Below are 57,671 nucleotides of genomic sequence, written 5' to 3'. Positions count from 1 at the left end.
AGTTCAGCTTGGCCTGTTGCCTGGCTCTGGGGGTACTCAGCGATTACCGCGGCTGGTGGGCGTAAGTACCGCGCTGGATATGATCCTGACCGGCAAGCAACTGCGTGCTCGCCAGGCGCTCAAAGCTGGGCTGGTTGATGAAGTGGTACCACACTCAATTTTGCTGGAGGCGGCCGCCGAATGTGCGCGCAAGCCCCAGCACGAACATCGTCGTTTGCCGATTCGGGAACGCATTCTTGCCGGGCCGCTAGGACGAAATCTACTGTTCAGTATGGCGGGTAAAAAAACGGCGCAGAAAACTCAGGGCAACTACCCGGCAACCGATAAAATTTTGCAGGTGATCGAAACGGGCCTCGCACACGGGGCCTCTAGTGGATACGAGGCGGAAGCGCGTGCCTTCGGTGAACTGGCGATGACGCCACAGTCGCAGGCGCTGCGTAATATTTTCTTTGCTAGCACCGATCTGAAAAAAGATCCCGGTGCCAGCGTTGAGGCCGGCCCGCTGCAATCGGTCGGCGTGCTTGGTGGCGGTTTGATGGGCGGCGGTATTGCCTACGTGACGGCGGTGAAAGGAAAGCTGCCGGTGCGAATTAAAGATATTAACGCGAATGGCATTAACCATGCGCTGAAATACAGCTGGGATCAGCTGGAACAAAAAGTTCGTCGTCGCCATATGAAAGCCGCCGAACGCGACAGCCAGCTGGCCATCATTTCGGGTGGCACTGACTATCGTGGTTTTGCGCATCGTGATGTAGTTATCGAGGCGGTGTTTGAAGATCTGACGCTGAAGCAAAAGATGGTGACGGAAGTTGAGCAGAATTGCGCCTCTCACACCATTTTTGCATCGAACACCTCATCTTTACCGATTGGTGATATTGCGGCGCTTGCCCAGCGGCCTGAGCTGGTTATTGGTCTGCACTTTTTCAGTCCGGTAGAGAAAATGCCGCTGGTGGAAGTGATACCTCATGCGGGCACCTCTGAGCAGACAATTGCGACTACCGTAAAATTGGCGAAAAAACAGGGTAAAACGCCGATTGTGGTTGCCGATAAAGCGGGCTTCTACGTTAACCGCATTCTGGCGCCTTATATTGCCGAAGCCATGCGGATGCTAGTGGAAGGCGAAAGCGTGGAGGATATTGATAATGCGTTGGTTAAATTTGGTTTTCCGGTAGGGCCAATTCAGCTTTTAGATGAAGTGGGAATTGATACCGGCACCAAAATTTTGCCTATCCTTGAAGCCGCTTACGGTGAACGTTTCAGCGCGCCTGCAAGTTTGATTCAGGCAATTTTGAATGACGATCGCAAAGGTAGAAAAAATGGTCGGGGTTTCTATCTTTATGGTGTGAAAGGGCGTAAAAGCAAGAAACAGGTCGACAAGGCGGTCTATTCTCTGGCGGGAATGGCGCCTCGGCATAGCCAATGTTCGGCACAGCAAATCGCTGAACGCTGCGTGATGTTAATGCTCAATGAAGCCGCTCGCTGCGTTGACGAAGGCATTGTTCGTAGTGCGCGTGATGGTGACATTGGCGCGGTATTTGGTATTGGATTCCCACCGTTTCTCGGTGGCCCGCTCCGTTATATGGATACGCTGGGAGCGGGTGAAGTGGTTGCCCGATTGCAACGATTGGCTACCCAGCACGGTTCGCGGTTCTCCCCTTGTGAGGCACTTATCCAGCGGGCAGAGCGTGAGCTAACCTTTTGGCCAGGTCATGAAACAGTTCCGCTGAATTGAGGTCAAAGTAGGAGAACCCCGATTGAATACAAGGTTTCTGGCTATTTTGTAAACAGATGTTGACTATACTTACGGCAGTAAGGTAAAAAGCAACGTTTCATTCAGTGAATGGATAAGGCACAATGCCCGGCTACCGCGTCACCGTTATGGTGACGCTGGTGCTTCTGGTTAACAAAAGCGGTGCAATATGCAAGTTTTTATTATGCGTCACGGCGATGCTGCTCTCGATGCAGCAAGTGATTCGGTTCGTCCTCTCACCGGTTGTGGTTGTGATGAATCTCGTCAGATGGCAACCTGGCTGAAAGGCCAAAAAGTGGACATCGACCGTATTCTGGTCAGTCCATATCTGCGTGCGGAACAGACGCTGGAAGTGGTTGGGGAGTGTATGACCCTGCCAAAAGAGGTCGACGTTCTGCAGGAGTTAACGCCGTGCGGCGATATCGGCCTGGTCAGCGCCTACCTGCAAGCGTTAGCCAATGAAGGAACGTCATCGGTGCTGGTGATTTCTCACTTACCGCTGGTTGGCTACCTGGTCGCGGAACTATGCCCAGGCGAGGTGCCACCGATGTTTACAACTTCTGCCATTGCCAGCGTCACTCTGGACGCGAATGGGCAGGGTACTCTCAACTGGCAAATGAGCCCGTGCAATCTCAGAATGGCGAAAGCCATTTAACGACGGCACCCACAGGCCTCTGGCCACTTCCAGTGGCCACCTTATGATAAGCATGGCGCCATCAGGCAGCCCGGAGCAGATTTACCCGGCCTGCAAACGGTGCTTTAGCGATAACCCGGACGAGGCGTGGATACCAACTCCGGGGATCGTATCAAGGTAATTCCGGCGGCAGCCACTCTTCAACCTCAATTAATACCAGCAGCGCGGCATCACCGCCGTACTCTTTCGACGCCTGATGAAAAGCCATTACGTGCGGGTGTTGTGCCAACCACAGCGGCGTTTGTTGCTTCAGAATATGTTTACCATGACCATGCATCACGCAGGCACAAAAGACATGCTCCCGGCGGCAGGCGGCGATAAGCGCTCCCAGCTCCTGTTTAGCCTGCATCTGCGTTAAGCCGTGTAGGTCGAGGAACAGCTCCGGGGAGTAATCACCGCGGCGCAGTTTTTTAAGCTCAAAATGGCTGACGTCTTCGCGCACGTATTTCACTGGACCGTTGGTATTCAGCAGTGGCTGGAATTCATCGGAGAAAAAGTGGCTGTTGTCCGCCTGCTCCTGCAGCAAGCGCTTGGGCGGGATCTCGCTGATTTTTTTACGTGGCGGACGATGGACAATAGTGTCCTGCTTAATTTTACGCGTCCCGGTCATCAGCTGCTGAAAGAGCGCCTGATCCTCCTCGCTCAGTGAGGGTGTCTTTTTCATTGATTCTTCTCAGTCATTTTTTCCACTAGTTTACCTTTTCACGCCGCTCCCTGCAGCGAAAACGCTTTTTTCCCCGCAGCCTACGCAAGAATGCTGATTTATCGCCGTCTTCATGGCAAACTAGCCGCCGAATTTACCCCGACGCATGCCCTGGAGGACAACGTGGATAAGATATTTGTTGAAGAAGCAGTCAGTGAGCTGCACACCATTCAGGACATGTTACGCTGGGCGGTAAGCCGCTTTAGCGCGGCCAATATCTGGTACGGTCATGGCACCGATAACCCGTGGGACGAAGCCGTACAGCTGGTGCTGCCAACGCTGTATCTGCCGCTGGATATCCCTGAAGATATGCGTATTGCCCGTCTGACAACCAGCGAAAAACAGCTGATTGTTGAGCGCGTGATTCGTCGCGTCAACGAACGTATTCCGGTCGCCTATCTGACCAATAAAGCCTGGTTCTGCGGTCACGAATTCTACGTCGACGATCGCGTTCTGGTGCCTCGTTCACCGATTGGTGAACTGATTAACAACCGTTTTGCTGGCTTAATCAATCATCAGCCTGAGCATATTCTGGATATGTGTACCGGCAGCGGCTGTATCGCCATTGCTTGCGCCTACGCTTTCCCGGAAGCCGAAGTCGACGCGATTGATGTTTCCCCGGATGCGCTGGCAGTCACTGAATACAACATCGAAGAACACGGCATGATCCACAACGTCACGCCGATCCGCTCCGATCTGTTCCGCGATCTGCCAACCCTGCAATACGATCTTATTGTCACCAATCCGCCGTACGTGGATGAAGAAGATATGGACGATCTGCCGTCAGAATATCGCCACGAGCCGGAGCTGGGTCTGGCTTCCGGTAGCGATGGTTTGCACCTGACTCGCCGTATTCTGGGCTGCGCGCCGGATTACCTGACCGATGATGGCGTTCTGATTTGTGAAGTGGGTAACAGCATGGTACATCTGATGGATCAATATCCGGATGTGCCGTTCACCTGGCTTGAGTTTGATAACGGCGGTGACGGTGTCTTTATGCTGACTAAAGCGCAGCTGGTAGCGGCGCAGAACCACTTCGGCCAGTACAAAGACTGATTATTCCAGCACACAACAACAGAACAACGATAACGGAGTCGTGATGGCAGGAAACACTATTGGACAACTCTTTCGCGTAACCACCTTCGGTGAATCACATGGCCTGGCGCTGGGCTGCATCGTTGACGGCGTGCCTCCGGGCATCCCGCTAACCGAAGCTGACCTTCAGCACGACCTTGATCGTCGTCGCCCGGGCACTTCGCGCTATACCACCCAACGTCGCGAACCGGATCAGGTGAAAATCCTCTCCGGCGTCTTTGACGGCGTCACCACCGGCACCAGTATTGGTCTGCTGATTGAAAACACCGATCAGCGCTCGCAGGATTACGGTGCGATTAAAGATGTCTTCCGTCCGGGACACGCAGATTATACCTACGAGCAGAAATACGGCCTGCGCGACTATCGCGGCGGCGGTCGTTCATCCGCGCGTGAAACGGCGATGCGCGTGGCGGCAGGAGCGATTGCGAAGAAATTCCTCGCGGCGAAATTTGGCATCGTTATCCGCGGCTGCCTGACCCAGATGGGCGATATTCCGCTGGAGATCAAAGATTGGGATCAGGTTGAACAAAACCCGTTCTTCTGCCCTGATCCGGACAAAATTGACGCGTTGGATGAGTTGATGCGTGGCCTTAAAAAAGAGGGCGACTCCATCGGCGCGAAAGTCACGGTCGTGGCGGACGGCGTACCGGCGGGCCTTGGCGAACCGGTCTTTGACCGTCTGGATGCCGACATCGCCCATGCGCTGATGAGCATCAACGCCGTTAAGGGCGTTGAAATTGGCGATGGCTTTGAGGTGGTGAAATTGCGCGGTAGTCAAAACCGTGATGAAATCACCAAGGAAGGCTTCCAGAGCAACCACGCCGGCGGCATTTTGGGCGGGATTAGCAGCGGTCAGCAGATCGTCGCTAATATGGCGCTGAAACCTACTTCGAGCATCACCGTCCCGGGGCGTACGATCGACCGCTTTGGTGAAGAGGTTGAGATGATCACCAAAGGTCGTCACGATCCTTGCGTCGGTATTCGTGCGGTGCCCATTGCGGAAGCGATGATGGCAATCGTTCTGATGGATCACTTTATGCGTCAACGCGCGCAAAACGCCGATGTGACGACGTCAATTCCACGCTGGTAATCATGAAAAAAACCGTTATTGCACTGCTGGCTCTGGTGGCCAGCAGTACGGCGCTGGCGGCAACGCCCTGGCGAAAAATCACCCAGCCGATTAACGGCAGCGCCCAGTCTATCGGGGCGTTTGCTAACGGCTGTATCGTGGGCGCGCAGCCGCTGCCGCTACAGGCCGATACCTATCAGGTGATGCGTACCGATCAGCGCCGCTACTTTGGTCACCCGGAACTGGTGCAGTTTATCCAGCGTCTGGGTAGCCAGGTGCAGCAGCACGGTATGGGTACCATGTTGATTGGTGATATGGGCATGCCTGCCGGCGGACGCTTTAACGGCGGACACGCCAGCCATCAAAGCGGGCTGGACGTTGATATTTTCCTGCAATTACCGAAAGCACGCTGGAGCTCCGCGCAGTTGCTTAAACCCCAGGCGCTGGATTTAGTGGCTGCCGATGGCAAACGCGTGGTGCCGGCGCTGTGGAAGCCGGAAATCGGTCAACTGATTAAACTGGCGGCTGAAGACAAGGAAGTGACGCGCATTTTCGTCAATCCGGCGATTAAACAACAGCTGTGCCTGGAAGCAGGGAATGACCGCGACTGGCTGCATAAAGTGCGCCCGTGGTTCCAGCACCGTGCGCATATGCACGTGCGGCTGAAGTGCCCGGCAAACAGCCTTGAGTGTGAAGAGCAGGCCGCTCCGCCTGCCGGAGACGGCTGCGGCGCTGAGCTGCAAAGCTGGTTCGAACCGCCAAAACCTGGCACCACCAAACCTGTGAAGAAGACGCCTCCTCCGTTGCCGCCTTCCTGCCAGGCGCTACTGGATGAGCACGTACTCTGATGGACAGTTTCTCCACGATATTTATGGTCGAGCCGCTCATGCTGGTGGCGCTCTTCTTTATCGCCATTCTGGCGGGATTTATCGACTCACTGGCCGGTGGCGGTGGTTTACTTACCGTTCCAGCATTGATGGCGGCCGGTATGCCGCCCGCACAGGCGCTGGCAACCAATAAGCTGCAGGCCTGCGGCGGTTCGCTTTCCGCTTCGCTCTATTTTATTCGCCGCAAGGTGGTGAACCTGGCGGATCAGAAACTGAATATTCTGATGACCTTTATCGGTTCGATGAGCGGCGCGCTGCTGGTGCAGTACGTGAAGTCGGATATTCTGCGCCAAATCCTGCCCATCCTGGTTATCGGTATCGGCCTCTATTTTCTCCTGATGCCAAAACTCGGTGAATCCGATCGCCAACAGCGCCTGTATGGCCTGCCGTTTGCGCTGGTGGCCGGCGGCTGCGTGGGTTTCTACGACGGCTTTTTTGGCCCCGGTGCGGGTTCGTTTTATGCGCTGGCGTTTGTCACCCTGATGGGCTTTAACCTCGCGAAATCGACCGCGCATGCCAAAGTGCTAAACGCTACCTCTAACGTCGGTGGCCTGCTGCTGTTTATCATTGGCGGTAAAGTTATCTGGGCGACCGGTTTTGTGATGATGGTGGGGCAGTTTTTCGGCGCGCGTATGGGGTCACGCTTAGTGTTAAGCAAAGGGCAGGCGTTGATTCGCCCGATGATTGTGGTGGTCTCCGCCGTCATGAGTGCCAAACTGCTGTATGACAGCCATGGACAGGAAATACTTCACTGGTTAGGGATGAACTGATGACAACGACCCATGATTATCAGCAGCTGATTTCGATTTTCGACGGCTGCTTTGCCGAAGAGTTTAATACTCGTCTGATTAAAGGCGATGACGAACCGATTTATCTTCCGGCTGATGCCGACGTGCCATACAACCGCATCGTCTTCGCCCATGGCTTTTACGCCAGCGGGCTGCATGAAATTTCCCACTGGTGCATTGCCGGGAAAGCGCGCCGTGAGCAGGTTGATTTTGGCTACTGGTATTGCCCGGATGGACGCGATGCCAAAACCCAGGGGCAGTTTGAAGATGTGGAAGTGAAGCCACAGGCTTTTGACTGGTTGTTCTGCGTGGCGGCGGGTTTCCCGTTTAACGTCAGCTGTGACAACCTGGAAGGTGATTTTGAGCCGGACCGTATCGTATTCCAGCGACGCGTCCATGCGCAGGTGATGACCTATCTGAAAGAAGGTATTCCGCCGCGCCCGGCCAAACTTATCAAAGCATTACAGGATTATTACCATACGCCGGCCCTAACGGCGGAACAATTCCCATGGCCGGAAGATCTCTAAGGCCGTGTTACCCAAAGAGGAAAGAAGATGATCGCGGAGTTTGAAGAGCGCATTCTGGCGTTAATTGACGATATGGTGGAACACGCCAGTGATGATGAGCTGTTTGCCAGCGGTTATCTGCGCGGTCACCTGACGTTAGCCGTTGCCGATCTGGAAGAGGGCGAAGCCCATAGCGCCGAAGCGCTGTACCGTAACGTGACCCGCAGTCTGGAAACGGCAATCAGTGCAGGTGAACTGTCGCCGCGTGACCAGGCGCTGGTCAAAGATATGTGGGATAACCTGTATCAGCAGGCCTCCCGCTAAGTTTGCCGATTGCCCGGAATCGCTGCCGGGCAATCCACTCTCTTATTTCACCGCTTTTCCCTTCAGCAGTTTTCTTACCCACAGCCGATTTGGATTGAGACCCGCCAGCGTCACCGCATCCAGCGGTAGTGGCTCCTGACTCATTTGTGCTGCCAGCACTTCTGCCGCCAGTGGTGCGGAGCAAAGCCCGCGTGAACCAAGCGCACCCAGCACAAAAAGGTTCGGGTAAACCGGCGCAGGTTCGGCTTCCTGCGCATTTTCGTGAAGCGATACATAATGTGCGAGCGTCTGCTCGTAATCCGGCACGTTGCCGACCATAGGCAGATGATCGCGGGTCGCGCAGCGCACGCCGCAGCGCGCTTCATTGGCGCTCACGTCCACTTCCTGCGTCCACGCTTCATTCGGGAAGCAATCAATTAAGCGTTGACGGTTGTTGTGCTGGTCTTCTTCATTGAAGGCCATTTCACGTTCACCGCGATGGTAGCTGGCACCAATACAGTGCTGCTGGTTACGCGGGTTTTGCGGGGTGAGATAGCCGTCGTAGCAAAGCACCTGGCCAAGCTTTGCCAGATTTTCTGAGGTAGGAATATGGCTGACCTGACCACCCACCGCGTACACCGGCAGGTGCTCGGTCTGCGTGAACTGGTTAAGGTTATGACCGTTCGCCAGCACGACGCTCGGGGCGATAGCCGTTTCACCGTCGGCAAATTGCAGCTGCCAACCATCTTCGGAAGACTCAAGTGCCGTCAGCGTTTTTTGCCAGTGCACCTGTAGCCCTTGCTGGCGCGCCAGCGCAAACACGCCAGCGGTTAGCTCGGCCGGGCACAGCCAGCCGCCGAGCGGATACTGAATGCCACCGCAGCCGGTTTCAAGGCCAATGGTCGCAGCGACTTCAGCCTCAGAAGCGGCATGCGCAACCTCCCCAGGAAGATTCAACGACAGCATCTGGACAATTTTTTGCGCGCTTTTTTCATCCCAACCCAGTTGGGTGACGCCACACCATTGATGATCAAACTCAATAGGCAAAGCGTCATACAGACGGCGGGCAAAGAGAAACGCGGCCGGGAAGAACTGGGCCAGTGCAGGATCGTGTGCCGTCAGCAGCGGATAGAGCGCGCCCTGGCGATTGCCGGATGCGCCTTGTGCCGGCGCGTCGTCGGCGCAGTACAGCGTGACCGCCCAGCCGCGGCGCAGCAGGGCCAATGAGAGCAGGGCGCTGGCGATACCGCCGCCGATGATAGTCGTTTCTCGTGCAGCACTACCGGTACGGGCAAACCACGGCGTTCGGGTGGCATCGGGCTGAGGCTGCGTCATTTCACCGATCAGCATCTCGCGTTTACGCCCAAAACCCTTGTGTTTGTGCATGGTGAAGCCGGCTTCCTGCAGGCCACGACGGACAAAACCCGCCGAGGTGAAAGTTGCCAGGGTACCGCCCGGTCTGGCGGTGCGGGCCATGGCGGAAAACAGTGCAGGGGTCCACATATCCGGGTTTTTCGCCGGTGCGAAACCGTCGAGGAACCACGCATCAACCTGTTGGTTAAACGAGTCGTCGAGTTTATAGGTCAATTCATTGATATCGCCAAACCACAAATCCAGCGTCACCCGCCCATCATCTAACAACAGGCGATGGCACCCGGCTACCGGCAGCGGCCACTGGGCCTGCAACTGCTCGGCCCATTCGGCCAGTTCAGGCCAATGCTGGTGTGCCAGACGCAGATCGTCAGCTTTCAGCGGAAATTTTTCAAAACTGACGAAATGTAATCTTTGTAGCGTAGCGTCAGGATGCTGGCGGCGAAAAGCATCAAAAGCCTGCCACAGCGTCAGGAAGTTGAGGCCGGTACCAAAGCCACTTTCCGCTACCACAAATAGCGGATGCGGATGGTGGGGGAAGCGTACCTCTAACTGATTACCGCCAAGGAAAACGTAACGCGTTTCCTCCAGTCCGTTATCATTAGAGAAGTAGACGTCGTCGAAATCTCGGGAAACAGGTGTACCCTCACTGTTGAATTCGAGGTTGGCGGATTGTATGGCGTTTTGTTTCACGTAAGTTACTCGCGCGGCAAGGAGTCAGCCGATCTTAACGATGCGTGCCCGCAGGTGCAAATTTCTGCATAAAATTGCTGATCGGACTTGTTCGGCGTACAAGTGTACGCTATCTTGCCACTCGAAACTTAAAATAGTGATGACTTACAGAGGTATTGAATGAAACGTGCAGTGATTACTGGCCTGGGTATCGTTTCCAGCATCGGTAGCAACCAGCAGGAAGTCCTGGCATCCCTGCGTGAAGGACGCTCGGGGATCACTTTCTCTCAAGAATTCAAAGATTCTGGTATGCGTAGCCACGTATGGGGTAACGTCAAACTGGACACCACCGGTCTTATCGACCGCAAAGTGGTCCGTTTCATGAACGATGCCTCTATCTACGCTTACCTTTCTATGCAGCAGGCTGTTGCAGATGCTGGCTTGAAGGAAGAAGAATATCAGAACAACCCGCGCGTCGGCCTGATTGCCGGTTCCGGTGGTTCTTCAAAAGCACAGGTATTTGGTGCAGATGCAATGCGCAGCCCGCGCGGCCTGAAAGCAGTGGGTCCTTATGTCGTGACCAAAGCGATGGGCTCAGCGGTTTCCGCCTGCCTCGCCACGCCGTTCAAAATCCACGGTGTTAACTACTCCATCAGCTCCGCTTGTGCCACTTCCGCGCACTGTATCGGTAACGCGGTAGAGCAGATCCAACTGGGCAAACAGGACATCGTATTTGCCGGCGGCGGCGAAGAGCTGGGCTGGGAAATGGCCTGTGAATTCGACGCGATGGGCGCTCTGTCCACCAAGTACAACGAAACTCCAGATAAAGCCTCCCGTACCTATGATGCTCACCGCGATGGCTTCGTTATCGCTGGCGGCGGCGGTATGGTTGTGGTTGAAGAACTGGAGCACGCTCTGGCTCGCGGCGCGCATATTTATGCAGAAATAGTTGGCTACGGCGCAACGTCCGATGGTGCCGATATGGTTGCTCCATCCGGTGAAGGCGCAGTACGCTGCATGCAGATGGCGATGCATGGCGTCGATACCCCAATCGACTACCTGAACTCCCACGGTACTTCTACTCCGGTAGGCGACGTGAAAGAGCTGGGTGCGATTCAGGAAGTATTCGGCGACAACAGCCCGGCTATCTCCGCAACCAAAGCAATGACCGGCCACTCTCTGGGTGCCGCTGGCGTTCAGGAAGCTATCTACTCTCTGCTGATGCTGGAACATGGTTTTGTGGCTCCAAGCATCAACATCGACGAGATGGACGAAAAAGCGGCTGGCCTGAACATCGTGACTGAAGCGACCGATCGTGAGTTGACCACCGTGATGTCCAACAGCTTCGGCTTCGGTGGCACCAACGCCACGCTGGTGATGCGTAAGCTGAAAGCCTAAGTCTGACAAGATAATGTGAAAAAGGAGCCTGATGGCTCCTTTTTTTATGCGTTGACAATGACCTGAAATAACAGGCAAACTTCCGCCTCAACGTTATCATTCTGATAATGCGTAAGCGTTTAACGTCAACCAACGCACCTTAATCCTGATAATCGGGTAGAGGGGGCGTGGCTACAGATCCTCGCCTTACTCAGCATTCTGGAGTAAAGCATGACCGCAGTAACTCAAACTAAACGTTCAGCTTCATCAAACGTTTCACTGTTTCGCATCGCTTTCGCGGTGTTTCTGACCTATTTAACCGTCGGTATTCCGCTGCCGGTAATCCCGCTATTTGTGCACCAGGAGCTGGGCTACGGTAACACCATGGTAGGCATCGCCGTGGGCGTGCAGTTTTTTGCGACCGTTCTGACGCGCGGCTATGCCGGGCGGCTGGCCGATCAGTACGGCGGTAAACGTTCTGCCCTGCAAGGTATGTTCGCCTGCGCCTTTGCTGGTGCCGCCTGGCTTGGCGCCGCGCTGTTGCCGGTCGATACGATGGTCAAATTCGGGCTATTAATCGTTGGGCGTCTGATCCTTGGTTTTGGCGAAAGCCAGCTGCTGACAGGTACGCTGACCTGGGGAATGGGGCTAGTGGGCCCGAAACAATCCGGCAAGGTGATGTCGTGGAACGGCATGGCGATTTTTGGCGCGCTGGCCGTCGGGGCACCGCTGGGGCTGTTTATCAACGCTCGCTATGGTTTTGCCGTGCTGGCTGGGGTAACCATGATGCTGCCGCTGCTGGCCTGGGCTTTTAACGGCTCGGTGCGCAAGGTCGCGGCGGTAGCCGGTGAGCGCCCATCGCTGTTTAGCGTGATTGGCCTTATCTGGAAACCCGGAATGGGGCTGGCGCTGCAGGGCGTGGGCTTTGCCGTGATTGGTACCTTTGTCTCGCTGTACTTTGTCAGTAAAGGCTGGTCGATGGCGGGCTTCACGCTGACAGCGTTCGGCGGCACTTTCGTGCTGGTGCGTATTTTGTTTGGCTGGATGCCGGACCGTTTCGGCGGCGTCAAAGTGGCGGTTGTCTCGCTGCTGATTGAAACCAGCGGGCTGCTTTTACTGTGGCAGGCACCTGACGCATGGGTTGCTTTGTCAGGGGCGGCGCTGACCGGGGCCGGTTGTTCGCTTATCTTCCCTGCATTGGGCGTTGAAGTCGTCAAGCGCGTGCCGCAGCAGGTACGTGGTACGGCGCTGGGTGGCTACGCCGCGTTCCAGGATATCGCGCTTGGCGTCTCCGGCCCGCTGGCGGGAATGCTCGCCACCTCGTTTGGCTACCCATCGGTATTCCTCGGTGGGGCGATTTCCGCCGTACTGGGCATTATGCTGACGCTGTGGGCGTTTCGTAAGTAGCGTTTAGGTTCCGGCTCTGCGCACGGTAGGGCCGGCCGCCGCTTTTCGTGGTAAGAAATACTTCACCTGAAATTCGTACATGTTGGTGTAGAGAATAGAGTAATCAATAGGCGTCGATTGCTCATCCACGGCCTGCGTTTGCATGCGAATTATCGGGTCTAACGCGCTGATATGCAGCAGCTTTGCCACTTCTGGCGAGGGCAGTATAGGCTGAATAGATTCGTAGCAGCCCATGATTTTCACGCCGCATTCGTTTTCGATGTAGGAAAACTTCGACTTCTTCATGTGCGCAATCGTCAGATCGGGGAAGCGGCTGGCGGAAAGCCAGGTTTCTTCAACCTGCATGGCGATATTATCGATAAGACGCAGTCGTTTTGCGTAGTACACCGGCTCGCCAAGCGTGACCTGCAAGTTATTGGCAATTTCATCTGATGCCGTCTGTAGCTCAAATTTGAGGATCTGACTGGTGGGCGTTTTACCTTCGTTTTTCGCTATTTCAGTAAAACTATCGAGGTGGGTGACAGAGGCCTGAAAATGCTTGTTTCGCAGATAGGTTCCGGAGCCATGCCGCCTTTCAATCATCCCTTCCTCTTCCAGCGTTTTTAACGCTTTGCGTAAGGTATTACGCGAAACATCATAAAGCTCTGCCAATTCTTTTTCTGACGGTAGAAGATCGCCAATATTGTAGATCGCACTGTTTAATCTGTTTTTCAGCAGATTGATGATGTTCTGATAAACCACTTTTGAACCTCCTTAAATCCTTTTAAAACAATGTGTTGAAAATGCATTCACACAATTTATGGCTGATACGTTCAGCTTTTAGTCCATTTTTGAACAACTTGGCCGCCGTTAACTGTGATCGGAAGACGAGTTACGAAAATTAACAATTATTAAAGTGTACGTCAATTTATGACATATTTTATGAGAAAGGATACAGGGTATGGAAAATATATTGTTGGTGTGCGCTGCAGGGATGTCGACGAGTATGTTGGTAAAACGGATGCGAGAACATGCTGAGTCGGTTAATAATCCAGCGAATATTAATGCATTGGCTATTTCTGAAGCTAAAGAGAAAATAAAGAAAAACGAAGTCAGCGTGGTGCTATTAGGGCCACAGGTTCGTTTTCAAAAGAGCGAAATAGAAGCCATTTCCCAGGGGAAAATTCCGGTTGCCGTAATTGACATGAAAAGTTACGGACAGATGGATGGTAAAGCGGTATTTGAGCAAGCTTATCAGTTACTCAATAAATAATTCTAAAATTAAGGGTTAGCTATGGGATTAATGAATTCTTTTGAACGAGGGATGGAAAAAATCCTCGTTCCTGTTGCTATTAAATTGAACTCTCAGATACACGTTTCGGCAATCCGTGATGCGTTTATTTTGTCATTCCCGATTGTCATGGCCAGTTCACTGATCATTCTTATCAACTTCGCTATTTTATCGCCGGATGGTTTCATTGCCAGCATTCTGCATTTGGGGACGTTGTTCCCGAATCTTGCCGATGCCCAGCAAATCTTCACTCCGGTGATGAATGGCTCGGTCAATATTATGGCGGTGCTGATAACCTTCCTTGTGGCGCGTAATATGGCGATTAGCTACCAGCAAGATGACCTGCTGTGTGGGCTCACCGCAATTGGCGCCTTCTTTGTGGTTTATACCCCGTACGTCATTATTGATGGCCAGGCCTATCTGACCACTAAATACCTCGGGCCGCAGGGGCTGTTCGTCGCGGTAATTGTCGCGCTGCTTTCCAGTGAGATTTTCTGTCGCTTAGCGCGTAACCCGAAGGTAACGATCACCATGCCGGACGCGGTGCCGCCTGCGGTGGCTCGTTCCTTCAAGGTACTGTTGCCGATCTTCTTCGTGATGATTTTCTTCTCAGTCCTCAACTACCTGCTGTCAAAAATCTCGCCTAACGGCTTGAATGACCTGATCTATACCCTGATCCAGGCGCCGCTGAAGGATATGGGGACCAACATCGTCACCGTGCTGATTTTGGGACTGGTCGCCAACTTCCTGTGGATCCTTGGTATTCACGGTCCAAACACGGTTGCGGCAATTCGCGAAACTATCTTCTCGGAAGCGAATCTGGAAAACCTCTCCTATGCGGCATCGCATGGCTCAACCTGGGGCGCGCCGTATCCGATCACCTGGACCGGCATCAATGATGCTTTCGCCAACTGCGGTGGTTCCGGGATGACGCTGGGTCTGCTGCTGGCCATCTTTATAGCTTCACGCCGTAAAGATTACCGCGATCTGGCCAAAATGGCCTTCGTACCCGGTCTGTTTAATATTAACGAACCGGTGATGTTCGGCCTGCCAATCGTACTGAACCCGATTCTGGTGATTCCATTTATCCTGGTACCGTTTGTGAATGCGTTGATTGGTTATGCCTTCATCACTCTGGAGATCATTCCACCGATTGCTTATGCCGTTCCGTGGACGACGCCTGGGCCATTGATTGCTTTCTTCGGTACCGGAGGAAACTGGATGGCGCTGTTTGTCGGTGTGCTGTGTCTGGCTGTTGCCACCCTGATCTACCTGCCATTCGTTATTGCGGCCAACAAAGTTAACGTGTCCGCCGCTGCTGAGCAGAACAGTTAATTCCATTCAGGATATTTTTGTCAGGGATTGACGATATTTTAATAAAAATTCTATTTTGCATTTCACCCTCAGCCAGCAATGGCTGAGGGAACATTATAATTAAATCTTAAGGGTTTCCGATGAATTCAAGTAAATTGAAGGTTAGCTTATTGTCTTTATCTGTCCTCGCGGCATTATCACCGCTAAATGTGATGGCAGCTAAATTAACGGTTGAACAGCGTCTGGAATTACTGGAGGCTGAGTTATCAAGTTATAAAAATAAAGTGGCTGAGCTTCAGCAGAATATTAAAGATAATGAAAAGAGAAATCAGACGGCGACAAATATAGCCCCGCAGTCACCGGTGGCAGATAATATCGAAAATGAGAATAGCGAAAAAAATAACGCGGTAGCTAAACCAGAAGTTAAAGCCACCCAGCAGGTTGCGGTAATCAATACCGAAGGGAATAAACCAAAGGTTGAAAGCGTGACCATGAAGGATATCAGCAAGTTTGTGAAGGAAGACATTGGCTTTAGCTACGAAGGTTACTTCCGTTCCGGCTGGGGCACTTCCAACCACGGTTCGACGCAGACCTATGCGGCCGGTTCATTGGGCCGTTTTGGTAACGAAATGAGCGGCTGGTTCGACTTGACCATGAATCAGCGGGTCTATAACCAGGATGGTAAAACCGCCAACGCCGTCGTGACGTACGACGGCAACGTGGGTGAGCAGTATAACGACGCCTGGTTTGGCGATAGCGATAACGAAAATATTCTGCAGTTCAGCGATATCTTCCTGACCACCAAAGGCTTCCTGCCGTTCGCGCGCGAGGCGGATTTCTGGGTCGGTAAGCATAAGCTGCCGGAGTACGAGATTCAGATGCTGGACTGGAAATCGCTCACTACAGATGTGGCGGCGGCGGTCGGGATTCAGAACTGGGATCTGGGCGTTGGGCAACTGGATGCCTCGCTCAGCCGTAACGATGTCGACGTTTACTCACGTGATTTCAACAACACCACGCAAATGAACACCAACTCCGTTGATCTCCGCTACCGCAATATTCCGCTGTGGCAGGATGGTTCGCTGTCGTTGATGGGCAAATATGCCTTTGCTAACAAGACCGATGAGCAGAAAAAGAACGAGAGCAACAACAGCTACTTTGAGCTGAAAGATACCTGGATGGCGACCGGGATCGTCCGCCAGGAGCTGGATCGCGATGGATTTAACGAGTTTACCCTGCAGGTGGCGAATAACTCTTATGCCAGCAGCTTCTCCAACTTCTCAGGCGCCAGTAACTCGATGGCTCAGGGGCGCTATTACTATGGCGATCACTCAAACGGTATTGCCTGGCGATTAATTTCTCAGGGCGAGATGTATCTGGCCGACCGCATTATTATGGCCAACGCGCTGGTGTGGTCGCACGGTGAAGATGTCTATAGCTATGAAAGCGGTGCGCACAGCGACTTTAACAGCTTCCGTGCGGTGATTCGCCCGGCGTGGATCTGGGATACCTGGAACCAAACCGGCGTGGAGCTGGCGTGGTTTGCTCAGAAGAACACCACGCAGCAGGGGCAGGACCTGAAAGAGTCAGCGTACAAAACCACGCTTTATCACGCCTTAAAAGTGGGGCCGAGCCTGCTGGGGTCGCGTCCTGAAATCCGCTTCTACGGCACCTACATTAATATTATCGACAATGAACTGTCGCAGTTTAAGTTTAACGACGACAGTAAAAATGAGTTTATGGCAGGCGTACAGGCCGAGGTGTGGTGGTAAGCGTCGTTTCATCCGGGCGGTAAATTTGCCGCCCTGGATAATCGACAAAAGAGAATCGCTATCGACCTAATAAAGGGAGAACCTATGATTAAGCTGATTATTACCGATCTCGACGGCACCTTTTTAAACCGTCACGGCGACTATAACCGCGTTCTGTTTCCACACATCAAAAACCTGATGCAGCAAAAAGGCGTCGCCTTTGCGCTCTGCACCGGCAAACAGTGCGAACGCGTAGAAGAGCTGTTTGGCGAGCAGGTGCGTGATTTTTGGATCCTTGGCGACAGCGCCACGCGGATTAAACATGCGGGCGCATATGTTTACCAATCGCTGATAAAAAACAGCCTCGGCCGCGAAATTATTGCCACGCTCGAAGCGGTGAACGACGAACCGGTGGTGATTGCCTGTACGCCGTACGGTGCCTATGTCAAAACGTCGTTGGCGCCAGAGATGCTGGCGAAGGTGAAGATGTCCTACGCCAATGTGGTGCAGGTCGAGACCTTCGCTGAGGTTATGCATGATTTTGTCAAAATCTCGCTGTTTGATATCAAAGGGCGTTGTCCGCAAATCAAGCCGCATCTTTCCGCCTATTTTGATAAGGCTTATATCGTGGTGTCGGAAGATGCGTGGATTGATATTGCCGATGTTGGCGTCCACAAAGGCCATACGGTGGAGATATTGCAGCAAAGGTTGGGTGTGAGTGCAGAAGAGACGATGGTGTTTGGCGATGGGCTCAACGATATTGAGCTGATGACCCGCGCCGCCTGGAGTTTCGCTATGCGCAATGCTTTCGACGAAACCAAACAGGCCGCGCGGTTTATTACCGGCTACAACGACGACGACGCGGTGATGACCACTATCGAGCAGGTGCTGAAACTACAACAGTAGCCAAAGCAGCGCAAACACCACCACGATCACCACAAATGCCAGCCCCGGACGTGCCGACAGCGTTTTCAGCGAGGTAATGACCGGGGCGAATGGCGCATAAATCGGCTGCACATCGCGAGCTTCCAGCGTGTGAGCCTGCGAAATTTTCTCACGTTCAATACGCTTTAAGAACAGCAGCGTCAGCAGCTCCTGGATTTGCACCGGAGTCAGTACCGTTTGCGGTGTCCCGTTCCAGTTTTGCTGGGCAAAATCGCGAACCAGCTGAGATTCCTGCGGTTCCATCGGCTGCTTGAGTGCGGCCTGCAGCGTATGGAGCGTTGGTGCCGGATGCGTGCTGAGCGTCAGGCGGGCCTGTAAAAGCGTCACCATAGCGTTAAAATGCTTCGCGGGCAGCGGGTCTCCCGACTTCACGCCGGCGAGCTCCAGCAGCGATTTCCAGATCAGTTTACTCGAATCCCCGGTGGCCGCAGAAACCTTGGTCACCAGCTGGTTCAGCGTGTTTTGCTCCGCCGGAAGCAGCGGGCGGTCGGTTGCCGGGCGTTGCTGCGGCTGCGGGATAGACAGCTGTCCCTGCTGCAATAGCTGCAGCACGTTTTTCAACTGCTGCGGCGTCAGCTGGCTGAGGGCTGTCTGCCCAAACTGCTGGCGAATGTAATCGCTGACGGCCTGGCGATTATTGCCCTGGCCGAGCAGCTCGGTAAGCTGCGACAGCGTTTGACGTACGCTAAGCTTTTGCTCAGCGGTACCGATGCGCTGATTGAGATTTTGTTCAGCTGCGGGAAAGTGGCGCGCCTGCAACGGCGTGTCATTCTTCAAGCCCAGATCGTGTTTAACCCCTGCCCAGACTTCCGCGTTTTGCTGTGAAGTCATGGCGATTAATCGCGTAATAAGCCGCTCCAGCACCGTACGTTGCTGGGTACTTAACGGCTGTTCTCCCGCTGGGGAGAGGGGAGTGGTGCCAGCCCCCGGAGGGCGCGCAGGCATACCTGAAATGGGTTGCGTCATGATTCATCCTTTCCATATTACTTAATGCCGGGCGCAAGTATGCCTGGCGGCGAGATTATGGCACACTTCCCCGGTTTACTCTCGTTCTCAGACAGGTACTAATCGTGAAAATCCTTGTTGATGAAAATATGCCCTATGCCCGCGAGCTTTTCAGCCGTTTGGGTGAGGTGAGTGCTGTTCCAGGCCGTCCTATCCCGATGGAAGCGTTAACCGATGCTGATGCCCTGATGGTGCGCTCCGTCACGAAGGTCAATGAAGCACTGCTGGGCGACAAAGCGATTAAGTTTGTCGGTACCGCAACGGCGGGCACTGACCATGTTGATCACGCCTGGCTGCAGCAGGCTGGCATTGGATTTTCAGCAGCCCCGGGTTGCAATGCGATTGCGGTGGTTGAATACGTCATTTCCGCGCTGCTGATGCTGGCCGAACGCGATGGTTTCGCATTGACCGATCGTACCGTGGGGATTGTGGGTGTCGGTAACGTCGGCGGACGTCTGCAAAAGCGGCTGGAAGCGTTGGGCATTAAAACGCTGCTGTGCGATCCGCCGCGTGCTGATAATGGTGACGCGGGTGATTTCAAATCGCTCAACGATCTGGTTGAACAAGCCGACGTTCTGACCTTCCACACCCCGCTGTATAAAGAAGGGCCGTACAAATCGCTGCATCTGGCCGATGAGGCGCTGATTCGTCGCCTGAAATCGGGGGCTATTTTAATCAACGCCTGCCGTGGGCCGGTTGTCGATAACGCGGCGCTGCTTGCCTGTCTGGAAGATGGTCAGGATTTGAGCGTGGTGCTGGACGTCTGGGAGCCGGAACCGGATCTTAATCTCGCATTGCTGGAGAAAGTGGATCTGGGTACGTCTCATATCGCCGGTTATACCCTTGAAGGCAAAGCGCGCGGCACCACTCAGGTGTTTGAAGCCTATAGCCAGTTTATCGGCCAGCCGCAGGAAGTGGCGCTCTCCTCGCTGCTGCCAGCGCCGGAATTTGGCCACATTAGCCTTCATGGGCCGCTCGATCAGCCAACGCTGAAAAGACTGGTTCATTTAGTGTATGATGTGCGCCGCGATGACGCACCGCTGCGAAAAGTTGCGGGGATCCCGGGCGAATTTGACAAGCTGCGTAAGAATTACCTTGAGCGCCGCGAATGGTCATCACTCACCGTTGAGTGCGACGATGCTGACGCCGCCGCGCTGCTGCAACAAATCGGGTTTAACGCCGTACATCGTTAATGTCTTCTTAATGCCCCTGTCGGATACTCCGGCAGGGTCGCCATTTTTTCTGGAGTAAATCACCATGTCTGAAGGCTGGAATATTGCCATCCTGGGCGCAACCGGCGCCGTAGGCGAAGCCCTGCTTGAAACCCTTGCTGAACGTCAGTTCCCGGTGGGTGATATCTATGCGCTGGCGCGCAATGAAAGCGCCGGTGAACACCTGCGTTTTAATGGTAAATCGGTAATGGTGCAGGATGCGACGGAGTTCGATTGGACTCAGGCGCAGCTGGCGTTCTTTGTGGCCGGTCAGGAAGCAACGGCGACCTACGTCGAAGAAGCCAGTAACGCAGGCTGTCTGATTATCGATCTCAGCGGCCTGTTTGCGCTGGAGCCAGACGTACCGCTGGTAGTGCCGGATGTGAATCCATCCGTTCTTGCGGATTATCGTAACCGCAACCTGATTGCCGTTGCCGATAGCCAGACCAGTCAACTGCTGAGCGCGCTGAAGCCGCTGATTGATGAAGGTGGTCTATCGCGCATTAACGTGACCAGCCTGATCTCCGCTTCCGCGCACGGTAAAAAAGCGGTCGACGCGCTGGCGGGACAGAGCGCTAAGCTGCTGAACGGTATGCCGATTGATGAAGGTGATTTCTTCGGTCGTCAACTGGCGTTCAACATGTTGCCGATGCTGCCAGACCGCGAAGGTAGCGTGCGCGACGAACGTCGTATCGTCGATCAGGTGCGTAAAATTCTGCAGGACGACGGCCTGATGATTTCCGCCAACTGCATTCAATCACCGGTGTTTTACGGTCACGCGCAGATGGTCTCCTTTGAGGCGATGCGCCCATTGGCGGCGGAAGAAGCGCGCGATGCGTTTTCTCGCGGCGAAGATGTTGTTCTGTCTGAAGAGGGCGAGTTCCCGACGCAGGTTGGCGATGCGACAAACAGTGCGCACCTCTCTGTCGGCTGCGTTCGCAACGACTACGGCATGCCTGAGCAGATCCAGTTCTGGTCCGTTGCCGATAACGTCCGTTTCGGCGGTGCATTGATGGCAGTGAAAACGGCTGAGAAGCTGGTGCAGGAGTATATGTACTAATGTCCGGGATGGAGCAACCGCCTGTCTACCGTATTGCGCTGGGCATTGAATATGACGGCAGCAAATACTACGGCTGGCAGCGGCAAAATGAAGTGCGCAGCGTGCAGGAGAAGCTTGAAAAGGCGCTCTCGCAGGTCGCGAATGAGCCAATTAATGTGTTTTGCGCCGGACGTACTGATTCCGGCGTACACGGTACAGGCCAGGTCGTGCACTTCGAAACCCACGCTGCGCGTAAAGACGCGGCATGGACATTGGGCGTAAATGCGAATTTGCCTGGTGACATCGCGGTGCGTTGGGTGAAAGCTGTACCCGACGATTTCCACGCGCGCTTTAGCGCAACGGCGCGCCGTTATCGCTACATTATCTACAATCACCGGTTGCGTCCGGCGGTGTTGAGCCAGGGGGTGACGCATTATCACCAGCCGCTGGACGCCGAAAGGATGCACCGCGCGGCGCAAAGCCTGCTGGGTGAGAATGATTTCACCTCGTTTCGGGCGGTGCAGTGCCAGTCGCGCACGCCGTGGCGCAATCTGATGCACATCAACGTGACCCGCTACGGCGCGTACATCGTGGTGGACATCAAAGCGAATGCCTTTGTGCATCACATGGTAAGGAATATTGTTGGCAGCCTGATGGAAGTTGGCGCAGGAAACCAGCCGGAGAGCTGGATTGCAGAACTGCTGGCGGCAAAAGACAGGACGCTTGCCGCCGCGACGGCGAAAGCGGAAGGGCTGTATCTGGTGGCGGTAGATTATCCCGCGCACTTTGACCTGCCTTCCGTGCCGATGGGGCCGCTTTTCCTGGCGGACTAATGTAGTCATTTGGGGCTAAAACAATATGGACCTTATCCGTTTTTTAATTGATTTCATCCTGCATATCGATGTGCATCTGGCTGAACTGGTCGCGCAGTATGGCATCTGGGTTTACGCCATTCTGTTCCTGATCCTGTTTTGCGAAACGGGGTTGGTGGTTACGCCGTTCCTGCCGGGCGACTCGCTGTTGTTCGTTGCCGGTGCGCTCTCCGCGCTGCCGACCAACGATCTCAACGTACATCTGATGGTGCTGCTGATGGTGATTGCTGCCATTCTTGGCGATGCGGTGAACTACACCATTGGGCGGCTGTTCGGCGAGAAGCTGTTCAGCAATCCAAACTCAAAGATTTTCCGCCGCAGCTACCTGGATAAGACCCATGCCTTCTACGATAAGCACGGTGGAAAAACCATTATCCTGGCGCGATTTGTGCCCATCGTCAGAACATTTGCGCCTTTTGTGGCGGGAATGGGCCATATGTCCTATCGTCATTTTGCATTCTATAACGTGACCGGGGCGCTGCTGTGGGTGCTGCTGTTTACCTACGCGGGCTATCTGTTCGGTGACCTGCCAATCGTGCAGGAAAACCTGAAGCTGCTAATTGTGGCGATTATCGTTCTCTCGGTATTACCGGGGGTTATCGAAGTGATTCGCCATCGTCGCGCCGCAGCAAAACAGGCAAAATAAATGAAGCATACGGGGCACGATTCAGCCGTGCCCCGTTATGGCATGTTTCGCGGTTCGACCACTTTTTTATGCCAAGTTTCGGGCTGTTATGTTTTAATGTGCAACATTCATGGTCTATGAGGGGCAAAAGTGGCATTATGCGCGCCCCCTTAATGGCAAAACTGGCATCGACCAGGTTCAGGCAGAAAGGTTATCAATGAGCTGGATTGAACGAATTAAAAGCAACATCACACCTACCCGCAAGGCGAGCATCCCGGAAGGGGTATGGACCAAGTGCGATAGCTGTGGTCAGGTTTTGTATCGCGCCGAGCTGGAGCGTAACCTCGAGGTTTGCCCTAAGTGCGATCATCACATGCGTATGTCAGCGCGTAATCGCCTGCATAGCTTGTTAGATGAAGGGTCCCTGGTAGAACTGGGTAGTGAACTTGAGCCGAAAGACGTGCTGAAGTTCCGTGACTCTAAAAAGTATAAAGACAGATTGGCATCCGCTCAAAAAGAGACGGGTGAAAAAGACGCGCTGATTGTCATGAAAGGCACTCTGCATACCATGCCGGTAGTTGCCGCCGCCTTTGAGTTCTCATTTATGGGTGGCTCAATGGGTTCCGTGGTAGGTGCGCGCTTTGTCCGTGCCGTTGAGCAGGCGCTGGAAGATAACTGCCCGCTGATCTGCTTCTCCGCATCCGGCGGTGCACGTATGCAAGAAGCGCTGATGTCACTGATGCAGATGGCGAAAACCTCTGCGGCGCTGGCAAAAATGCAGGAGCGCGGTTTACCGTATATCTCCGTGCTGACCGACCCAACCATGGGCGGCGTTTCCGCAAGTTTCGCCATGCTGGGCGACCTGAACATTGCAGAACCGAAAGCGCTGATTGGCTTTGCCGGTCCACGCGTTATCGAACAGACCGTTCGTGAGAAACTGCCGCCGGGCTTCCAGCGCAGTGAGTTCCTCATCGAGAAGGGCGCGATCGATATGATTGTTCGCCGTCCGGAAATGCGTCTGAAGCTGGCCAGCGTTCTGGCCAAGCTGATGAATCTCCCGGCACCGAATCCGGATGCGCCGCGCGACAGCGTGGTGGTACCGCCGGTACCGGATCAGGAACCCGAGGCCTGATAATGCAAAGGGCAGGGCCGGATGGCGCTGCCCTTTTTGCTTTTATTCACCGTTGAAAGTTGCGGGCACCATGGAAAAACATCTTATTCCTCAGGCCACGTCGCCCCTGGCTACGTGGCTTTCTTATCTGGAAAACCTCCATTCAAAAACTATCGACCTGGGTCTGGCGCGAGTCAGCCTGGTGGCGGGTCAACTGGACGTGCTTCAGCCTGCGCCGTTTGTGTTTACCGTTGCCGGAACTAACGGCAAAGGTACCACCTGCCGTACGCTGGAAACCATTCTGATGGCCGCGGGCTATACGGTGGGCGTTTACAGCTCACCTCATCTGGTTCGCTACACCGAACGCGTACGCGTACAGGGTGCGGAGCTTACCGAAAGCGACCACACCGCCTCTTTTGCGGCGATTGAAAATGCACGCGGCGAAACTTCACTCACTTATTTTGAATACGGCACCCTCTCCGCGCTGTGGCTGTTTAAGCAGGCGAAGGTTGACGTCGTTATCCTTGAAGTGGGGCTGGGTGGGCGTCTGGACGCGACCAATATTGTCGATGCTAACGTCGCCGTAGTGACCAGCATCGCGCTGGATCATACCGACTGGTTAGGGCCGGATCGCGAAAGTATCGGTCGTGAGAAAGCGGGGGTGTTCCGCGGTGGGCGTCCTGCCATCGTTGGCGAGCCGGATATGCCGCATACCATTGCCGATGTGGCGAAGGAAAAAGGCGCCCTGCTGCGCCAGCGTGACGTGGACTGGCGCTATACGGTTGAGGCCGACAGCTGGAGCTTTAGCGATGCGCAGGGCGAGATGCAGGATCTGCCGCTGCCCAACGTACCGCAGCCTAACGCTGCCACGGCGCTGGCCGCACTGCGCGCTAGCGGACTGGCGGTCAGTGAACAAGCCATTCGTGACGGCATTGCTAACGCGATTTTGCCAGGCCGTTTCCAGACAATTCAAACTGAGCCGCGCGTCATTTTAGACGTTGCGCATAACCCGCATGCGGCGGCCTACCTTGCCGGACGTCTCAAATCACTGCCGAAAAATGGGCGAGTACGGGCGGTTATTGGTATGCTGCATGATAAGGATATTGCCGGTACGCTGGCATGTCTGGAAGAGGTCGTTGACGACTGGTATTGCGCACCGCTGGAAGGGCCTCGAGGGGCGACAGCGGAACAGCTGCGGGAACATCTGCAGGCTGGTACCGTTTTTGCCACCGTGGCACAGGCCTGGCGTGCCGCAATGGCCGACGCGATGCCGGAGGATACGGTGCTGGTGTGTGGTTCGTTCCACACGGTAGCGCATGTGATGGAAGAGTTGGACGCGGGGATAGCTGGTGGCAAGTAAGTTTCAAAACCGTCTTGTCGGGACGATAGTATTAGTTGCCCTGGGCGTTATCGTGCTGCCAGGGCTTCTTGACGGGCAAAAAAAACATTATCAGGATGAGTTCGCGGCTATTCCGCTGGTGCCAAAACCAGGCGATCGCGACGAGCCCGATATGTTGCCAACCGCCACGCAGGCGCTGCCAGCGCAGCCACCTGAAGGTGCGGCAGAAGAAGTCAGGGCGGGGGATGCTGCGGCACCGTCGCTGGATTCCAGCCGCCTTGCGGTCAACGGCAACGGCGATCTGGAACAGATCCCGCCGACGGCTGAACCGCCAAAACCGAAGCCGGCTGAAAAACCTAAGCCTAAACCACAGCCGGTAACAGAACAGGTTGCCGTCACGTCACCGCCAAAAGCTGCGCCGGAAGAGCAGCCTGCGCCGGTGGGGAAAGCTTACGTGGTGCAGTTGGGGGCACTGAAGAACGCCGATAAGGTGAATGAAATTGTCGCCAGCCTGCGCGGTGCGGGTTATCGCGCTTACACGTCGCCTTCTACGCCGGTTCAGGGTAAAATTACGCGTATTCTTGTTGGCCCGGAAGCCTCAAAAGATAAGCTGAAAGGTTCGCTTGGCGAGCTGAAACAGCTGTCGGGATTAAGCGGTGTCGTGATGGGGTATACCCCGAACTAACGCAGCTTTACCCTGCACCCAAACCCTTCCCACAGCGGGATGAGGGGCATTTTTTTGCCCGTAGGTGTGGGCCCGAAACCGTGGCGTTGAATATTTTTTCAGCGCCATTTTTTATTTACGCCAGGGAAGGAAATCCCTACGCAAACGTTTTCTTTTTCTGTTAGAATGCGCCCGAACTGGATGACAGGGCGTAAAATCGTGGGACATTTATGGTCTGGATTGATTATGCCATTATCGCGGTACTGGGCTTTTCTTGCTTAGTGAGCCTTATCCGCGGCTTTGTTCGTGAAGCATTATCGTTGGTAACCTGGGGCTGTGCCTTCTACGTTGCCAGCCATTACTACACGGAACTGTCTGTCTGGTTTACGGGCTTTGAAGATGAACGGGTTCGAAACGGGATTGCGATTGCGGCGCTGTTTATCGTAACGCTCATCGTTGGTGCTATCGTGAACTATGTGATAGGCCAACTGGTGGAAAAAACCGGTCTGTCGGGTACAGATAGGGTGTTGGGGATCTGCTTTGGCGCTTTACGTGGGGTGCTGATTATCGCCGCCATCTTGTTCTTCCTCGATACCTTTACCGGGATGGCGAAGAGCGATGACTGGCTGCACTCGCAGTTTATTCCCTATTTCTCACCGGTTATCAGATGGTTTTTCGAATACCTCCAAAGCTCGTCAAGTTTCTTGCCCAAAGTATAAACTTTGGGTCGTTGCTTAACGAGGAAAAGACGTATGTGCGGTATTGTCGGTATCGCCGGTGTCATGCCGGTTAACCAGTCGATTTATGATGCGCTAACGGTGCTGCAGCACCGTGGACAGGATGCCGCTGGCATCATCACCATTGATGCCAACAACTGCTTCCGGTTGCGTAAGGCAAACGGCCTGGTCAGCGATGTCTTTGAAGCCCGCCACATGCAGCGTATGCAGGGCAATATGGGTATTGGCCATGTGCGCTACCCAACGGCGGGCAGCTCCAGCGCTTCTGAAGCTCAGCCTTTCTACGTTAACTCGCCATACGGTATTACGCTTGCGCACAACGGCAACCTGACCAACGCGCATGAGTTACGTCAGAAGCTGTTTGAAGAGAAACGCCGCCACATCAACACCACTTCTGACTCTGAAATCCTGCTCAATATTTTTGCCAGCGAGCTGGATAACTTCCGCCATTATCCGCTGGAAGCCGACAATATCTTTGCCGCCATTGCCGCGACGAATCGTCAGATTCGTGGTGCCTATGCGTGTGTCGCGATGATTATCGGTCATGGCATGGTTGCTTTCCGCGACCCTAATGGCATCCGTCCGCTGGTGCTGGGTAAGCGTGATATTGGCGATGGCCGTACCGAGTATATGGTGGCTTCCGAAAGCGTTGCGCTGGATACGCTGGGCTTTGAATTCCTGCGCGATGTGGCGCCGGGCGAAGCAGTCTACATCACTGAGAAAAGGCAGTTGTTTACCCGTCAATGTGCTGACAACCCGGTGAGCAATCCATGCCTGTTCGAATACGTCTACTTTGCGCGTCCGGACTCCTTTATCGATAAGATTTCCGTCTACAGCGCTCGCGTCAACATGGGCACCAAGCTTGGCGAGAAAATCGCCCGCGAGTGGGAAGATCTGGATATCGACGTGGTTATCCCGATTCCAGAAACCTCTTGCGATATCGCGCTGGAGATTGCCCGTATTCTGGATAAACCGTACCGCCAGGGTTTTGTGAAAAACCGTTACGTTGGCCGTACCTTTATCATGCCGGGCCAGCAGCTGCGTCGTAAATCAGTGCGCCGTAAACTCAACGCCAACCGCGCTGAGTTCCGCGGTAAGAACGTCCTGCTGGTGGATGATTCCATCGTGCGGGGTACCACGTCTGAGCAGATTATCGAAATGGCGCGTGAAGCCGGAGCGAAAAAGGTCTATCTGGCCTCCGCTGCACCTGAAATTCGTTTCCCGAATGTCTACGGTATTGATATGCCAACCGCTACCGAGCTGATTGCTCACGGGCGTGAAGTGGATGAAATCCGACAGATCATCGGTGCAGACGGTCTTATCTTCCAGGATCTTAACGATCTGATTGAAGCCGTACGCGCTGAGAACCCGGACATTCAGCAGTTTGAATGCTCGGTATTTAACGGCGTGTACGTTACCAAAGACGTTGACCAGACCTATCTTGATTTCCTCGATTCACTGCGCAATGACGACGCCAAAGCGATGCTGTTGCAAAATGAAGTCGAAAACTTAGAGATGCACAACGAAGGTTAAGTCCACTCTCTCAGCCAGCGACGTTTCTTTCGTCGCTGGCTATTTTCAGCGATGGATGACACCAAAACGGATGCCGTACTTCTGTATTTTATAGTTCAGAGTCGTCCGGGAAACGTTAAGCGTTCGCGCCGCTGCTGCAATATTCCCCTGATATGTATCCAGCGCGGTTTCTATCAAACCCCTTTCATAGTTAGCCACCCGAGCCTCAAGCGAACTTTCCTGCTGCAACTCAGTTTCAGCGATATGACTGGCAACCGTTGGGATCTCCGGAAAACCTAAATTAAGTTCTTCATTGTCAAAGATGATATTTTTCAGCATGCCATCTGTTTCCTGCATGATCATGCTGCGGACAATTGCATTTTCCAGCATTCTAACGTTGCCTGGCCAGGGGTTGTCCAGTAGTGCCATGCGTGCTGCCTCGCTTAAACCATGGATATCTTGTGGAACCTCGCGACGGTATTTATCAATGAAATAATTGGCCAGCAGAGGAATATCTTCCGGACGAGTACGGAGAGGCGGCAACATGAGCATACCGACGTTGAGCCGGTAAAACAGATCCGGGCGTAGCCGTTCTTGCTGAATCAATCGTACCGGTGTTTCATTCATTGCGGCGATAATACGGACGTCAGAGTGAATTGGTTTTTGGCCGCCGAGCCGCCAGAACGTCTTATCTTGTAAAAAGCGCAGTAATTTACTTTGTATTTCGATGGGCATGGCGTTCAGTTCATCCAGGAAGAGCGTCCCACCGTTAGCCAACTCCAGGTATCCCAGACTGTTTTCTGCGCCGGTATAGGCACCGCGCATGGTGCCGAAAAGAGTGCTTTCGACTAAGGTTGGCGGTAGCGCACCGCAGTTCAGGGCAATAAATGGTTTGTCGGCACGCTTGCTGTATTGATGAATAAGCCGAGAAAAAAGCTCTTTCCCCGTCCCGGTCTCACCCACAATAGTTACCGGAATATTGCTGATGGCCAGGCGTTTTGCCTTGGCAATATTGGCCAGCATTTCTGCATTTTCAGTAATGATGGCATGGTGTTTTTCATGCCCCTGGGCGTATAACAGATGGTTTAGCTCCACCACCTGTTCCTGCAAGCGTCTGACACCCGACATGTTCCTGCCAATTTCGATGACGCCGACCATGTTGCCCTGGTTTGAGTAGAGCGGGGCAGTGGTATGTTGGTAATCCACCGCCTGACCTCGAGCGTTGTAGTAAATCTGGTAATGACCAATATATTCAACCCCTTCCTTCAAAGATGACAGCATGGTGCTTTGGGTCTCTTTCATCCTGGGATAAACGTCCAGCATATGCTTGCCCATCGCCTGTTCAATGCTGTATCCATCAAGCTCCGCACTTTCCTGGTTGTAGTAGACGTATTCACCTCGTTCATTAATCACGGCCAGTGGTTGATGTATCAGATCGAAGAAACGCGAAAACATTTTGAGCGCGGCAGCCAGTTCTTCATTCGTTGATGCCATAGCAAAATCAAGTCCATTTCATGAGTATTAACCCTATTTTAAATGTGACAAAATTTCGTCGATGTGATGAATAACACACTAAGAGACGAAAAATAAAAAATGTTTATTATTTTAATTTATTGAATTTAAACGATAAAAATCGTGGCGCGCTTGTTGCTCTATATCCATCAGGAAAGTGTGGTTTTTAAACTGAAGATACGCAGAGGGTGTTATGACTGACTCGATTATTGAAAACTACAATCAATTACGTGGGAAAGTGGTTGAGGGCGACCGACGCTTCCAGCAAAGGGATGGCCACCTGTGTTTTGAAGGGGTTGATTTGGATGCCTTAGCACGAAAATATCCAACGCCGTTCTATGTTTTCTCAGAGCAAGAAATTATAAGGAATATCAAGGAAATAGAATTATCATTTGCCGCGCACAAGAAAACGAAAACCTTTTTTGCCTCAAAAACCTGTTCCGTCATGGGGGTGCTGAAAGCCATTAAAGATGCGGGTATTTGCGCTGAGGCAAACTCGCAGTATGAAGTTCGCAAGTGCCTGGAAATTGGTTTCCGTGGTGACCAAATCGTCTTCAATGGAGTAGTCAAAAAGCCAGCCGATCTTGAATATGCTATTGCCAATGATCTGTATCTGATTAACGTCGATAGCCTGTACGAATTGGATCATATCGATGCTATTTCCCGCAGGCTGAAGAAAGTAGCCAATGTATGCGTGCGTGTAGAACCGAATGTGCCTTCTGCAACTCATGCTGAGCTGGTGACGGCGTTTCACGCCAAATCAGGTCTGGACCTTGAGCAGGCGGAAGAGACCTGCCGTAGGATCCTTGAGATGCCTTACGTTCATTTGCGCGGGCTGCACATGCATGTGGGTGACCAGGTGCCTGAATCAGAACCTTTTGCGAAAGCCACCAAAGTTCTGGTAGACGAGTCCCGCCGTCTGGAAGAGGTTCTTGGGATTAAATTTGATCTGATTAACGTGGGCGGCGGTATTCCCGTTCCTTACAAATATGATGAAGAGAATGGCGATCCGCTCAAAGACAACATGTATGCCGGGATTACGGCGCAGGACTTTGCCGATGCGGTTATCCGCGAGGTGCATAAATGGCGCACGGATGTTGAAATTTGCATTGAGCCTGGGCGTAAAGTCACCGGTTCAGCGGCAGTTCTGCTGACGGAGGTCTCGTGTGAAAAACGTAAAACTAACTACGACCTGAATGGAAACGTCGAGTGCCATGTCGAATGGAAATTTGTCGATGCCGGGTACAGCATTCTTTCTGACAGCCAGCATTTTGACTGGTTCTTCTATGTTTATAACGCCTCCCGTATGGCAGAGTCGCACGATGCCTGGATTAAGCTTGCTGGCCCGTTATGCGACGGCGGTGATTATTTCCATATGGGTGTTAAAGGGGAAGAGTTCCTGATGCCGCAGGACACTGCGATTGGCGATATCGTCGCATTCCTTGATGCGGGTGCTTACACCATCGAAAGCCAGACCGTTTATAACAACCGTCCGCGTTCGGCCGTCGTTATTATCGATAAAGACGGAAAAGATCGGTTAATTCGTCGGGAAGACAGCTACGAAGATATGGTTAATTACGACATTTACTAAATCAATATATTTGGGCCTCAGGGAATGCTGAGGCCGCTGGATAACGCGATCTGCAAAGGGATATTTCTCCCTTTGTGGATAATAGGAGATAGCCATGAGTAATAATAGTTCTGGCTTACTTGGCATTAAAGACATTGTCTTTATGAATGTCATTGCAATTTTAAGTTTGCGACAAATCCCCAACGTGGCACCTTACGGGGCTTCTGCCATGCTGTTGTGGGTGATTGCTGCATTTTGCCTGTTCTTTCCGCTGGCGATGGTATGTGGAGAACTGTCCACCGGTTGGCCGAAAGATGGCGGTATTTTTGTCTGGATTAAAGAGGCCTTTGGCAAACGTATTGCGTGGATTGTTGTGGTTTGTTTTCTCTTTTCCTGCGTGCTGTTTTTCCCGCTGATGCTGCAATTTGGTTTTACTGCGCTGGGATACATGATTGGTAATGGTCTGGCGGAAAATAAAGCGTTTATTGGCATTGGCTCGGCAGCCATTTTCTGGCTGCTGACGCTGATGAATATTCGCGGCATGGAATGGACCAAAATCATCAATAGTATTAGCGCCTGGTGCGGCGTATTTATTCCCTCCGCGATATTAATTATCCTGGCGATTGTCTGGTTGCTGACCGGGCATTCGATGCAAACTGACTACGCGACGGCCGCAAATTGGATTCCGGATCTAAGTCACTGGGATACCATTGTATTCCTCTCCAGCATGATGTTTGCTTTTGCTGGGCTGGAAGTGGCACCGATGATTGCAGGGCGTACTCGCAATCCACAGCGCGATTTCCCTCGTGCAATGGCCGTGTCTGCCGCCGTGATTGTGGGGATTTACATGATCGGTACCTGGGCGCTGAATACGCTATTGCCCGCAGGACAAACCGATATTGTTGCCGGGGTAATGCAGGCGATGCATGCGGCGGCAGATACGTTGCATATGCCGTGGCTGATTCCGGTAATGGCCTTCTGCATGTTCTTCGGTGCGCTGGGGCAGATTAATTCGTGGCTGGTCGGGCCTATCTATATGCTTCAGGAGGCTTCCCGCGAAGATAATCTGTTAGGTGATAAAATCGCGCAGCTGCATCCGGTATGGAAAACGCCGGTCTTTGCGTTGATCGTACAAGCAATTATTGTGACGGTACTGTGCTTCTCCACCTTCATTTCACCCAGCGTCGCTGCGGCATACTGGATGCTAACTGCGTTAACGACAATTACCTATTTTATCCCTTATCTGGTGATGTTCCCGGCGTTCTGGCGGCTGCGTCAGACGCAACCTGACACACCAAGAAGTTTCAAAATTCCGGGCAAAATCTTGCCTGCCGTTTTGCCTGCATTAGGCTTTATTTCCATCGCCTTTGCCGTTGGATTGCTGTTTATCCCGCCGTCACAAATCGATATGGGTGGATATTTCCAGTACGCCGGCAAGATTGTCGCTGGTGCCCTGTTGGCAGTAATTGTCGCCGAATGCATCTACCATCGCGCAATAAAGCGTAATGCACGACTGAATATGGCCGGGGGTAAATAAAATGTATATGCCTACTCTGGAAATCAATTTACGTAAACTGGAAGAAAACGCGCGAACTGAAAAAACGTTATTAGCCAGCAGCGGTATTGAGGTTATGGCAGTAAATAAAGTCTTTGATGGCTGCGTGGAAACGGCTCAGGCGGTTTTTGATGGCGGGATTCAGGTTATTGCCGAATCACGTACCTACAACCTGAAAAAGCTCCGTAATATTGGCTGCACAACCTGTTTGCTGCGCAGTCCTTGCCTGAGTGAGATTGAGGATGTTATTCGCTATGCCGATATTAGTTTAAACAGCGAACCGCTGATCCTGCGTGCATTATCGGAGGAAGCTTGCCGCCAGGGGAAAACGCATCAGATTCTACTGATGATTGATATGGGCGATTTGCGCGAAGGTATCTGGTTTAGCGAATATGCGAAAATCCTCGAAACAATCAATCTTATCACCGCATTGCCTTGCCTCGCGTTGTATGGGCTTGGCACTAATTTCAACTGCTACGGCACCGTTCTACCCACGGTCAAAAATGGTGATGATTTTCTGGCTCTGGCAGCACGACTGGAGCAAGACAGCGGCGTGAAAATACGCCGTTTATCCGCGGGCAACTGCACGAGCTATCATCTACTGGATAAGGGCGTCTGGCCACACGGGTTGAATCATCTGCGTATTGGCGGGTTGCATGAATTTGGTATCGAATACGTTGATATGAAATATCTGGATGAATTTCATCATTCAGTTAAGCCGGTGGAGAAAGCTTGTTCGGATATGTACGTTCTGGAGGCGGAGATTATTGAGCTTAATAGTAAACCGACGTTCCCCGTCGGCGAACTGGGCGTAGATGCTTTTTTGCAAACCAAAACCTTTATTGATAGCGGTGTACGTAAGCGCGCATTGCTGGCATTTGGCCGCCAGGATGTACCGGCGGATAACTGCGTACCATGTGATGACGGAATAACCATTCTTGGACAGACTAGCGACCATACTCTCGCCGATATTGAGTCCTGCTCTTTGCCGTTACAGGTTGGCGATGCGATCCGCTTCGAGCTTGATTACACCGGGCTGCTGATGGCTTGTCAGACCAAAGGCGTTGCCATGCGATTCACTCGCTAAAGAAAACGCTGCGGGTTCGTGCCTGCAGCGTCACTCTGACCCCTACATAAAGATAGGGAGTAATGATGAGTACCCTACAAGAATCTCCTGTAGTAGCGCAAACCGGTGAGTTGCGTCGTAACTTAAAAAAGCGACATCTATTAATGATGTCGCTTGGTGGGACAATAGGAACAGGATTGTTTATCGGGATTGCCGAACCGCTATACAGTGTTGGCCCAGCGGGCACGCTGCTGGCTTATTTACTGGCCGGAGCCATCATGCTGGCGACGATGATGTGTCTCGGCGAATTATCGTGCGCATTTCCTCACTCGGGTTCGTTTCAGCATTATGCGTTGATGTTTATTCCACATCCCATATTGAGCTATACCATCGGCTGGTTGTACTGGTTTAGCTGGGTTTTCTCCCTTGCTGCCGACTTAACTGCCGCCAGTTTTATCGCCCACCACTATTTACCTACTATTCCCGTTTATTATTTCTGTCCAATTATTCTCGTGGCATTAACAATCATTAATCTCTGTTCGGCGAAAAGCTTTGGCGAGTGTGAATACTGGCTTTCAGCTCTTAAAGTCTTTGCCATCGTGCTGTTTATTGCAGCGGGTGGCGTCATGATCTATTCATTAATAGGGCAAACAGGTTGGCATCCGACGCTGAAAACGGATGGCGTTTGGTTACCGCATGGTGAGTGGCAAATTCTGGTTTGCATGACGATCGTTATTTACTCTTTTCAAGGTGTGGAGCTGGTGGGAAATGCGGCGGGTGAAACCGAGTCGCCACAGACGATTTTACCTAAAGTGATCCTCGGTATTGGCGTGCGGATTATCTTATTTTATGGCCTGGCGATTGCTATCCTGGCTCTTGTCTATCCACGTGCACAGGTCCCGAACGGGCAAAGCCCTTTTGTCTGGGTATTTTCTCATGTTGGGATCCCCGGCGCCGATACCCTGATGACGTTGGTTATCTTTTCCGCGGCAGTGTCTGCCGCCAACTCGGCGATCTACGCCAGTTCGCGGATGCTGTGGTCAATGGCAGGGGACCGATTTGCACCTGCCTGTTTTAGCCGGGTTAGTCAACATGGCGTTCCGGTTAATGCCATTTTACTGACAGTGATTTTTGCGCTGGTGTCGATGCTAACGCGCTATATTTCCGCCCAGCAGTTCTACCTCTATCTGATAGCCAGTACCGGACAGGTGGGATGTCTGGCGTGGATTGTCATTGGCTGGTGTCAGTATCGCTTCCGACGTGCGGTGAACCATGGTGAATATCCACGTAACCTATTGCGCTATCGGTCTCCGCTTTTTCCATGGGTGGCTGGATTTGTTATTATCACTAATATTGCGATTATTATCGGCACCTGGTTTAGCGCACCCGGGCTATTGATTATGCTGATTGAGTTATTCTTGATGGCCTGTATTGTGGCCTCGTGGTTTATTTTTCGACCAACGTTGAAATAAAGATGGGCGTTCTCGCATCGCGAGAGCGCCTTATCGGGCTTCATCGACCCAAATCTGCATTTTGCCTTCGCCAGGGTTGGCCCAGCAAAACCATGGAATAAAGGTTAAGGTCTGTTTTTCCACCGCCGTCTGGTGATTATCAAAACTATACAGCGGTTGCTATTCCAGTGCTGTCGGCGGCGCAGTCGATAAAGTGAACTGGGGAGCGATGCTTTCCAGTTACTGATGAACGATGAGAGTGAAAGAAGCTTGCTGTTACCGGTACGGCTAGTGGTACGCGAAAGTTCGCTCACCGATAATCATGCCTCGCGGTTGCGTCTGGCGCCGTAATCCGGCAAAGTTTGCTCCACTATGGAAACAGGGCGGTTTGTGTGAAACGACTCATCATTGGAATCTCCGGCGCCAGCGGCGCCATCTACGGTGTTCGCTTATTGCAGGTGCTGCGCAGCCTGCCGGATGTGGAAACGCATCTGGTGATGAGCCAGGCGGCACGCCAGACGCTGGCGCTGGAAACCGACTTTTCGCTGCGTGAGGTTCAGGCGCTGGCCGATGTGGTGCACGACGCGCGCGATATCGGTGCCAGTATCTCATCAGGCTCGTTTAAAACGGCCGGGATGATTATTCTGCCGTGCTCAATCAAAACTCTCTCTGGTATCGTCAATAGCTATACCGATGGCCTGTTGACGCGCGCCGCTGACGTGGTGCTCAAAGAGCGCCGCCCGCTGGTGCTGTGCGTACGAGAAACGCCGCTGCACCTGGGGCACCTGCGTTTGATGACCCAGGCAGCTGAGATTGGCGCAATTATCATGCCGCCAGTACCTGCATTTTATCACCGCCCACAATCGCTGGACGACGTGATTAACCAGACGGTAAATCGCGTACTCGATCTTTTCGATATCGACCTGCCGCAGGATCTCTTTACGCGCTGGACCGGCGCGTAGCCGCGCCCAACCAGGGCGCATGATGTATTCTTTGCCCTGTTTCAGGGCGATTTTGTAACGCCGATCAAATCCTCGATATTTAATCATCCCGATTGTCTATTTGTGCTCGATTTATGCGCTGCGGCTGATATCTTTCTTTATGATCACCTTTTGTTATCTTTTTATTAACATTTTTAACAATGTGTTTTTTAGTGTTAAAGATGGCACAGAAGATGCAAATAAGATTTTGCAGACGCACACAACATAATTATGAGTAGTTAACGACATCACGATTTAATAGGGGAACGTATGAAGAAGACGGTTCTGGCTCTCTCTTTGCTGCTGGGTCTCAGCAGCGCATCCAGCGTATTTGCCGCACTGCCACAAAGCATTCGTATCGGCACCGATACTACCTACGCACCGTTCTCCTCGAAAGATGCCAAAGGCGATTTCATCGGCTTTGATATCGATCTGGGTAATGAAATGTGTAAACGCGCCAGCATCAAATGTACCTGGGTGGGCAGCGACTTTGACGCGCTGATCCCGTCGATGAAAGCGAAGAAAATCGACGCCATCATCTCTTCGCTGTCGATAACCGAAAAACGCCAGCAGGAAATCGCCTTCTCCAACAAGCTGTATGCAGCGGATTCACGCCTGATTGCGGCGAAAGGCTCGGCGATTTTGCCTACCCTTGATGCGCTGAAAGGCAAGCATATCGGCGTTCTGCAGGGTTCCACACAGGAAGCTTATGCCAACGAAAACTGGCGTAGCAAAGGCATTGATGTTGTGGCGTATCAAAACCAGGATCTGATCTACTCCGATATGGCAGCCGGTCGTCTTGACGCGGCATTCCAGGATGAAGTTGCCGCCAGCGAAGGTTTCCTCAAGCAACCAGCGGGTAAAGATTTTGATTTCGCGGGTCCGTCCGTCAAAGACAAGAAATTCTTTGGTGATGGCACTGGCGTCGGGCTGCGTAAAGACGACGTTGAGCTGAAAGCGGCGTTTGATAAAGCACTGGCGGAGCTACGTGCTGACGGTACCTACGACAAGATGGCGAAGAAATATTTCAACTTCAACGTCTACGGCGACTAACTGCAGCAAATGTATCATCGTGGTGCATTGATTTTGCGATGCACCACGGTGGTGCGGTTTTTGCTCGAAAATCGCGCGCGGTTGCATAATTAAGCATTTTTAATGAGAAAAAAGCCATCAGTCAGGGCAGAATGCTTTGCCTTGATGGGCCGAAAGATGGCACGATAACTGCTCAGATTATTTCTAAAAAACCCACAAGAATTACTGTCTGTTGAGGATAATATGAAAAAACTGGCGTTATCTTTTTCTTTAGTCTTAGCGCTTGCGTCTGCTTCAAGCGCATTTGCAGCAATCCCGCAAAAAGTGCGTATTGGTACTGACCCAACGTATGCACCGTTCGAGTCAAAAAATGCACAGGGTGAATTAGTGGGTTTTGACATTGATCTGGCAAAAGAGCTGTGTAAGCGCATCCAGGCACAATGTACCTTCGTGGAGAACCCGCTGGATGCCCTGATCCCCTCGCTGAAAGCAAAGAAAATCGATGCCATTATGTCGTCGCTGTCGATCACTGAAAAACGTCAGCAGGAAATTGCCTTTACCGACAAACTGTACGCCGCCGATTCCCGTCTGGTGGTGAAAAAGGGTTCCCCGGTGACGCCGGATCTCGCTACGCTGAAAGGCAAGCGCGTTGGCGTGCTGCAGGGCACCACTCAGGAAACCTACGGTAACGAGCACTGGGCACCGAAAGGTATTGAAATCGTCTCCTACCAGGGACAGGACAATATCTACTCCGACCTGACCGCCGGTCGTATTGACGCGGCATTCCAGGACGAAGTGGCGGCGAGTGAAGGTTTCCTGAAACAGCCTATCGGTAAAGACTACCAGTTCGGCGGCCCGTCGATTAAAGACGAGAAGCTGTTTGGGGTGGGTACCGGTATGGGTCTGCGCAAAGACGATACCGAACTGCTGAACGCGCTCAACAAGGCATTTGCTGAGATGCGCGCTGACGGCACTTACGACAAGCTGGCGAAAAAATACTTCGATTTTAACGTTTACGGCGAGTAATCATCACCAGTAACCCATCGTCCCGGCTTTACCGGACGATGGGCGTCAAGACAGGACTGGCAGCATGCTGTACGGGTTTTCACAGGTTATTTTTCAGGGCGCCGTTGTTACCCTCGAGCTGGCTCTCAGCTCAGTGGTTTTGGCCGTGCTTATTGGTCTGGTCGGCGCGGGAGCCAAGCTCTCCCAAAATCGCGTACTGGCGTTAATTTTTGAGGGCTACACCACGCTGATTCGCGGGGTGCCCGACTTAGTTCTGATGCTGCTGATTTTTTACGGCTTGCAGATGGCGCTTAATCTGGTGACTGACGCGCTCGGGTTATCGCAGTTTGATATCGACCCGATGATCGCGGGGATCATCACCCTCGGTTTTATCTACGGGGCTTATTTTACCGAAACCTTCCGTGGCGCCTTTATGGCGGTGCCGAAAGGGCATATTGAAGCGGCAACGGCCTTCGGTTTTACCGGCGCACAAACCTTCCGTCGCATTTTGTTCCCGGCGATGATGCGCTATGCGCTGCCGGGGATTGGCAACAACTGGCAGGTGATTTTAAAAGCCACTGCGCTGGTATCGCTGCTTGGGTTGGAAGATGTGGTCAAAGCGACTCAGCTTGCGGGCAAAAGCACCTGGGAGCCGTTCTACTTCGCCATCGTCTGCGGATTGATTTATCTGTTATTTACTACCGTTTCCAATGGCGTGTTGCTGCTGCTCGAACGCCGCTACTCCGTGGGTGTGAAGAGGGCTGACCTGTGATTGAAATTATTCAGGAGTACTGGAAAGCGCTGCTGTGGAGCGACGGTTATCGTTTTACCGGCGTGGCAATCACTCTTTGGCTGCTGGTGCTGTCGGTGGTGATGGGCGGCTTTATGGCCCTGTTTCTGGCGATTGCGCGCGTCTCCAGCAACAAATACATCAAATTCCCGGTGTGGCTGTTCACCTATATTTTTCGCGGTACGCCGCTGTATGTGCAACTGCTGGTGTTCTACTCCGGGATGTACACGCTGGAAATCGTCAAGGGCACCGAGATGCTCAATGCCTTTTTCCGCAGTGGCCTCAACTGTACTGTGCTGGCTTTAACGCTCAACACTTGTGCCTACACTACCGAGATTTTTGCCGGTGCTATTCGTTCGGTACCCGCAGGGGAAATAGAGGCCGCGCGGGCCTACGGTTTCTCGTCATTTAAGCTCTACCGCTGCATTATTTTGCCATCGGCACTGCGTATTGCGCTGCCGGCCTACAGCAATGAAGTGATCCTGATGCTGCACTCGACGGCGCTGGCGTTTACCGCCACTGTGCCCGATTTGCTGAAAATTGCGCGTGATATTAACTCCGCAACCTACCAGCCCTTTACCGCTTTCGGGATCGCGGCCGTGCTGTACTTAATCATCTCGTATGTGCTGATAAGCCTGTTCCGTAAAGCGGAAAAACGCTGGTTGCAGCATATGAAACCGTCTTCTACGCACTGAGAATATGATGTCTGATAAAAAACTTAACGTAATCGACCTGCACAAACGCTACGGCGAGCAGGAAGTGCTGAAGGGCGTGTCGCTTAAGGCTGATGCGGGTGATGTGATAAGCATCATCGGCTCATCCGGCTCGGGCAAAAGTACCTTCCTGCGCTGCATCAACTTCCTCGAAAAACCGAGTGAAGGTTCCATTATCGTCAACGGACAGAATATTGGCCTGGTGCGTGATACCGACGGACAGCTAAAGGTGGCGGATAAGAACCAGCTGCGTCTGTTGCGTACCCGTCTGACGATGGTCTTCCAGCACTTTAACCTCTGGAGCCATATGACGGTGCTGGAGAACGTGATGGAAGCGCCTATTCAGGTGCTGGGGCTTAGTAAGCTTGAAGCGAGCGAGCGGGCGGTGAAATACCTGGCGAAAGTGGGCATTGACGAACGCCAGCAGAATAAGTATCCGGTGCATTTGTCCGGTGGCCAGCAGCAGCGCGTTTCTATCGCCCGTGCGCTGGCGATGGAACCGGAAGTACTGCTGTTCGATGAACCGACTTCCGCGCTCGATCCTGAGCTGGTTGGGGAAGTGCTGCGCATCATGCAGCAACTGGCGGAAGAGGGGAAAACCATGGTGGTGGTGACTCACGAAATGGGCTTCGCTCGTCATGTGTCCTCGCATGTGATTTTCCTTCATCAGGGAAAAATCGAGGAAGAGGGGGCGCCGGATGAGGTTTTCGGCAATCCGAAAAGCGCCCGTTTACAGCAGTTCCTGAGCGGAGCGCTCAAATAAATGTTTTTCGCCCTCACCTGGCGGTGGGGGCGTTTTCCAGCCGGTAAACCCAGTCGTCGTAGTACTCGCCGTCCAACTGATAGGCTTTTTCCAGCACCTGAGTGCGGGTAAATCCACGTTTTTCCAGAAGTCGCGCTGAGCCGCGATTATCGCCTAATACCCACGCATTAATGGCCCACAGTGAAAGCTGGTTAAAACCATAGTCGCAGATAGCATTGAGCGCCTCAATGGCATAGCCGTGGCCCTGAGCCTGCGGTAATAGCGCGTAGCCTATGTCAGCCTCATGCGGGTTTTTGTGGCTGAGCCGCAGGCCAATATCACCGAGCGCAGTGCCGTTTTCATCGCGGATGACGAAAATCCCCGGCTCCTTACAGCGCTGTTCAAACACCCCGCGTATCGCCGCCTCGTCCAGAATTTCTCCCATAAAGCGCATCACTTCACTGTTTTGTCGAAGCGACAGGAAAAAAGGCCAGTCGTGTTCATGAAAGGGCGAAAGCTGTAAACGTGCGGTGGTGAGGGTTGCCATCAGAGTGCCAGTACGCGAAGTTAAAGGGCTACCTTAGCACCTGAAAGACAGCAATAACAGGGTGTTAATGGTTAAGCGGTACGGGGCAATTCAACCCCTGGAAATAATTCAGCACCGTTTGGCTCTCCTGTGACGCGCGTAGCTGTAGCGCCAGATTCAGGCTGTCCAGCGTGCGGGCGTGGGCTACCATCGGCGATTGTGCGGGCAAGCGCCCCTCGTCAACCAGCCACTTAACCACCGTTTGCCAGCGCCATAGCGGCGAACTGCCCTTCACGCGCTGTATCGGGCCGGGAAACTGACCTGCACCACGGGAACCCTCTTTTAGCAGCGAAATAGCCTGCCGGGATACGCCGGTAAGTTCGGCGATATCACTCAAGCCAACCAGTACCGCATCGACGGATTCGACACGGGCATTAAGCGTTGGGGCGGATTCAATATCCTTGATAGCAGACAAAATGGCATGCTCAAGCGTGTCGCTTTCACGGTCAAAATCGAGGTACACCGCTGTACCATAAAAACAGATTAGGGCATCGTCGCAGTGCGCTTTATACAATGCGTCTTCCAGGTGAGGCGTACTGCGGGTGACGCCGGAAAGCGTCAGCGTGAAGTTGAATAACGACATTGTTCCTTCCTCCATAGCTATGAATGTTTTCGCTGGCAGCGGTCAACCATCCGCATTATCTGCCGCGCATGATGAAGGGGAACCGCCGGTGTCGACCAGATACTCATCATATGGTCTCGGTGTTCCGCGAGGCCGCATTTCAAACGGCCGAAACAGTGAGCGCTATGACCGGCGGGACTCAATAACCATCCACGCGCTAGCGCATACTCAATTGCTGCCCGGATATGTTTGTCTGGATGTTCCTTCATCTATCTGTCCTGTTGAGTATCAAATGAGTGTTGACGAATGTCAACGGTAATTGTTCGGTAAGTGATAGCTCAGGCAGTTATGACAGGAGGATTTGCTGCGTGTTGGAACCGGCTTCACGTTTGTATTTATGGTGAATCGACCAGATAGTTGAAATGCGAGGCGTATTCCAGGGGAAGGCGGTGATAGCGGGTCGCTATCACCGTGCTGTCAGTGTCGTTTGACGAGAATATCGCCCAGCGCTTCATCCAGATCGTACCAGCGGAAGACAAAACCAGCGGCTTCTATCCGTTTGGGCAACGCACGCTGGCCGCCGAGTACCAGCACCGAAGACTCTCCCATCAGCAGGCGTATCACGGTGGCGGGAACGCGCAAAATCGCGGGACGATCTAACGCATGCCCCAGCGCATGAGCAAACCGTTCGTTGCGAACGGGGTAGGGTGAAACCATATTAAATGGCCCGCTCAGATTGTTATCAAGCAGCCAGAGAATACCGTTGACCATATCGTCAATATGTATCCACGCCAGATACTGGCGGCCATTGCCGATAGGGCCGCCAAGACCGAGTTTAAACGGCGGCAGCATTTTAGCGAGAATGCCGCCTTGTGCGGCGAGAACAACTCCAGTACGCAGCAGGCAGACCCGGGTGCGGTCGCTTTCTGCACTGCTGGCAATTTGCTCCCAGCGTGCGCACAGTTTGTGGGTGAATTCATTATGCGGCGGCTCTTCTTCCGTCACGACCACTTCGCCGAGATCGCCGTAATAGCCGGTGGCGGAGCCAGAAATCAGCACCGCTGGTGGGATGGCGCTGGCCTGAATCAGCTCGCTGATACGCTGAGTTATGGTCCAACGACTGTCGCAAAGTTTCTGCTTTTGCGCATCGGTCCAGCGCTTGTCGGCAATAGCTTCACCAGCAAGATTAATCACGGCATCTATGCCGTCGAGCGATGAAATATTCTGTAGCCCGGGCCAGAGTTCAACGCGCGCATCAAGCACCTGGCGCGCTTTTTCCGGGGAACGGGTCACTACGCAGACCGTGTGGCCAAGCGTTAATAAGCGCGGAATCAGGTGGCGGCCTATGAGGCCGGTACCACCGGTAATCAGAATCTTCATGCGACCTCCCTGGGAAGGAGCGCCTAGCGTTGCCAGCTCAAGGTGATAGAGACCGAGTCGGCATAGCGCAGCGCGTGAACTTTATCGATTTCCACTTCAGCATAAGTGACCCAGTGATGTTCGCGTGCGATATCGAGCACATCCTGAGTTAATTTTTCCAGCAAAGAGAAACGGTTATTCTCCACGTGGCGAATAATGCTCTTGGTGATGGTGCGGTAATTCAACGCATCGTTAATGTCTTCACTGTTGCGCGCTTGCTCCGCCGGATAGCGAATTTCAATGTTGATGACCACGTCCTGGCGGTTGGCAATCTCTTCTTCTTTAATGCCGATAAACGTGCGCAGGCGTAGATTCTTAATGCGAATAATGGCGTTGGACTCGGACATTGCAGGTATTCTCCTTATTTATTGTTGTCTTGAGCATAATACACGAAAGCATCTTTATCGCGGCAGCGTCTGGCGGGTATTCAGTTCGTGCGCCAGTTCAATAAATGCGCGTAACGCGGGCAGAATGTGGCGGTGGCCCGGATAGTAAAGACGTAAACCGCCGAAGACAGGGCACCATTCATCCAGCACGCTGATGAGCCTGCCATTAGCGAGATCGTCCTGGATAAACCACTCTGATATAAACGCCAGCCCCAGCCCGGCCAGGGCCGCTCGGTGGATAACCTGCATTTCGCTGACGATCATCCGCGGTGGGACGTTGACGGTGAATTTATGCTGATGGCGCTCCAGTTCCCAGTGATAAACCCCACCATGTGACATGCGCATACCAATGCTGTGGTGATCTGCGAGTGAATCTGGCGTTTGTGGGATCCCATGGCGGGCAAAGTAGTCTGGCGAGCCGACGATAACCATTCTGGCGTCCGGCGTGAGTGCGCTAGCAATCATATCCTGCGGCACTGATTCAGCGAGCCTGATCCCGGCATCGTAGCCTTCAGCGACAATATCGATCATCCTCGACTCGGTGGTGATATCCAGCCGCATCTGCGGATAACGTTGCAGGTAGGTATCAAACAGATTAAACAGCAACGACACGCTTTCGCGCGGAGCATTGATTCGCAGTGTGCCCGTCGGTATTCCGGGTTCGGCGGTAATTTCTTCCGCCGCGCGCTGAATTTCCGCCAGCGCAGGGGCAATACGTGCAATATACCGCCGCCCTTGCTCGGTCAGGGCTACGCTGCGGGTAGTACGGTTAAACAGGCGCACGTTAAGACGTGCCTCCAGTCCCGCGACGGCGTTGCTGACGGCGGTGGCCGACAGCCCAAGCTCGCGTGCAGCCGCGCGAAAACTCTGTTGCCGGGCGACGGCAAGGACTACTTCCAGTTCGGTCAGACCGCTACGGTGCATGATTGTCCCGATTTTCGTGACAGCTTGTCCTCATTATACCCTCTTATCGCGATGATAGCCGTTTCTTATACTGTGTGACATCCCATGATGAGAGGACAGAATAATGCAGCACATCGACAAAATTTATATCAACGGCGAATTTGTGACCCCACACGGCAGCGAGCTATTTGACTTGTTTAATCCGGCAACGGAAGCGGTGATTGGCCAGGTTCGCCTGGCGGATGCCGAGGATGCTCAGCGGGCGATTGCGGCAGCAAAAGCGGCATTCCCGGCCTGGTCCCGGACCTCCCGGGAAGAACGTATTGCGGTACTGGAACGCATGCATCAGGCTGTGGTGGCACGTGAGTCCGACCTGCTGGAGGCCATTATCACCGAATATGGTGCGCCGTCATCACGCGCTAGCTGGATGGCGGCCTGGCCTGCGCAGACTATCCGCTGTGCAATTGACGCGCTGAAGACCTTTGCTTTTGAAGAGTCGGTTGGACGGGCCAAAGTTGTTATGACCCCGGTCGGGGTCGCGGGATTGATTACGCCGTGGAACAGCGATGCGGGTTTTATCTGTAATAAGCTGGCGACGGCGATGGCGGCGGGCTGTACTGCCGTCATTAAGCCAAGCGAAATGAGTGCCTGGCAGACTCAGATTATCACCGAGGCGCTGCACGCGGCGCAGATCCCGGCTGGCGTATTTAACATCGTCACCGGTCGTGGTGACGTGGTGGGCGATGTGATTAACCATCACCCGGATATCGCTAAAATTTCCTTTACCGGGTCGACGGCGGTGGGGAAACATATTGTGGAAAGCGGGGCTCGCACTTTGAAGCGCGTAACGCTGGAGCTGGGCGGTAAATCACCTACCGTTATCCTCGATGATGCTGACTTGAAATCTGCAGTGCACCTGGCGCTGGAGGCGGGCTTGATGAATAGCGGTCAGGCGTGCATTGCCGGTACGCGTATTCTGGTTCCGGCGTCGCGTAAAACGGAGTTTGAGCAGGAATTGGTTGCGGCGATAGCGCAGTTCCCCGCAGGCTCTCCGCGCGATGCGCAGACGGTTATCGGCCCAATGGTGAGCCGCAAGCAGTGGCAGCGGGTTCAGGACTATATTCGTCTTGGGCAACAAGAAGGGGCTCGTTTGCTGGTCGGCGGTGAAGGGCGTGTCGGCGGTATGACAAAGGGCTGGAGCGTGAAACCGACAATCTTTACCGACGTTCACAATCAGATGCGTATTGCCAGAGAGGAGATCTTCGGACCGGTGCTGGTGGTCATTCCTTATGCCGATGATGCCGAAGCGCTGGCGATAGCCAACGACACGGATTACGGTTTGAGCGCGCTGGTGCTGAGCGGTTCCCGCCAGCGTGGCGAAACAATGGCATTGCAGATTGAATCCGGCCGCGTGCTGGTCAATACGCTTGAACACGAGCATCTGGCGCCGTTTGGCGGCTTTAAACAGTCTGGTCTGGGGCGTGAAATGGGCAAATGGGGATTGCAGGCCTACCTGGAGCCCAAAACGCTGGTGGTTGGCTAATTGCAAAATCCTCATGTTGTGGGCAAGTGACATCGCCCGGTAGACAGGCTATTTTGGCTATTATGTTAGATGGGCAGCGATTTTTTGCGCCCATCGTTCGTGCATCTGTTGTCTGTGATTGAGGACGCGCCATGAGCCAGCCTGTAATAACCCTTTGGTCAGACTCCGATTTTTTCTCCCCCTATGTGATGTCCGTGTACGTTGCCCTGAAGGAAAAAGGGCTGCCTTTCACGCTCAAAACCGTCAATCTGAACCTGGGTGAACATCTGAAACCCGGCTGGAAGGGCTACACCGCTACCCGCCGGGTACCGCTTCTTGACGTGGATGGTTTTGAACTCAGCGAATCCTCCGCCATTACCGAATATCTCGACGAACGTTTTGCGCCGCCGGAGTGGGAGCGTTTGTATCCTCACGATATACAAAAACGCGCCCGCGCAAGGCAAGTGCAGGCGTGGCTGCGCAGCGATCTCATGCCTATCCGTGAAGAGCGCTCTACCGCGGTGGTTTTTGCCGGTGAGAAAAAAGCACCATTAAGTGAAGCAGGACGCCAAAGCGCGGCTAAACTTTTTGACACCGCCAGCGTGCTTCTGGCGCATGGTAGGCCCAATCTGTTCGGCGAATGGTGTATCGCCGACAGTGACCTGGCGCTGATGCTTAACCGGCTGGTGCTAAACGGGGATGATGTTCCGGAAGTACTCGCCGAGTACGCGGCTTTTCAGTGGCAACGTGCCTCTGTTCAGCGCTATGCCGCGTTATCGGCTAAACGTGCAGGCTGAAAAAGAAGAGATAATCCATTATGATAGTAAGGATTATCACTGTAGGGATTTGATTAATGAAGCTGATGTTTGCATCGGATATTCATGGCTCGTTGCCCGCCGCCGAGCGTGTGGTGTCGCTGTTTGCCGACAGCGGCGCGAACTGGTTGGTGATTCTAGGCGATGTGCTTAACCACGGGCCGCGCAATGCGCTTCCGGAAGGCTACGCGCCAGCCGAGGTCGCCGAGTGCCTGAACAGCGTAGCCGCGCGAATTATTGCGGTTCGCGGTAACTGCGATAGCGAAGTTGACCAGATGCTGCTGCACTTTCCTATTACCGCGCCATGGCAGCAGGTGTTAACCGACACGCAGCGGCTGTTTCTGACCCACGGTCATCTTTACGGCCCTGATAATCTTCCACCGCTGGCGTCAGGCGATGTGCTGATTTTTGGCCATACGCACCTGCCGGTGGCAGAAAAACGCGGCGAGATATTCTTATTTAATCCCGGTTCGGTTAGCATTCCTAAAGGCGGCTTTGCTGCTAGCTATGGGCTGATGGACGGAAGAAATCTGCAGGTTTTAGCACTCAATGATCAGCGGGTTATTGCAGAGGTTGTTATTAACCCGTAAGTTACCCATCAATCATAAAACGCGCCGTAAGAGCGCTTTCAATTTAAGGTTTTCTGATGGTCGAGCAGAATCATTTGGCAAGCACGGAATGGGTCGATATTGTCAACGAAGACAATGAGGTCATCGCGCAAGCGAGCCGTGAACAAATGCGCGCGCAGTGCCTGCGTCACCGGGCAACCTACATCGTCGTCCATGACGGCATGGGGAAAATTCTGGTGCAGCGTCGCACTGAGACGAAAGACTACCAGCCGGGTATGCTGGATGCCACCGCTGGGGGTGTCGTCCAGGCTGATGAGCCATTACTGGACTCTGCTCGCCGTGAGGCGGAAGAAGAGTTAGGGATTGCTGGTGTACCGTTTGCCGATCACGGTCAGTTCTATTTTGAAGATAAGAACTGTCGCGTGTGGGGAAGCCTGTTTAGCTGTGTTTCCCACGGGCCGTTTGCCCTGCAGGAAGAAGAGGTCAGCGAGGTTCGCTGGATGACGCCGGAAGAGATCACCGCTCGCTGCGACGATTTCACCGATGACTCACTGAAAGCGCTGGCGCTGTGGATGACCCGCAACGCGAATAATGAAGCGCATGTTGAGGAAGAAGCCGAGTAAATTCACGCTATCGCAGGCATAAAAAAATCCGGAACGGTTTCCCGCTTCCGGATTTTTTTTGCCTTAAAACCACCCGCGAACGGGTGGTGAAAGGATTACTGCTGCTGTGAAGACTGGATCGCGGTCAGTGCGATGGTGTAGACGATATCGTCTACCAGCGCGCCACGAGACAGGTCGTTCACCGGCTTGCGCATACCCTGCAGCATCGGCCCGATGGAGATCAGGTCGGCAGAACGCTGTACCGCTTTGTAGGTGGTGTTACCGGTGTTCAGATCTGGGAAGATAAACACGGTAGCGCGACCTGCAACCGGAGAGTTCGGCGCTTTGGATTTCGCAACGTCAGCCATAACAGCGGCGTCGTACTGCAGCGGGCCATCGATCATCAGGTCAGGACGTTTTTCCTGGGCCAGACGAGTCGCTTCGCGGACTTTCTCTACATCGCTACCTGCACCAGAAGTACCGGTGGAGTAGGAGAGCATTGCAACGCGAGGTTCGATGCCGAAGGCAATTGCGGAGTCTGCGGACTGGATAGCGATTTCAGCCAGCTGTTCTGCAGTCGGATCCGGGTTGATCGCGCAGTCGCCGTAAACATAAACCTGCTCAGGCAGCAGCATGAAGAACACGGAAGAAACCAGAGAGCTGCCCGGTGCAGTTTTAATCAGCTGCAGCGGTGGACGAATGGTGTTGGCGGTGGTGTGAACCGCGCCAGAAACCAGGCCGTCTACGTCATCTTGTTCCAGCATCAGGGTGCCGAGAACTACGTTGTCTTCCAGCTGTTCGCGGGCAACGGTTTCGGTCATGCCTTTGTTTTTACGCAGTTCGACCAGGCGAGCAACGTAGCTTTCGCGAACCACTTCTGGATCAACGATTTCTACGCCTGCGCCCAGTTCAACGCCCTGAGACGCTGCAACACGGGTGATTTCGTCCGGGTTGCCCAGCAGTACGCAAGTTGCGATACCACGTTCAGCACAGATAGCGGCAGCTTTAACGGTACGTGGTTCGTCGCCTTCTGGCAGAACAACACGTTTGCCCGCTTTACGCGCCAGCTCGGTCAGCTGGTAACGGAATGCTGGCGGAGACAGACGACGGCTGCGCTCAGAAGTCGCGGTCAGAGATTCAATCCAGTCAGCGTTGATGTAGTTAGCAACGTATTCCTGGACTTTCTCGATGCGCTCGTGATCGTCAACCGGAACTTCCAGGTTGAAGCTCTGCAGGCTCAGAGAGGTCTGCCAGGTGTTGGTATTCACCATGAATACCGGCAGGCCGGTCGCAAATGCGCGTTCGCACAGTTTGCTGATACGTGGATCCATGTCGTAGCCGCCGGTCAGCAGCAGAGCACCGATTTCCACGCCGTTCATTGCTGCCAGGCAAGCGGCAACCAGAACGTCTGGACGGTCTGCAGAAGTCACCAGCAGAGAACCGGCACGGAAGTGTTCCAGCATGTGCGGAATGCTACGTGCGCAGAAGGTCACAGACTTCACGCGGCGGGTGTTGATGTCGCCTTCGTTGATGACGGTGGCATTCAGGTGACGCGCCATGTCGATTGCACGAGTTGCAATCAGATCGAAGCTCCATGGTACCGCGCCAAGAACTGGCAGGGCGCTGGTGCTGTTCAGCTTAGCAGGATCGATTTTGATAACTTTCGCGGTGGAAGAATCATCGAAGATCTCAGACAGGTCTGGGCGAGTACGGCCCTGTTCGTCAACCGGTGCATTCAGTTTGTTGACGATAACACCGGTAATGTTGGTGTTTTTCGCGCCGCCGAAGCTGTTGCGAGTCAGTTCGATACGCTCGTTCAGCTGTTCCGGAGTGTCGGTACCCTGAGACATCACGAACACGATTTCTGCGTTCAGCGTTTTAGCGATTTCGTAGTTCAGAGACTGAGCGAACTGATGCTTACGGGTTGGGACCAGGCCTTCAACCAGTACAACTTCTGCATCTTTAGTGTTCGTGTGGTAGTTAGCGATGATCTCTTCCATCAGCACATCTTTCTGATTGCTGGAGAGCAGGGCTTCTACGTGGCTCATCTTCATCGGTTCAGCGGCGGTCGTCGTTGAAGAGCTCGCGCGAACGATGGTGGTAGTCTGGTCTGGCGCATCGCCACCGCTACGCGGTTGTGCGATAGGTTTAAAGACGCTCAGACGAACGCCTTTGCGTTCCATAGCACGGATTACGCCAAGGCTGACGCTGGTCAAGCCGACGCTGGTTCCGGTAGGGATCAGCATAATAGTACGGGACACGGTTTATCCTCTTTCGTTACCGCCAGTTTCAGGCGGGATACAAAACAGCACCGCCAGCTAGGCTGGCGGTGTGATATCAGGCAGTCAGACGGTTGGCGTCTTGTGCAATGACCAGCTCTTCGTTGGTCGGGATAACGATGGCAGGGCGGGTGCCTTCTTTGTTGATGAAACCGGATTTGCCGAAACGGGCAGCCAGGTTACGTTCGTGATCAACTTCGAAGCCCAGAACGCCCAGTTTGCCCAGGGACAGTTCGCGAACCATTGCAGCGTTTTCACCGATACCACCGGTGAAGATAACAGCGTCCAGACGACCATCCATCAGCGCGGTGTAGGAACCGATGTATTTCGCCAGACGGTGGCAGTAAACGTCCATTGCACGTTTAGCGTCTGCTTTTTCTTTGTAGTTATCTTCTACATAACGACAGTCGCTGGTGACTTCGGTCAGACCCAGGAGGCCAGACTCTTTGGTCAGCATCTTGTTGATCTGGTCGATGTTCATGCCCAGGGTGTCATGCAGGTGGAAAATGATTGCTGGATCGATATCGCCAGAGCGAGTACCCATTACCAGACCTTCCAGCGGGGTCAGACCCATAGAGGTGTCAACGCATTTACCGTTACGGATAGCAGAAACGGAACCACCGTTGCCCAGGTGGCAAGTGATGATGTTCAGTTCTTCAACCGGTTTGTTCAGTACTTTTGCTGCTTCCTGAGTAACGTAGAAGTGGCTGGTACCGTGTGCGCCGTAGCGACGAACGCCGTGTTCTTTGTACAGGCTGTACGGCAGAGCATACAGGTAAGACTCTTCCGGCATGGTCTGGTGGAACGCGGTATCGAATACGGCAACGTTCTTATCTTTCAACTGCGGGAAGGATTTCAGCGCTTCAGCAATACCGATCAGGTGAGCCGGGTTATGCAGCGGAGCAAAAGAAGAAGAATCTTTAATGCCCTGGATCACGGATTCGTCGATCACAACGGAGCTGGTGTACTTCTCGCCGCCGTGTACGATACGGTGGCCGATAGCGGTCAGCTGCGCGGACAGTTCTGGTTTTTGTGCCAGAATAGTATTAACGATGAAGTTCAGCGCTTCACTGTGAGCGGCGCCTGCACCTAAAGCCGCTTCTTGTTTACCGCCGTCCATTTTCCACTTGATACGTGCTTCAGGGAGATGGAAACATTCGGCTAAACCAGAGAGGTGCTCTTCACCATTAACTGCATCGATTACAGCGAATTTCAGGGAGGAGCTACCGCAGTTCAGAACCAGTACTAACTTACTCGACATGGAAGTACCTATTTATGATACGTGGCTAAAAAAACGTCAATGAGTCATTAAGCGTAGCGCAGGATGACCCCGACATTTATGATTAACATCATGCCCGAAACGTTTTTCAGGCATGATCTAAGAAATACATATTGATTCTAAGTCATTTTGCATAATTTTCAGCCAATGGCAGAATATGCAATAATTTGATTTGCCGGAGAGCATTTACCCTCTGGATTTCGAGTGATAGAAAAGCGACGGGCCCGCGATACCCCTTAAGCATAGATGACTATGTGACTGGGGTTAACGGACGCAGACTACGCATCTACAACTTGAAAGGCGACGGGTATAGAATCTGGCTATATCAGGCTGGCACAGGATACCCGATTGCAGGGGCTATGCCAAAATTTTTTGAACGATGTCATACCCAGTTGTTGTTTTTCAAAAATATTTTAATTTTTATACGTGAAGTTGAGGTAAGCCATGTCGACACCCGAGCAACGCCCGGTCAGTTTCTTCAGTTTGTTCAGCCGGGGGCAGCACTATTCAAAGACGTGGCCGTTGGAGAAGCGACTTGCGTCGGTGTTTGTTGAGAACCGCGTGATTCGCGCGACTCGCCACGCCATACGCTTTATGCCGCCGCTCGCCATCTTTACGCTGTGCTGGCAAATTGCCCTCGGTGGGCAACTTGGCCCAGCCGTTGCCACGGCGCTGTTTGCGCTGAGCCTGCCGATGCAGGGATTATGGTGGTTAGGTAAGCGCTCCGTTACCCCGTTGCCGCCGTCCACATTACAGTGGTTTTATGAGGTACGCGGTAAATTGCAGGAAGCCGGACAAGCGCTGGCACCGGTAGAAGGCAAGCCTGATTATCAGGCGTTAGCTGACACGCTTAAGCGCGCCTTCAAACAACTGGATAAAACTTTCCTTGATGATTTGTAATTACATGCGAAAAACGCATATAAAAGAAGACACAATATTTGTGTCTTTTTTTTTGCTGCCAAGCGCAACAGGAGTCGAAAAATGGAAATGACCCACGCTCAACGTCTGATTTTGTCCAATCAGTACAAAATGATGACTATGCTTGATCCCGACAACGCTGAGCGCTACCGCCGCCTGCAAACCATTATTGAACGTGGTTATGGTTTACAGATGCGCGAGCTGGACAGAGAGTTTGGCGAACTCAAAGAAGAGACCTGCCGTATCGTCATCGACATCATGGAGATGTATCACGCGCTGCACGTGTCGTGGACCAACCTGAAAGATGCCGCCACCATTGATGAGCGCCGCGTCACCTTCCTTGGTTTTGACGCAGCGACCGAAGCGCGCTTCCTGGGTTACGTCCGCTTTATGGTGAATATCGAAGGCCGTTATACCCATTTTGATGCCGGTACCCACGGTTTTAATGCGCAAACCCCGATGTGGGATAAATATCAGCGCATGCTGAACGTGTGGCACGGCTGCCCGCGTCAGTATCATCTGAGCAGCAACGAAATTAATCAGATTATCAACGCCTGATGGGGGCTCCCGTGCAGTGTAAAGGTTTTCTTTTTGACTTAGACGGTACCCTCGTAGACTCACTGGCGGTGGTGGAACGCTCCTGGCATTTCTGGGCTGAAAGCTATGGCGTTGACCCGGATGCGGTGCTGGCGTATATCCACGGCAAACAGGCCATCACCACGTTACGGCACTTTATGCCGGGTAAGTCAGAGGCGGAGATTCAGGCTGAGTTTCTGCGTCTGGAGCATATCGAAGCGACCGATCTTAACGGGATCCGTGCGCTGCCGGGGGCGCTGGAACTGCTGGAGCACCTGGAAGCCAACGCCATTCCGTGGGCTATTGTTACCTCTGGCTCGATTCCGGTGGCCCATGCTCGTCATCGCGCCGCAGGATTACCGACGCCTGCGGTGTTTGTCACTGCAGAACAGGTGCAGCACGGCAAACCACAGCCGGATGCTTATCTGCTAGGTGCCAAACTTCTGGGGCTGTCGCCGCAGGAATGTCTGGTGGTGGAAGATGCGCCAGCAGGCGTACAGTCCGGACTGGCGGCAGGCTGCTATGTTGCGGCAGTGAATGTGCCAGCGGAAACCCCTGAGCTGCTGGAGGTTGATTTTGTCCTTTCTACGCTGACAACGCTGCGCATTGAAAAGCTGCCGGATGGACAGGTAAACGTCACGCAGAATGCATGATCTTATGATTTAGCCCCACACCGTTGGGGCTTTTTTCTGCCACTATAGTTAACGCCATTAAGTTGAAAACCTTACCGCTTATTTGATGACAAGGATGTGCTGTGAACGGTGAATTGATTTGGGTGCTCAGTCTGTTAGCCATTGCCGTGGTGCTGTTTGCCAGCGGCAAGGTACGCATGGATGCTATCGCGCTAGGCATTATTGTCGCCTTCGTACTGAGCGGCACGCTGACGTTGAGCGAAGCTTTCTCTGGCTTCAGCGATCCCAACGTGATTCTGATTGCCGCGCTGTTTATTATCGGCGACGGTCTGGTACGCACCGGGGTGGCGACCAAAATGGGTTCCTGGCTGGTGCAGGTTGCGGGCAGCAGTGAAACCAAAATGTTGGTTTACCTGATGCTGACCGTGGCGGGGCTCGGCGCTTTTATGAGCTCAACCGGCGTGGTCGCCATCTTTATTCCCGTGGTGCTCAGCGTTTCCATGCGCATGAATATCTCCCCCTCGCGTCTGATGATGCCGCTAAGCTTTGCCGGGCTTATCAGCGGTATGATGACGTTGGTGGCGACGCCGCCAAACCTGGTTATCAACAGTGAGCTGCTGCGCGAAGGGCTGGAGGGCTTTGGTTTCTTCAGCGTGACGCCAATTGGGCTGGTGGTGCTGGTACTCGGCATTTTCTACATGCTGGTCATGCGATTCATGTTGAAAGGTGATGAAGGGCATGCGGCGCGCGAAGGGCGCAAGCGGAGCACTTTCCGCGATCTGATTAAAGAATACCGTCTGACCGGCCGTGCGCGCCGATTGGCTATTCGTCCGGGTTCGCCGATGATTGGCCAGCGTCTGGATGACCTGAAGCTGCGCGAGCGCTATGGCGCAAATATCATCGGCGTTGAGCGCTGGCGTCGATTCCGCCGGGTCATTGTGAACGTCAACGGGGTGTCGGAATTCCGTGCGCGCGATGTTCTGCTTATCGATATGTCGGCGGCCGATATTGATCTGCGCCAGTTTATCAGCGAGCAAATGCTGGAGCCGATGGTGCTGCGCGGCGAGTATTTCTCCGACCAGGCCCTGGACGTGGGGATGGCTGAAGTTTCGCTGATCCCGGAGTCTGAACTGCTGGGTAAAACCGTGCGTGAAATGGGCTTTCGTACCCGCTATGGCCTGAATATTGTGGGTATGAAGCGCGATGGTCAGGCGCTGGACGGTTCGGTGGTCGATGAGCCTTTGCAGCTTGGCGACATTATGCTGGTGGTCGGCAACTGGAAGCTGATTAGCCAGCTGGCGCAAAACGGGCGCGACTTTGTGGTGCTCAATCTGCCGATTGAAGTCAGCGATGCCTCGCCGGCCCACAGCCAGGCGCCGCACGCGATTTTCTGTCTGGTGTTGATGGTCGCGCTGATGCTCACCGATGAAATTCCCAACCCGATAGCCGCGATTATTGCCTGCCTGCTGATGGGTAAATTCCGCTGTATTGACGCCCAGAGCGCCTATAAGTCTATTCACTGGCCAAGCATTATTTTGATTGTCGGGATGATGCCGTTCGCGTTGGCGCTGCAAAAAACCGGCGGCGTCGATCTTATCGTGAAAGCGCTGATGGATATTGGCGGCGGGCAGGGGCCTTATCTGATGCTGGGTTGCCTGTTTGTGATGTGTGCGGCAATCGGACTGTTTATCTCCAATACCGCCACGGCGGTGCTGATGGCGCCGATTGCCCTGGCGGCAGCGAAATCCATGGGCGTGTCGCCGTACCCGTTCGCGATGGTCGTGGCGATGGCGGCTTCCGCGGCGTTTATGACCCCGGTATCATCACCGGTAAACACCCTGGTGCTGGGGCCTGGCAAGTACAGCTTTAGCGACTTCATCAAAATCGGCGTGCCGTTTACGGTGCTGGTGATGATTGTCTGCGTACTGCTGATTCCGATTTTGTTCCCGTTCTGATCGGGTTCCACGAAAAGACGTGACGCCGGGCTAGCGATAAAGCGTAGCCCGGCCGAACATGGTGATGCGGGGAAAAGTCAGAGCGGTGAGTCCTGGCTTATTTCGTCTAGTGAAAGATGGAAGCTCGGCACAAACACCGACATAAAATAGTCCATCTCTTCGCTGCGCCTGGAGGCCAGCGTCTTCTCAAGGCGCCCCTTGGCCAACAAAAATTCGTTATTACCCGCCGATAACTCTTCCAGACATTTCAGATAGGCGCACAGCGCATCGGCCTGTTTGACGATGGCTTTCTCTTCGTCGCTACTCTGATGCTCGTCGATAAGCGGTGCGAAAATATCGCGCAGTTCCTCAGGCACCATATCAATCAGTTTCTGTTGCGCGATTTTCTCAATCGCTTTGTATTCCTGAGCAATTTGCGAATTGAAATATTTCACCGGGGTAGGGAGATCGCCGGTTAATACTTCGGAAGCGTCGTGATACATCGCCAGCAGTGCGATGCGCTCGGCGTTCACCTGCCCGTTAAATTTGCGATTTTTAATGGCGGCGAGGGCATGGGCGACCATGGCGACCTGCAAACTGTGTTCAGAGACGTTTTCGGTGCGCACATTGCGCATCAGCGGCCAGCGATTGATTAACTTCAGGCGGGAGAGGTGGGCAAAAAAATGACTCTGACTCATAACAACCCTTACTCAGTAACTTCAGTAAAGGCATTGTGCGCAGAGATGGCCGCCGGATGCAAATGCCGGCGGCCATGAGCAATATTACAGCTGGTGGTAGCCTGACAGGAAACGACCGAAACGGCTGATAGCCATCTCCAGATCGTCTTCGCGCGGCAGGGTAACAATACGCACGTGATCCGGCCACGGCCAGTTAAAGGCGGTGCCCTGAACCAGCAAGACTTTTTCCTGCAGCAGGAAATCCAGTACCATGCGCTGGTCATCGTGAATGTTAAAGCGCTTGGCATCGATTTTCGGGAACATATACAGCGCACCCTTTGGCTTCACGCAGGAAACGCCGGGGATCTCGTTAATCAGCTCCCAGGCACGGTTGCGCTGTTCATACAGACGGCCGCCAGGTGTAATAAATTCGCTGATGCTCTGATAGCCGCCGAGCGCGGTCTGAATGGCGTGCTGCGCAGGAACGTTGGCACAAAGGCGCATCGACGCCAGCATCTCCAGCCCTTCAATATAACCTTTCGCGTGTTTCTTCGGCCCGTTCAGTACCATCCAGCCTTGACGGAAACCGGCAACACGGTAGGTTTTAGACAGCCCGTTAAACGTTACCGTCAGCAGATCCGGCGCCATCGCGGCAATCGAATGGTGCTGGGCTTCGTCATACAGAATCTTGTCGTAGATTTCATCGGCGAAGATTATCAGGTTGTGCTCGCGGGCAATCTCAACGATCTCCTGCAGCAGCTCTTTGGAATACACCGCACCGGTTGGGTTGTTAGGGTTGATAATCACAATGCCTCGGGTGCGCGGGGTGATTTTGGCGCGGATATCATCGAGATCAGGGAACCAATCGGCCGATTCATCGCACAGATAATGCACCGCTTTACCGCTGGATAACGATACCGCTGCAGTCCACAGCGGGTAATCTGGGGCCGGAACCAGCATTTCATCGCCGCTGTTGAGCAGCGCTTGCATGGCCTGGACGATGAGTTCGGAAACGCCGTTACCGATATAGATATCTTCTACCGTCACGTCGCGCATGCCGCGTGCCTGGTAGTGCTGCATGATAGCCTTACGGGCAGAGTACAGGCCTTTAGAGTCGCAGTAGCCCTGCGCGGTTGGCAGGTTACGGATCACATCAACCAGAATCTCATCCGGCGCGTCAAACCCGAAAGGTGCCGGGTTGCCGATATTGAGTTTGAGAACTTTATTGCCTTCTTCTTCAAGGCGTTTGGCCTCTTTAAGAACCGGGCCGCGAATGTCGTAACAAACGTTGTCTAACTTGCTGGATTTTTCGATGGGTGACATGAATCTTTGACCTTTTTAGCTGTGATTGCCACTCCCTGCCGTGGAAGTCAGCACGGAATAATGTACTCCGCATCCCGGGGGTTTTGAAGGGTCAACAGGAGAAGATTTCGTGGATTTCATGCTGTTGGAACATTCTTTTTTACTGGTTGGTTGCGAATATCATTGCTATATCTATTGTTAATTTATTGTTTAACAGTTAAATTAACCATAATTACTAGTTTTTTCAGGTTTTTCATCCAGTAAAAAAGAATGTTCC

The 57,671-nt window shown here is 53.3% G+C and carries 57 protein-coding genes (1 of these 57 running past the window's edge); 41 read left to right on the top strand and 16 right to left on the bottom strand.

What is annotated here, in order from left to right; genetic code table 11:
• Both fadJ and sixA read left to right on the top strand, forming a co-directional pair.
• Positions 1-1,732, top strand: the 3' portion of a protein-coding gene (fadJ, locus tag LZ634_RS03060; protein WP_234502297.1) for a fatty acid oxidation complex subunit alpha FadJ. It extends 419 nt beyond the left edge of the window; the window shows 1,732 of its 2,151 coding nt (coding positions 420-2,151); its start codon lies off the left edge, out of view; it ends in the stop codon at positions 1,730-1,732.
• 187 nt (positions 1,733-1,919) lie between these two features.
• Positions 1,920-2,405, top strand: a complete 486-nt coding sequence (sixA, locus tag LZ634_RS03055) for a phosphohistidine phosphatase SixA (RefSeq protein WP_234502296.1) — start codon at positions 1,920-1,922, stop codon at positions 2,403-2,405.
• 151 nt (positions 2,406-2,556) lie between these two features.
• Here sixA and smrB read toward each other — a convergent pair whose 3' ends face one another.
• Positions 2,557-3,108, bottom strand: a complete 552-nt coding sequence (gene smrB, locus LZ634_RS03050; protein ID WP_234502295.1) for an endonuclease SmrB — start codon at positions 3,106-3,108, stop codon at positions 2,557-2,559.
• Between the two features lie 162 nt (positions 3,109-3,270).
• Between smrB and prmB the strand changes: the two genes are divergently transcribed.
• The 6 genes from prmB to LZ634_RS03020 are packed head-to-tail and all read left to right on the top strand — an operon-like array spanning position 3,271 to position 7,816.
• Positions 3,271-4,203, top strand: a complete 933-nt coding sequence (gene prmB, locus LZ634_RS03045; protein WP_234502294.1) for a 50S ribosomal protein L3 N(5)-glutamine methyltransferase — start codon at positions 3,271-3,273, stop codon at positions 4,201-4,203.
• Between the two features lie 43 nt (positions 4,204-4,246).
• Positions 4,247-5,332 (top strand): chorismate synthase, encoded by a 1,086-nt coding sequence (gene aroC, locus LZ634_RS03040; RefSeq protein ID WP_234502293.1) that lies wholly within the window; start codon positions 4,247-4,249, stop codon positions 5,330-5,332.
• Positions 5,333-5,334: 2 nt separating this feature from the next.
• The gene (gene mepA / locus LZ634_RS03035; protein WP_234502292.1) at positions 5,335-6,159 is read left to right on the top strand and encodes a penicillin-insensitive murein endopeptidase; all 825 of its coding nucleotides are present in this window, start codon (positions 5,335-5,337) and stop codon (positions 6,157-6,159) included.
• Positions 6,159-6,968, top strand: a complete 810-nt coding sequence (locus tag LZ634_RS03030; protein WP_234502291.1) for a sulfite exporter TauE/SafE family protein — start codon at positions 6,159-6,161, stop codon at positions 6,966-6,968. The genes mepA and LZ634_RS03030 overlap by 1 nt, the downstream gene beginning before the upstream one ends.
• Positions 6,968-7,513 (top strand): elongation factor P hydroxylase, encoded by a 546-nt coding sequence (locus tag LZ634_RS03025; RefSeq protein WP_234502290.1) that lies wholly within the window; start codon positions 6,968-6,970, stop codon positions 7,511-7,513. Before LZ634_RS03030 ends, LZ634_RS03025 begins: the two co-directional genes overlap by 1 nt.
• A gap of 27 nt (positions 7,514-7,540) precedes the next feature.
• A complete protein-coding gene (locus tag LZ634_RS03020; RefSeq protein WP_234502289.1) occupies positions 7,541-7,816 on the top strand; it encodes a YfcL family protein in 276 nt (91 codons plus the stop codon).
• Positions 7,817-7,858: 42 nt separating this feature from the next.
• On the opposite strand, the gene mnmC is transcribed toward LZ634_RS03020, so the two are convergent.
• Positions 7,859-9,859 carry a bifunctional tRNA (5-methylaminomethyl-2-thiouridine)(34)-methyltransferase MnmD/FAD-dependent 5-carboxymethylaminomethyl-2-thiouridine(34) oxidoreductase MnmC gene (gene mnmC / locus LZ634_RS03015; protein WP_234502288.1) on the bottom strand — a complete coding sequence of 667 codons (2,001 nt, stop codon included), beginning with the start codon at positions 9,857-9,859 and terminating at the stop codon, positions 7,859-7,861.
• A gap of 159 nt (positions 9,860-10,018) precedes the next feature.
• On the opposite strand from mnmC, the gene fabB reads away from it, so the two are divergent.
• The gene (fabB, locus tag LZ634_RS03010) at positions 10,019-11,236 is read left to right on the top strand and encodes a beta-ketoacyl-ACP synthase I (RefSeq protein WP_234502287.1); all 1,218 of its coding nucleotides are present in this window, start codon (positions 10,019-10,021) and stop codon (positions 11,234-11,236) included.
• 210 nt (positions 11,237-11,446) lie between these two features.
• Positions 11,447-12,622: an MFS transporter gene (locus tag LZ634_RS03005; RefSeq protein WP_234502286.1), complete on the top strand. Its 1,176-nt coding sequence runs from the start codon at positions 11,447-11,449 to the stop codon at positions 12,620-12,622.
• 3 nt (positions 12,623-12,625) lie between these two features.
• On the opposite strand, the gene LZ634_RS03000 is transcribed toward LZ634_RS03005, so the two are convergent.
• Positions 12,626-13,363 (bottom strand): GntR family transcriptional regulator, encoded by a 738-nt coding sequence (locus LZ634_RS03000; RefSeq protein WP_234502285.1) that lies wholly within the window; start codon positions 13,361-13,363, stop codon positions 12,626-12,628.
• A 199-nt stretch (positions 13,364-13,562) separates the two neighbouring features.
• On the opposite strand from LZ634_RS03000, the gene LZ634_RS02995 reads away from it, so the two are divergent.
• From LZ634_RS02995 to LZ634_RS02980, 4 genes are all read left to right on the top strand, one after another.
• Positions 13,563-13,874: a PTS sugar transporter subunit IIB gene (locus LZ634_RS02995; protein WP_234502284.1), complete on the top strand. Its 312-nt coding sequence runs from the start codon at positions 13,563-13,565 to the stop codon at positions 13,872-13,874.
• A gap of 21 nt (positions 13,875-13,895) precedes the next feature.
• Positions 13,896-15,227 carry a PTS sugar transporter subunit IIC gene (locus LZ634_RS02990; RefSeq protein WP_234502283.1) on the top strand — a complete coding sequence of 444 codons (1,332 nt, stop codon included), beginning with the start codon at positions 13,896-13,898 and terminating at the stop codon, positions 15,225-15,227.
• Between the two features lie 119 nt (positions 15,228-15,346).
• Positions 15,347-16,978 carry a carbohydrate porin gene (locus LZ634_RS02985; RefSeq protein ID WP_234502282.1) on the top strand — a complete coding sequence of 544 codons (1,632 nt, stop codon included), beginning with the start codon at positions 15,347-15,349 and terminating at the stop codon, positions 16,976-16,978.
• 84 nt (positions 16,979-17,062) lie between these two features.
• The gene (locus LZ634_RS02980; protein ID WP_234502281.1) at positions 17,063-17,863 is read left to right on the top strand and encodes an HAD-IIB family hydrolase; all 801 of its coding nucleotides are present in this window, start codon (positions 17,063-17,065) and stop codon (positions 17,861-17,863) included.
• Here the strand turns inward: LZ634_RS02980 and flk are convergent.
• Positions 17,852-18,868: a flagella biosynthesis regulator Flk gene (gene flk / locus LZ634_RS02975; RefSeq protein WP_234502280.1), complete on the bottom strand. Its 1,017-nt coding sequence runs from the start codon at positions 18,866-18,868 to the stop codon at positions 17,852-17,854. The genes LZ634_RS02980 and flk overlap by 12 nt on opposite strands.
• A 104-nt stretch (positions 18,869-18,972) precedes the next feature.
• Between flk and pdxB the strand changes: the two genes are divergently transcribed.
• The 9 genes from pdxB (at position 18,973) to purF (ending at position 28,038) form a co-directional block, all read left to right on the top strand.
• Entirely contained in the window at positions 18,973-20,100 is a 1,128-nt protein-coding gene (pdxB, locus tag LZ634_RS02970; protein ID WP_234502279.1) for a 4-phosphoerythronate dehydrogenase PdxB, read from the top strand.
• 64 nt (positions 20,101-20,164) lie between these two features.
• Positions 20,165-21,178, top strand: a complete 1,014-nt coding sequence (locus tag LZ634_RS02965; protein ID WP_234502278.1) for an aspartate-semialdehyde dehydrogenase — start codon at positions 20,165-20,167, stop codon at positions 21,176-21,178.
• Positions 21,178-21,990: a tRNA pseudouridine(38-40) synthase TruA gene (truA, locus tag LZ634_RS02960; RefSeq protein WP_234502277.1), complete on the top strand. Its 813-nt coding sequence runs from the start codon at positions 21,178-21,180 to the stop codon at positions 21,988-21,990. The genes LZ634_RS02965 and truA overlap by 1 nt, the downstream gene beginning before the upstream one ends.
• Before the next feature lie 25 nt (positions 21,991-22,015).
• A complete protein-coding gene (locus tag LZ634_RS02955) occupies positions 22,016-22,675 on the top strand; it encodes a DedA family protein (RefSeq protein WP_234502276.1) in 660 nt (219 codons plus the stop codon).
• 196 nt (positions 22,676-22,871) lie between these two features.
• Entirely contained in the window at positions 22,872-23,786 is a 915-nt protein-coding gene (gene accD, locus LZ634_RS02950) for an acetyl-CoA carboxylase, carboxyltransferase subunit beta (protein ID WP_234502275.1), read from the top strand.
• A 70-nt stretch (positions 23,787-23,856) separates the two neighbouring features.
• A complete protein-coding gene (gene folC / locus LZ634_RS02945) occupies positions 23,857-25,125 on the top strand; it encodes a bifunctional tetrahydrofolate synthase/dihydrofolate synthase (RefSeq protein ID WP_234502274.1) in 1,269 nt (422 codons plus the stop codon).
• Positions 25,115-25,789: a cell division protein DedD gene (dedD, locus tag LZ634_RS02940; protein WP_234502273.1), complete on the top strand. Its 675-nt coding sequence runs from the start codon at positions 25,115-25,117 to the stop codon at positions 25,787-25,789. Before folC ends, dedD begins: the two co-directional genes overlap by 11 nt.
• Before the next feature lie 209 nt (positions 25,790-25,998).
• Positions 25,999-26,487 (top strand): colicin V production protein, encoded by a 489-nt coding sequence (gene cvpA, locus LZ634_RS02935; RefSeq protein ID WP_052285426.1) that lies wholly within the window; start codon positions 25,999-26,001, stop codon positions 26,485-26,487.
• A 33-nt stretch (positions 26,488-26,520) separates the two neighbouring features.
• Positions 26,521-28,038: an amidophosphoribosyltransferase gene (gene purF, locus LZ634_RS02930; RefSeq protein ID WP_234502272.1), complete on the top strand. Its 1,518-nt coding sequence runs from the start codon at positions 26,521-26,523 to the stop codon at positions 28,036-28,038.
• Positions 28,039-28,083: 45 nt separating this feature from the next.
• On the opposite strand, the gene LZ634_RS02925 is transcribed toward purF, so the two are convergent.
• Entirely contained in the window at positions 28,084-29,511 is a 1,428-nt protein-coding gene (locus tag LZ634_RS02925) for a sigma-54 interaction domain-containing protein (RefSeq protein ID WP_234502271.1), read from the bottom strand.
• Between the two features lie 211 nt (positions 29,512-29,722).
• On the opposite strand from LZ634_RS02925, the gene LZ634_RS02920 reads away from it, so the two are divergent.
• From LZ634_RS02920 to LZ634_RS02905, 4 genes are all read left to right on the top strand, one after another.
• Entirely contained in the window at positions 29,723-31,120 is a 1,398-nt protein-coding gene (locus LZ634_RS02920; RefSeq protein WP_234502270.1) for a diaminopimelate decarboxylase family protein, read from the top strand.
• Between the two features lie 94 nt (positions 31,121-31,214).
• Positions 31,215-32,636 (top strand): APC family permease, encoded by a 1,422-nt coding sequence (locus tag LZ634_RS02915; RefSeq protein ID WP_234502269.1) that lies wholly within the window; start codon positions 31,215-31,217, stop codon positions 32,634-32,636.
• A 1-nt stretch (position 32,637) separates the two neighbouring features.
• Complete coding sequence (locus LZ634_RS02910) at positions 32,638-33,741, top strand: alanine/ornithine racemase family PLP-dependent enzyme (protein WP_234502268.1); 1,104 nt, start codon at positions 32,638-32,640, stop codon at positions 33,739-33,741.
• A gap of 65 nt (positions 33,742-33,806) precedes the next feature.
• Positions 33,807-35,192: an amino acid permease gene (locus LZ634_RS02905; RefSeq protein ID WP_234502531.1), complete on the top strand. Its 1,386-nt coding sequence runs from the start codon at positions 33,807-33,809 to the stop codon at positions 35,190-35,192.
• A gap of 30 nt (positions 35,193-35,222) precedes the next feature.
• Here the strand turns inward: LZ634_RS02905 and LZ634_RS22720 are convergent, their stop codons facing one another.
• Entirely contained in the window at positions 35,223-35,315 is a 93-nt protein-coding gene (locus tag LZ634_RS22720) for a hypothetical protein (protein ID WP_414467726.1), read from the bottom strand.
• 248 nt (positions 35,316-35,563) lie between these two features.
• Here LZ634_RS22720 and LZ634_RS02900 point away from each other — a divergent pair, with 248 nt between their 5' ends.
• The 6 genes from LZ634_RS02900 (at position 35,564) to hisP (ending at position 40,454) form a co-directional block, all read left to right on the top strand.
• The gene (locus tag LZ634_RS02900; RefSeq protein WP_234502267.1) at positions 35,564-36,133 is read left to right on the top strand and encodes a UbiX family flavin prenyltransferase; all 570 of its coding nucleotides are present in this window, start codon (positions 35,564-35,566) and stop codon (positions 36,131-36,133) included.
• Positions 36,134-36,421: 288 nt separating this feature from the next.
• Entirely contained in the window at positions 36,422-37,204 is a 783-nt protein-coding gene (gene argT, locus LZ634_RS02895; RefSeq protein WP_234502266.1) for a lysine/arginine/ornithine ABC transporter substrate-binding protein ArgT, read from the top strand.
• Positions 37,205-37,426: 222 nt separating this feature from the next.
• Complete coding sequence (gene hisJ, locus LZ634_RS02890; RefSeq protein WP_163448740.1) at positions 37,427-38,209, top strand: histidine ABC transporter substrate-binding protein HisJ; 783 nt, start codon at positions 37,427-37,429, stop codon at positions 38,207-38,209.
• A 64-nt stretch (positions 38,210-38,273) separates the two neighbouring features.
• The gene (locus LZ634_RS02885) at positions 38,274-38,960 is read left to right on the top strand and encodes a histidine ABC transporter permease HisQ (protein ID WP_234502265.1); all 687 of its coding nucleotides are present in this window, start codon (positions 38,274-38,276) and stop codon (positions 38,958-38,960) included.
• A complete protein-coding gene (locus tag LZ634_RS02880; RefSeq protein WP_052285432.1) occupies positions 38,957-39,673 on the top strand; it encodes an ABC transporter permease in 717 nt (238 codons plus the stop codon). Before LZ634_RS02885 ends, LZ634_RS02880 begins: the two co-directional genes overlap by 4 nt.
• Before the next feature lie 7 nt (positions 39,674-39,680).
• A complete protein-coding gene (hisP, locus tag LZ634_RS02875; RefSeq protein ID WP_234502264.1) occupies positions 39,681-40,454 on the top strand; it encodes a histidine ABC transporter ATP-binding protein HisP in 774 nt (257 codons plus the stop codon).
• A 13-nt stretch (positions 40,455-40,467) separates the two neighbouring features.
• On the opposite strand, the gene LZ634_RS02870 is transcribed toward hisP, so the two are convergent.
• The 6 genes from LZ634_RS02870 to LZ634_RS02845 all read right to left on the bottom strand — a co-directional run bounded on the left by LZ634_RS02870 (position 40,468) and on the right by LZ634_RS02845 (position 44,310).
• On the bottom strand, positions 40,468-40,980 hold the full coding sequence (locus LZ634_RS02870; protein ID WP_234502263.1) for a GNAT family N-acetyltransferase: 513 nt from the start codon (positions 40,978-40,980) through the stop codon (positions 40,468-40,470).
• 64 nt (positions 40,981-41,044) lie between these two features.
• Positions 41,045-41,602 carry a helix-turn-helix transcriptional regulator gene (locus LZ634_RS02865; RefSeq protein WP_234502262.1) on the bottom strand — a complete coding sequence of 186 codons (558 nt, stop codon included), beginning with the start codon at positions 41,600-41,602 and terminating at the stop codon, positions 41,045-41,047.
• Positions 41,603-41,619: 17 nt separating this feature from the next.
• Positions 41,620-41,850: a hypothetical protein gene (locus LZ634_RS02860; RefSeq protein ID WP_234502261.1), complete on the bottom strand. Its 231-nt coding sequence runs from the start codon at positions 41,848-41,850 to the stop codon at positions 41,620-41,622.
• Positions 41,851-42,058: 208 nt separating this feature from the next.
• Positions 42,059-42,961, bottom strand: a complete 903-nt coding sequence (locus LZ634_RS02855; protein WP_234502260.1) for a TIGR01777 family oxidoreductase — start codon at positions 42,959-42,961, stop codon at positions 42,059-42,061.
• A gap of 23 nt (positions 42,962-42,984) precedes the next feature.
• Entirely contained in the window at positions 42,985-43,347 is a 363-nt protein-coding gene (gene folX / locus LZ634_RS02850) for a dihydroneopterin triphosphate 2'-epimerase (protein WP_234502259.1), read from the bottom strand.
• A gap of 54 nt (positions 43,348-43,401) precedes the next feature.
• Entirely contained in the window at positions 43,402-44,310 is a 909-nt protein-coding gene (locus tag LZ634_RS02845) for a LysR family transcriptional regulator (RefSeq protein ID WP_234502258.1), read from the bottom strand.
• A gap of 103 nt (positions 44,311-44,413) precedes the next feature.
• On the opposite strand from LZ634_RS02845, the gene LZ634_RS02840 reads away from it, so the two are divergent.
• From LZ634_RS02840 to yfcD, 4 genes are all read left to right on the top strand, one after another.
• Complete coding sequence (locus tag LZ634_RS02840) at positions 44,414-45,832, top strand: aldehyde dehydrogenase family protein (protein WP_234502257.1); 1,419 nt, start codon at positions 44,414-44,416, stop codon at positions 45,830-45,832.
• Between the two features lie 131 nt (positions 45,833-45,963).
• Positions 45,964-46,608 carry a glutathione transferase gene (gene yfcF / locus LZ634_RS02835; RefSeq protein ID WP_234502256.1) on the top strand — a complete coding sequence of 215 codons (645 nt, stop codon included), beginning with the start codon at positions 45,964-45,966 and terminating at the stop codon, positions 46,606-46,608.
• Between the two features lie 56 nt (positions 46,609-46,664).
• Positions 46,665-47,216, top strand: coding sequence for a phosphodiesterase (gene yfcE, locus LZ634_RS02830; RefSeq protein ID WP_234502255.1), 552 nt, complete (start codon positions 46,665-46,667; stop codon positions 47,214-47,216).
• Positions 47,217-47,272: 56 nt separating this feature from the next.
• On the top strand, positions 47,273-47,818 hold the full coding sequence (gene yfcD, locus LZ634_RS02825) for an NUDIX hydrolase YfcD (RefSeq protein ID WP_234502254.1): 546 nt from the start codon (positions 47,273-47,275) through the stop codon (positions 47,816-47,818).
• A gap of 95 nt (positions 47,819-47,913) precedes the next feature.
• On the opposite strand, the gene pta is transcribed toward yfcD, so the two are convergent.
• Both pta and ackA read right to left on the bottom strand, forming a co-directional pair.
• The gene (gene pta / locus LZ634_RS02820) at positions 47,914-50,058 is read right to left on the bottom strand and encodes a phosphate acetyltransferase (protein WP_234502253.1); all 2,145 of its coding nucleotides are present in this window, start codon (positions 50,056-50,058) and stop codon (positions 47,914-47,916) included.
• Positions 50,059-50,134: 76 nt separating this feature from the next.
• A complete protein-coding gene (gene ackA, locus LZ634_RS02815) occupies positions 50,135-51,337 on the bottom strand; it encodes an acetate kinase (RefSeq protein WP_234502252.1) in 1,203 nt (400 codons plus the stop codon).
• Positions 51,338-51,799: 462 nt separating this feature from the next.
• On the opposite strand from ackA, the gene yfbV reads away from it, so the two are divergent.
• The 4 genes from yfbV (at position 51,800) to LZ634_RS02795 (ending at position 55,436) form a co-directional block, all read left to right on the top strand.
• Positions 51,800-52,255 carry a terminus macrodomain insulation protein YfbV gene (gene yfbV, locus LZ634_RS02810; protein WP_234502251.1) on the top strand — a complete coding sequence of 152 codons (456 nt, stop codon included), beginning with the start codon at positions 51,800-51,802 and terminating at the stop codon, positions 52,253-52,255.
• A gap of 81 nt (positions 52,256-52,336) precedes the next feature.
• Complete coding sequence (locus LZ634_RS02805) at positions 52,337-52,831, top strand: YfbU family protein (protein ID WP_234502250.1); 495 nt, start codon at positions 52,337-52,339, stop codon at positions 52,829-52,831.
• On the top strand, positions 52,831-53,502 hold the full coding sequence (locus LZ634_RS02800) for a sugar phosphatase (RefSeq protein WP_265178863.1): 672 nt from the start codon (positions 52,831-52,833) through the stop codon (positions 53,500-53,502). The genes LZ634_RS02805 and LZ634_RS02800 overlap by 1 nt, the downstream gene beginning before the upstream one ends.
• A 101-nt stretch (positions 53,503-53,603) precedes the next feature.
• Positions 53,604-55,436 (top strand): SLC13 family permease, encoded by a 1,833-nt coding sequence (locus LZ634_RS02795; RefSeq protein WP_234502248.1) that lies wholly within the window; start codon positions 53,604-53,606, stop codon positions 55,434-55,436.
• Between the two features lie 77 nt (positions 55,437-55,513).
• On the opposite strand, the gene yfbR is transcribed toward LZ634_RS02795, so the two are convergent.
• Positions 55,514-56,113, bottom strand: coding sequence for a 5'-deoxynucleotidase (yfbR, locus tag LZ634_RS02790; RefSeq protein WP_234502247.1), 600 nt, complete (start codon positions 56,111-56,113; stop codon positions 55,514-55,516).
• Positions 56,114-56,197: 84 nt separating this feature from the next.
• Positions 56,198-57,415: an alanine transaminase AlaA gene (gene alaA, locus LZ634_RS02785; RefSeq protein WP_234502246.1), complete on the bottom strand. Its 1,218-nt coding sequence runs from the start codon at positions 57,413-57,415 to the stop codon at positions 56,198-56,200.
• Between the last annotated feature and the right edge of the window lie 256 nt (positions 57,416-57,671).

It is taken from the genome of Kluyvera intermedia (assembly GCF_021440345.1).
In the GTDB taxonomy this organism is placed as follows: Bacteria; Pseudomonadota; Gammaproteobacteria; order Enterobacterales; family Enterobacteriaceae; genus Kluyvera; species Kluyvera intermedia_A.
Note: the sequence above shows the minus strand (reverse complement) of the source record. Positions and strands in the feature narration are given on the sequence as shown.

Coding starts and splice junctions, on each gene's coding strand:
- sixA (WP_234502296.1), top strand. CDS start 1,920: ATGCAAGTTTTTATTATGCGTCACGGCGATGCTGCTCTCGATGCAGCA.
- smrB (WP_234502295.1), bottom strand. CDS start 3,108: ATGAAAAAGACACCCTCACTGAGCGAGGAGGATCAGGCGCTCTTTCAG.
- aroC (WP_234502293.1), top strand. CDS start 4,247: ATGGCAGGAAACACTATTGGACAACTCTTTCGCGTAACCACCTTCGGT.
- mepA (WP_234502292.1), top strand. CDS start 5,335: ATGAAAAAAACCGTTATTGCACTGCTGGCTCTGGTGGCCAGCAGTACG.
- LZ634_RS03030 (WP_234502291.1), top strand. CDS start 6,159: ATGGACAGTTTCTCCACGATATTTATGGTCGAGCCGCTCATGCTGGTG.
- LZ634_RS03025 (WP_234502290.1), top strand. CDS start 6,968: ATGACAACGACCCATGATTATCAGCAGCTGATTTCGATTTTCGACGGC.
- LZ634_RS03020 (WP_234502289.1), top strand. CDS start 7,541: ATGATCGCGGAGTTTGAAGAGCGCATTCTGGCGTTAATTGACGATATG.
- fabB (WP_234502287.1), top strand. CDS start 10,019: ATGAAACGTGCAGTGATTACTGGCCTGGGTATCGTTTCCAGCATCGGT.
- LZ634_RS03005 (WP_234502286.1), top strand. CDS start 11,447: ATGACCGCAGTAACTCAAACTAAACGTTCAGCTTCATCAAACGTTTCA.
- LZ634_RS02995 (WP_234502284.1), top strand. CDS start 13,563: ATGGAAAATATATTGTTGGTGTGCGCTGCAGGGATGTCGACGAGTATG.
- LZ634_RS02990 (WP_234502283.1), top strand. CDS start 13,896: ATGGGATTAATGAATTCTTTTGAACGAGGGATGGAAAAAATCCTCGTT.
- LZ634_RS02985 (WP_234502282.1), top strand. CDS start 15,347: ATGAATTCAAGTAAATTGAAGGTTAGCTTATTGTCTTTATCTGTCCTC.
- LZ634_RS02980 (WP_234502281.1), top strand. CDS start 17,063: ATGATTAAGCTGATTATTACCGATCTCGACGGCACCTTTTTAAACCGT.
- flk (WP_234502280.1), bottom strand. CDS start 18,868: ATGACGCAACCCATTTCAGGTATGCCTGCGCGCCCTCCGGGGGCTGGC.
- LZ634_RS02965 (WP_234502278.1), top strand. CDS start 20,165: ATGTCTGAAGGCTGGAATATTGCCATCCTGGGCGCAACCGGCGCCGTA.
- truA (WP_234502277.1), top strand. CDS start 21,178: ATGTCCGGGATGGAGCAACCGCCTGTCTACCGTATTGCGCTGGGCATT.
- LZ634_RS02955 (WP_234502276.1), top strand. CDS start 22,016: ATGGACCTTATCCGTTTTTTAATTGATTTCATCCTGCATATCGATGTG.
- accD (WP_234502275.1), top strand. CDS start 22,872: ATGAGCTGGATTGAACGAATTAAAAGCAACATCACACCTACCCGCAAG.
- folC (WP_234502274.1), top strand. CDS start 23,857: ATGGAAAAACATCTTATTCCTCAGGCCACGTCGCCCCTGGCTACGTGG.
- cvpA (WP_052285426.1), top strand. CDS start 25,999: ATGGTCTGGATTGATTATGCCATTATCGCGGTACTGGGCTTTTCTTGC.
- purF (WP_234502272.1), top strand. CDS start 26,521: ATGTGCGGTATTGTCGGTATCGCCGGTGTCATGCCGGTTAACCAGTCG.
- LZ634_RS02925 (WP_234502271.1), bottom strand. CDS start 29,511: ATGGCATCAACGAATGAAGAACTGGCTGCCGCGCTCAAAATGTTTTCG.
- LZ634_RS02920 (WP_234502270.1), top strand. CDS start 29,723: ATGACTGACTCGATTATTGAAAACTACAATCAATTACGTGGGAAAGTG.
- LZ634_RS02915 (WP_234502269.1), top strand. CDS start 31,215: ATGAGTAATAATAGTTCTGGCTTACTTGGCATTAAAGACATTGTCTTT.
- LZ634_RS02910 (WP_234502268.1), top strand. CDS start 32,638: ATGTATATGCCTACTCTGGAAATCAATTTACGTAAACTGGAAGAAAAC.
- LZ634_RS02905 (WP_234502531.1), top strand. CDS start 33,807: ATGAGTACCCTACAAGAATCTCCTGTAGTAGCGCAAACCGGTGAGTTG.
- argT (WP_234502266.1), top strand. CDS start 36,422: ATGAAGAAGACGGTTCTGGCTCTCTCTTTGCTGCTGGGTCTCAGCAGC.
- hisJ (WP_163448740.1), top strand. CDS start 37,427: ATGAAAAAACTGGCGTTATCTTTTTCTTTAGTCTTAGCGCTTGCGTCT.
- LZ634_RS02885 (WP_234502265.1), top strand. CDS start 38,274: ATGCTGTACGGGTTTTCACAGGTTATTTTTCAGGGCGCCGTTGTTACC.
- hisP (WP_234502264.1), top strand. CDS start 39,681: ATGTCTGATAAAAAACTTAACGTAATCGACCTGCACAAACGCTACGGC.
- LZ634_RS02870 (WP_234502263.1), bottom strand. CDS start 40,980: ATGGCAACCCTCACCACCGCACGTTTACAGCTTTCGCCCTTTCATGAA.
- LZ634_RS02865 (WP_234502262.1), bottom strand. CDS start 41,602: ATGTCGTTATTCAACTTCACGCTGACGCTTTCCGGCGTCACCCGCAGT.
- LZ634_RS02860 (WP_234502261.1), bottom strand. CDS start 41,850: ATGAAGGAACATCCAGACAAACATATCCGGGCAGCAATTGAGTATGCG.
- LZ634_RS02855 (WP_234502260.1), bottom strand. CDS start 42,961: ATGAAGATTCTGATTACCGGTGGTACCGGCCTCATAGGCCGCCACCTG.
- folX (WP_234502259.1), bottom strand. CDS start 43,347: ATGTCCGAGTCCAACGCCATTATTCGCATTAAGAATCTACGCCTGCGC.
- LZ634_RS02845 (WP_234502258.1), bottom strand. CDS start 44,310: ATGCACCGTAGCGGTCTGACCGAACTGGAAGTAGTCCTTGCCGTCGCC.
- LZ634_RS02840 (WP_234502257.1), top strand. CDS start 44,414: ATGCAGCACATCGACAAAATTTATATCAACGGCGAATTTGTGACCCCA.
- yfcF (WP_234502256.1), top strand. CDS start 45,964: ATGAGCCAGCCTGTAATAACCCTTTGGTCAGACTCCGATTTTTTCTCC.
- yfcE (WP_234502255.1), top strand. CDS start 46,665: ATGAAGCTGATGTTTGCATCGGATATTCATGGCTCGTTGCCCGCCGCC.
- yfcD (WP_234502254.1), top strand. CDS start 47,273: ATGGTCGAGCAGAATCATTTGGCAAGCACGGAATGGGTCGATATTGTC.
- ackA (WP_234502252.1), bottom strand. CDS start 51,337: ATGTCGAGTAAGTTAGTACTGGTTCTGAACTGCGGTAGCTCCTCCCTG.
- yfbV (WP_234502251.1), top strand. CDS start 51,800: ATGTCGACACCCGAGCAACGCCCGGTCAGTTTCTTCAGTTTGTTCAGC.
- LZ634_RS02805 (WP_234502250.1), top strand. CDS start 52,337: ATGGAAATGACCCACGCTCAACGTCTGATTTTGTCCAATCAGTACAAA.
- LZ634_RS02800 (WP_265178863.1), top strand. CDS start 52,831: ATGGGGGCTCCCGTGCAGTGTAAAGGTTTTCTTTTTGACTTAGACGGT.
- yfbR (WP_234502247.1), bottom strand. CDS start 56,113: ATGAGTCAGAGTCATTTTTTTGCCCACCTCTCCCGCCTGAAGTTAATC.
- alaA (WP_234502246.1), bottom strand. CDS start 57,415: ATGTCACCCATCGAAAAATCCAGCAAGTTAGACAACGTTTGTTACGAC.